Genomic DNA, 57671 nt, shown 5'->3' on the forward strand with positions numbered 1-57671 from the left:
CTCGCCGTTTACACTCGTCGTCACCCGATCGGCCGTTTCCGTCCGGGGCGAGGCACAGGACCGGCGACGATGGAGTACGTGATCTGCTCGTGCCCGCGGACGGGATCGCACCTGCTGGCCGAGGCGCTGGCGGCGATCGGGGCGGGGCGACCCCGCGAGTATCTCAACCCGATCACGTCCCAGGGGAACGCGATGGTCCCGCGGCCACGGTTCCTCGAGCCCGACCCGGACGGTTACTTCCAGAGGATCCGCGGCGAGAACACCGTCGACGGGATCTTCGGGATCAAGGTCCATTATCCCCAGCTGGCGGTGTTCGACGGCGGAGCCGACGGGCTCGTGCGCCTCCTGCCGGCGGCGCGGTACGTGTCGGTCACGCGCCGGCGCACGCTCCGCCAGGCCGTGTCCTACGCGAAGGCCACGCAGTCGCGGGTCTGGCGTGCGGGTCTCCGCGAGCACCGGCGCCCCCGGTTCAACCACCTGCGGATCATCAAGCACCTGCTGTTCGTGGCCCAGGAGGTCGAGCAGTGGGAGCGCTTCTACCAGCGCCACGGCATCAAGCCGCTGAACTTGGTCTACGAGGAACTCGACGAGGACTACGGCGCGACCATGCGCCGTGTCATCGGTTTCCTCGGCCTGGAAGCCGACGTTCCGCCGCGGCCCTTGGCCCGGCAGGCGGACCAGATCACCGAGGAATGGGTCGATCGGTCGCTGGGCTTCCTGCGCGGGAACGGGCTCCTGATGCGCTCCATCCGGAGGATCGCGACATCATGGTGAGTCGATCGGCGGCGAGACGGTCCCACCGCGGGACGGCCGTGAAGTGAATTCCCGTTCGGTACTTCTCGGCGCCTTCTTCCGTGCCCTCGGCCATGCCGTCCACCAGCGCGACGGGGTCTGCTGGGTCGAGGTCGGACGACTGTCGCTGATGGCGGTGCCGGCGACCGAAGCGGTCGCCGTCGCCCCGGGCGCTGTCGACACGGTGCTCCGTGACACCGGCCGCGTGGCGGCGACGTTCGTGTCGGCTGATGGAACAGGCGTACCGGCCGTCGCCTGGTGGGTGCGCGATCCGCACTACGGACTGGCCGCCGTGCAGCGGCAGTTCCGCCAGAATCTCCGCCGTGGCCAGGGGAAGGTGACGGTCCGTCGGCTCGAGTGGCGGGAGTTCCGCAGCCTTGCTTTCGAGGTCCACTGCCAGGCGGCCGCGGCCCGCGGTGGGCCGGCACCGCCGACGACCAGCGCCGGCGGCTGGAATCGCCTGTGCGACCTCCTGGCCGACGACGTCCGGTTCGAGGCGACGGGCTGCCTCGTCGATGGCAGCCTCGCCGGCTCGATCGTCTCGCTCACGGCCGATGGACTGTGCGAGGGGGTGATGGCGGACTGCACGCCGCGCTTCGCCGGTGTCCGACCCGCCCATTGGCTCTACCATCGCTTCGCCGCCGAGATGATCCGCCGGCCGGGGATCCGCGGCGTGACGGTGGGCCGGCAGGGGCTTCCGCCCCGCACCTCGCTCGACGCCTTCAAACGCCACGCGGGATACGCGCCGGAGCCGATCCAGATCGCCGCGGTGCTCCATCCGCGCTGGCGGTCCGCACTCGAACCGGCGATGACCCGCGCCGTGATCCGCTGGACCGCGCGGCTTCTCGGCCCCCGGGCAGGCGCCCTGGCGAACGTCAGCCTGCTGGATGCCGCGGTGGCGACGCGGCGAAGTGTCCGCGAGCGCGATCGAGCGGCCGGGTGAAACCGGCCAGGAATCCGCCGGTGAACGCGACCAGCCGCGCCCACCGATGACCGCCTCCGAGCGAGACCGACACCCCCACCGGCCGCGCGACGAAGCGGCGCGCGAGCCGACCGAGCAGACCGACGGCGCTTCGCGGCTGTTGCCGTGCGAACTTCCCGAACACCGCTCCGGTGCCGTACCAATTGCGGCGGATCAGCTCGGCACGGCGGTGCAGCGGCCAGATGTCCTGGTGAGTGACGCGGATGGCCGGAGCCTCATGCACGGCCCATCCCCCGGCCAGCGCCCGGAGGACGAAGTCGACGTCCTCCGCCGCCGCCAGCGGTGCGCCGACGCCGAACGTCTCGTCGAAGCCGGCCAGTGCCGTCGCGACAGCTCGGCGAATCGCGATGTTGGCCGACGTTCCGACCAGCGTCGGCAGATCCTCGACCGCGTGGACCGTCACGGTATCGGTCCGCACCGAGGCCTGAACGAAACCCCGCGTCGCGTCGTGATCGCAGGGCTCGACGTTGCCGTGAACGACGCCGACCACGGGGTGATGATCGAAGGTCGTGACGACCGACTCGAGCCAGTCATCGGCCGGTTCGCAATCGTCACCGGTCACCGCGATCAGTTCGGCGCGTGCCGCGTCGATCCCGCGGTTGAGCGCCCGGGCCAACCCCCGGTCGCGCGACGGCAGGTGACGAATCCTCGGGTCGCCGAGCGCCGTCAGTGCCGCCGCCGTCTCGGCCACACGCGCGCTTTGGTCCACCACGCAGATCTCGAAGTCCTGCCACGATCCACGGCGGATCGCCGCGATCGGGGTCAACACGGCGGTGCCCCGGTCGCGTGTCGGCAGGACGACCGAGATCCGCGGCGGTCGGGCGGCCCGGGCCCGGGTCGACGACGATGGGTTCCGCACCGGAGACGTCGTCATCGAGGTGATGCCTTGCGTGGTGTCCATTCCGCCGGTCCCCCGAACGTCGGATGGTACCATCCCGTCCACACGTCTCGTGACGATCCGCTCGGTGCCGCCGTCGCGGCCAGCCGGGGCGCGTCGTCCACGTTCCTTCCCCGACACCATCGCCGTGGGTTCTTCCGGGAATTTCGTGGCAAGGGGGCCTGGATCCCGGAAAATCATCGGTTTTACTCCAGGGAACGTGCTGGTCCCGGCCCCCGCGGCGCCCCCTCTCCTCCAAGCTGGGCCCACAAGCCCGATGGGCGGAAAACACCGGGGAAAAGCGCCTTTGAGGGTGAATGCAGTGGGTTTCGGCCCCACTGATCACGCCGTCCGCCATGCACTTCCCCATTCTTGAACCTGTACGCCCGTCGACACTCTTCAGCCACGGAAATCCCCGAAGAGCCTCGCCGTGACCTCCCCCTCGAGCGTTCCGCAGGGCCCTCGACGGCTGCCGGCCGTGGGCCATGCCATGGCGTTCCTGCGCGACAAGCCCGGGTACTTGCTTCGCTGTCACGAGCGTTACGGGGAGACCGTCCGGCTGTCTCTGGGGGGACCGACTCTGTTGATCACGGCCCCGGAGGACGTGCGGCACGTGCTCGTCTCCGCCGCGGGACGGTATGGAAAGAGCCCGCGACTGGTCAGCGAGACGGCCCGGCGCCGACTGGGCACGAGCCTGTTCACCGTCGCCGATGCCGACCATGCCCGCCTCCGCGCGCACTCGATCCGCTGTTTCCATCCGCAACGCCTCGCCGATCGCCAGTGGCTGCTGGATCGGCACTGCGAGGAATTCGCCGCCGCCGCCGTGCGCCACGGGACGGTCGACACCGACCGGCACCTGGCGCCGTTCGTGGCCGCGTGCATCGTCGAGGTGCTGCTCGGTACCGACAGTGCGCGGCGCCGGCCCGGGTGGAGCGCCGCGCTCGAGGAGCGCAGGCGCGCCGACGAGGCCGCGTTCGCGGTCGTGCCGCTGGCGAGGATCCGGTCCGGATCACGGCGCCGGTCGCTGTCGCGACTGGTCGCCGAGGCGATCGTGGACGGCACCGACCCCGACGCGATCCTGCACGGCCTGCTCGACGATCCGGACGCCGATGCTGCACGGACCCTCGCACCGGGTGTCGAGCAGATCCTGCTGGCGGCTTACGAGACCACGACGATGATGCTCGCGTGGACGATCGAACTTCTCGCCCGCGCTCCCGACTGGATGGATCGATGCGGCGAGGAGTCGGTGGCGGAGCGGGTGATCTCCGAAGCGCTGCGGCTCTACCCGCCGACCTGGCTCTTCGTCCGGGTCGCCACCGCCATGGACCGGCTGCCCGGGGGTATCGCGGTGCCGACAGGCACGAAGGTCTACCTGTCGCCGTACGTGAGTCAACGCTCCTCCGCGGCCTTCGTCGAGGCCGCGCGGTTCGATCCCGACCGGTTTCTCGCCGATCGCACCGTCGATCCGTGGCGCTATTTCCCGTTCGGTGCCGGCACGAGGAGTTGCCTTGGTGAGCGGCTCGCCCGCCGGCTCGGCGCGACGTTCCTCACCGCCCTCGCGCGGCGGGCCCGTCTCGCTCCGCTCAACCGCCATTCACCACGGCCGCTCGGGCGCGTGACGCTCCGCCCGGCGCACCCGATCCGCGTGGCGGTGGCGGAGCGCACAGGTCGCGTGGGCCGGTGACGACTCTCCCCGCCGCCGACCCGCAGCGCGACCAGCCGAAGCGGCCGGCCCAGCGCGCACGGCCTTGAATCACGAGGACCGACTCAGTCTTCCGAGGAGAGAGGCCCGGGGCCGAAGCGCGCGGCGGACTCGGCGATCCGCCGCTGGACACCCGCGACGATCGACCGGATCTCTGCCAGATCGGTGTCCGGAAGATGGTGGGCCAGTTCCGCGAGGATCGGCTCCATCTCCGGCCGATGGGCGCGAAGCAGCACGGCGATGTCGTGCTCGTAGTCCTCGACCCGCGCGAACCGCCCTTGGCGGTAGAGCGACGGCAGTGCGAACAGCTTGAGCAACAGCAACCCTTCGACCGTGGCGCAGACGACGGACCGTTCGACGAACCGCTCCCGTCGGGCATGCTCCCGTCGGACGATCTCGAACAGGGCGTGATCGGCGAGCAGGATGTCGATCTGAAGACCATCGAACTCCGCCCGCGCGAAGCTGTCGTTGCGCTCGACGACGCGCACTTCGGGAATCCGCGGGATCTGGTCAGCAGGAATGATCAGATCGATGTCCTGGGTATTCCGGCCCGGCGCATGGACCCGCATCGCGATCCCGCCGACCAGCACGTAGCCCACTCCGCGCTCCTCGAGGAGATCGAAGAGCGCCGGGATCGCAGCCAGCAACCGGTCGAGATCCATGGCCGACAATCCCACCGGAGAGCGGGGATTGAAAACGATCGCCTGGGCGATCATGTCGCCAATGCACAGCGGAGACGACTGCATCAAATCATTTTACACGGCCGCGCGGTCGAATCCTGAATCACTTCGCGGCCGGTAACGAGCGCTCCGCGACTCGCCCGGCCGCCGTCAGGGCGCCGCCGGCGCCGGGGCGCTCCCCGCCGCAGGTGCCGCCGGCGGCGCGGGGGGCGCGACGCGCTCCTTCACCCGGCGGTCGACACCCTCGAGCTCCGCGCGCAGCTTCCGCTGCTCGTCGGCGACACGCGACAGCTCGCCGCGCAGCTCCTTCACCTCCTGCGGCACCGCCGGCTGGCGCTGGCGGAGCTTCTCCAGGGCCTCGGTCGCCACCTTGCCGACGCGGTCGTCGGCGCCGAGCTGCGCGAACCCCTCGAGCACCGGCCGGGCGCGCGGATCGCCGAGCTCGCCCAGTGCCGCCAGCGCCGCCGAGCGGACCGGGATGCGCTGGTCGGCGGTGTGGGCGAGGAGAAACTCGCGGACGGTCTCCTTCTCGGTCCGCTCGCTGCCGAGCCGGCCGGCCGTCTCCAGCGCCCGGGCGAGGACCCGCGGCGGGAAAGCGTCGCCCCGGGCCTTGACCGTGCGCACCAGCGCCTCGAGGAGCGACTCGTCGTGGGTCGCGGCGAGGGCCGCGATCGCTCCGGCGGCCACCTCCTGACGGAACGACTCGCTCCGCAGCCCGTCGAGGAGGGCGTCTCGCGCCTGCCCGTCGCCGTACTTGGCCAGGCCCTCGAGCGCCGCGGCGCGGATCGCCGGATTGGGTTCGTCGCGGGCGACGGCGACGAGCCGCTCCATCACCTGCGGCCGGTAATAACCCGCCAGCGCCTCGACGACGCGGCGGCGGACGCGGGCGTCGGGCTGCGCGAGCGAGCGCGAAAGCTCGTCGAGCGCCTCGTCGCTGCCAGCCGCCTGCAGCGCCGCCGCGGCCTGCTCGCGGACGCCGCGGAACGGATCCTCACGGAGCACCCGGCCGAGCCGCTCGACTGCCCCGCGCGTCTTCTTCGCGGCCAGTGCCTTGACGGCGCGGATCCGCCCGATCGGATCGTCGGCGCTTTCGAGCTGCACCAGGTGCATCGCCTCGGGGAGATCGAAATCGACGCGCGCAAGCAGCGTGTATTCCGGATCGAATCGCACCAACACCGGCTGCGCGGAGAGCGCGAAGTCGAACTCGTGGGCCGCGCCGTCGACGGCCACGGTCCGGTCGACGACCGTGCCGTCGGGGAGCACGAACCGGAACGTCGCCGGGAAGGCGAACAGGAGGACGTCAGCCGACACCGGCTGCGTCTGCCGGATGGTGACGTGGGCCAGCTTCTCCTCCGGCTGCCAGCGGTAGTCGATCTCCAGGTCGGGGTGGCGGCCGTGGTACAGCCACTGGTCGAAGAACCGGTCGAGCGGCCGGCCGCTGGTCTCCTCGAGGACCTGGCGGAAGTCGTCGCTGGTCACCGTGCCGTAGGCGTGGCGCTCGAGGTAGGTGCGGACCGCCTGGCGGTAGAGATCGGCTCCGAGCTGGTGGCGGAGCATGTGGAGGACCCAGCTCCCCTTGGGGTAGGCCCGCCAGTCGAACTGCTCCCGCGCGTCGCGGTAGCCCTTGAAGACGATCGGCCGCGGGTCGGCGGCGTTGGGGAGGATCTTGTTTTCGGCGTCGAGCCACAGGCCGTAGAGCAGCTCCTCGGTGCCGAGGAGATGGCCGGCGTGGAGGTGGGAGTAGTAGGTGGCGAAACCCTCGTTGAGCCACAGGTGGCTCCAGTCCTTGCAGGTCACCAGGTCACCGAACCACTGGTGAGCCATCTCGTGGGCGTCGAGCGACCGGGTGGTGCGGATGTTCTCGGTCTCGCCGGAGAACAGCGTCTGGTCGGTGAGCGTGGTGAGGCTCGTGTTTTCCATCCCGCCGGCGACGAAATCCTGGATCGTCACCTGGTCGTACTTGACCCACGGGAAGGGGACGCCGATCTCGTCCTCGAAGTAGGCCATGATCCCGGGGGTGTCGCGGAACGAGTTGGCGGCGACGGCGGCCGTCGACGGTTGCGTCCAGAACGCCAGCGGCACGTCGCGGTGCTTCCCCTCGAGCTTCACAAGGTGCCCGGCCACGAGGCACACCAGATAGCTGACGTGCGGCTTGTCCTGGAGCCAGCGCACCGCCTTGAGCCCGGTGGCGGGGTCGGTCTCCTCGCCGACGAGCCGGCCGTTGGAGAGCACGGTCATCGCCGGCGGGACGTGGCAGATCATCTCGGTGGTGCACTTCTCGTTGGGATAGTCGTGGCACGGAAACCAGTGGCGCGCCTCGTGCGACTCCCCCTGTGTCCAGACATGCGTGTCGCCGGCGGGATAGCCCATGTCGGGCGTGCGGAAGTACAGGCCACGCCGCGGCTCGGCGGAATGGTCGACGTGGAGCGTGACTTCGCGGCCGGGGGCGATCGGCTCGGGGAAGGCGACGGTGATCGAGTCGCGCGCCACGACGACGTCGCCGACGGGCACGGCAGCACCGGCCGCCTCGGCGCGGACGGAATGGACGGTCAGGTCGACCGCGTCGAGGCGCAGCGTCGACAGCGGCCGGGCGATCGGCTTGAACGACAGCGACGTCGTCGCCCGGACCGAGTGGCGGGCGAAGTCGGGGGTGCAGTCGATCTTGATGTGGAGCATGTCGACGGCACGGTCGGGGGCGTATTGCCGCGCCGCCGGCTCCCCCGCGGCCGCCGCGGCGGCGCCATGGTCGGCATGGCCATGGAGGTCGCCGTGGTGACAACGGCAGAGGATCTCCTCCTCGGCGGCGCCGAGCAGGCCTGCGGCCGGCAGGCCCACTGCCAGGAGGACGACTGCGACCAACGACGACGGGCGAACGGACCGGAACATGCCTGCCTCCCGCGGGAAACCACCATGGCCGAACCGCGCAAGTATAGTTCGCGCTTTCTGGCCGTTCCCGGGGGAGGCGCGGTGGCCGGCACGGTGCGCGAGACCCCCGTTTTCCCGGTACCATCCGGGGATGGATCTGCTGCGGGAATCGATCGCCGAGCGGGCAGCCGACTGCGAGCGGGAGCGGCTCCGGGTGCGCGAGCGACTCGCGGCCGGGCTGGCAGCCTGTCTGCCGCAGGGGAGCCGGGTCTGGGTCTACGGCTCCCTGACCGAGCCTGCTCGATTCCGCGAGTGGTCCGACGTGGATCTGGCGCTCGAGCAGGACCCGCCCGCGATGAGCATCCATCTCCTGGCGAGTCTGCTCTCGGAGCGGTGTCAACGCCCCGTCGATGTCTGCCTGATCGGCGAGACGAGACTCGAGCCGCAGATCCGACGGCATGGTGAACCATGGACCGTATAGGACTGTCGATTCTCGAGCAGGAGCTCGCTGCCGACGCCGCCGTGATGGCGGAAGCGGCACGACTGGCGGCAGAACGACTGGCCGACGAACATCCCGGGCACCTGTCGGCCTGTGGGTACGAGCTCAACCGGTTATACAACGTGCTGGAGAAGAGCTTCGAACGGCTCTGCACGGCGTTCGAGAACCACTTCGAGAAATCGGGGGACTACCACGAGCGGCTGCTCGAACGGGTGTCGCTCGACCTTCCGGGAATCCGACCGCGGTTCGTGCCGGCCGATCACAGGTCACCGCTGCGCGAGCTGAAAAGTTTCCGGCACTTCTTCCGGCACGCCTACGAGGCGACCCTCAGAGGCGACCGCCTCGCGGAGCTTGTCGGTCACGCGCGGAGCGTGGCCGCGGCGTTTCCGGACTGGAGTCGCCGCTTCTGCGCGGCGATCCGCGCGGACCTGGGCCATTGACTGTCGCGCGGTCGCCCCGCGCCGGCTCCCCGCACAGGACACCGGCGGGGCGGCGCTGCTCCGCCGGGGAGCCCCGCCCGCTGACGGCGCCGCCCTGGCACCCGCGGCGGGCAGGTATCATGGCCGCGACACCGGGACGGTCGCGCGGCTGCCGCGCACGGCCCTTTTCCCCCGAGGACTCGGTTGCGATGCGCGTCTCTTCCCTCGCCGTGGTTGCCTGGCTGATGACCACCCTCGCCGCCGCGGCCCAGGCTCCCGCGCGCTACGAACAACCCGCCGAACGGATGCCGACCGCACCCCAGGCCAGCAGCGAGACGGCGCCGTTCGCCGTGCCGGCAGGGTTTACCGTCGAACGGCTGTTCGTCGTCCCCAAGGACGAATTGGGCAGTTGGGTCTGCCTCGGCACCGACGGCCAGGGGCGGCTCGTCGCCAGCGACCAGGGTGACAAGGGTCTGGTGCGGATCACCCCCGCGCCCCTCGACGGCTCGCGGCCGACGGTCGTCGAGAAGATCCCCGTGCCGCTCAGCGGTGCCCAGGGGCTGCTGTGGGCGTTCGACAGCTTGTATGTCGTCTGCAATGGCGGGCCCGGCAGCGGCCTGTACCGGGTGCGCGACAGCGACGGCGACGACACCCTCGACGCGGTCGAGAAGCTCCGCGCGTTCGACGGCGGCGGCGAGCATGGCCCGCACGCGATCCGCCTGTCGCCCGACGGCACGCGGCTGTTCATCGTCTGCGGCAACCATACGAAGGTGCCGTTCGAAATGACCGATGTCACCCCGCCGCAGACCATGGGGGGCATCCGCCCCAACCAGCGCCGCGTCACGCTCCCGCGCGAGGCGAGCAGCCGGCTGCCCGCCAACTGGGACGAAGACGTCGTCATCCCGCGGATGTGGGATGCCAACGGCCACGCCACCGGGATCCTCGCGCCGGGTGGGTACGTCGTCAGCACCGACCGCGACGGCAAGGAGTGGGAAGTGTGGACGGCCGGCTATCGCAACGCCTACGACTTCGACTTCAACGCCGACGGCGAGATGTTCGTCTACGACTCCGACATGGAATGGGACTTCGGCACGCCGTGGTACCGCCCGACGCGTGTCAGCCATGCCACCAGCGGCAGCGAATTCGGCTGGCGGAGCGGGTCGTCGAACTGGCCCGCCTGGTATCCCGACAGCCTTCCAGCCGCCGTCGACATCGGCCCCGGTTCGCCGGTCGGGGTGACGTTCGGCACGGGGGCGAAGTTCCCGGCGGCGTACCAGAAGGCGCTGTTCATCTGCGACTGGACGTTCGGAACGATCTACACGATCCACCTCGAACCGCAGGGCTCAACCTACGCCGGGGTGAAGGAGGAATTTCTCTCGCGCACGCCGCTGCCGCTGACCGACGTCACGATTCTCCGCGACGGGGCGATGTACTTCACCGTCGGCGGCCGTGGCGGGCAGTCGGAACTGTACCGCGTCAGCTACGCCGGGCCCGAGCCGACGGCGCCGGTCGACGCGCGCGACCCTCGCGACGCCGACGCGCGCGCCCTGCGCCGCTCGCTCGAGGCGTTCCACCGGCCGGGCGACGATGCGGCGGCGGTGGCGGCGGCCCTGCCCCACCTGGCCAGCCCCGACCGGTTCGTCCGCGCGGCGGCGCGCGTCGCGCTCGAGCACCGTCCGATCGGCCTCTGGCAGGGGAAGGTGCTCGGCGCCGCCGACGCGACGGCCGTGATCCAGGGGGCGATCGCGGTCGCCCGGCAGGCCGACCCGCCGGCGCAGCCCGCCGTCCTCGCCGCCCTCGACGCGCTCGACCCGGCCCGGCTCGTGACGGCGGACAAACTCGACCTGGCGCGGGCCTACGAATTGACGCTCGTGCGCCTGGGCGCCCCTGACGACGCGGCCGCGGCGCGGATCGCCGCCCGCCTCGGGCCGCTGTTCCCGTCGGGCGACTACGATCTCGACCGCCAGCTGGCCAGCGTCCTGGTGGCGGTCCGGGCGCCGGGGATCGTGGGCAAACTGGTGGCGGCGTTGGCGGCGCCGACCGGCTCGGCAGCGACCACCAACCTCGCGCCGCGCGAGGCCGACCTGGATCGGCTCATCGAGCGCAACGCCTCCTACGGCGGCGCCGTCCGCTCGGCGCTCGAGAAGCGCAGCGATCTCCTCCAGATCCACTACGCCTACGTCCTCCGCGCGGCCGACGCGTCGGCCTGGACCACGGCCGACCGCAAGGGCTACTACGAATGGTTCGGCCGGGCACGGCAGTGGGCCGGCGGCAACAGCTTCCGGAAGTTCCTCACCAACATCGAGGCGGAGAGTCTGGCGCGACTGACTGAAAACGAGAAGCTGGCGCTCGAGACCCTCGGCGTCCGCAAGCCGTGGGTGGCCCCACCGCTGCCGGCGCCCGAGGGCCCGGGGCGGCAGTGGACCACCGCGGCGGTGCTCGCCGCCGCGTCCGACAAGCTCGACACCGGCCGCGATTTCGAGCACGGCAAGCGTGCCTTCGCGGCGGCGCGGTGCATCGTCTGCCACCGCTTCGGCGAGGAGGGGGGCGCCACCGGGCCCGACCTCACCCAGGCCGCCGGCCGGTTCCAGGTCAAGGACCTCGTCGAGGCTCTCGTCGAGCCGAGCAAGGTGATCTCCGACCAGTACAAGGCGAGCATCGTGCTGACCGCCGACGGCAAGGCCTACACCGGCCGGATCGTCGCCGAGTCGGCCGACTCGCTGACGGTCGTCACCGATCCCGAGGACGCCACCAAGGCGGTCACGATCCCGCGCAGCGACGTCACCGAGATCCAGACCTCGTCGCAGTCGCTGATGCCCAAGGGGCTCCTCGACACGCTCAACGAGGAGGAGGTGCTCGACCTGGTGGCCTACACGCTGTCGCGCGACAAGGGGAATGGTGGGCGGTTCAAGAAGAAGAAATGACGGTGACTTCCCGGGGCGTGCCCGGTCGGTGGATCGGCGGATGAAGCCTCGCTCGGGCTCGACAGAGGGGGGCGCCCCTCGCGCCTCTGCCCTCGCATCGACCCGCAGCACGGGGCGACGGGCCGATGCGAGGGCGACGGCGGAGGGGCTTCGCGGGTCCCTGGAACACGGTGGTCGTTCTGGCGTGGATCGTTTCGTCCGCGGACAAGCGGGATCAACCATGCCCATTCGCACTGGCTCGCGGTCGTGGGCCGCGCTCGTGGTCGGCGTGGCGGCCGCGCTGGTCACGCCGGGCGCCGGTGCCGACGGTGGCGCGGGCGTCGACTTCGCCCACGAGGTCGTGCCGATCCTGCGGAAGCACTGCGCGAAGTGCCACACCGGCAGCGCTCGGCAGGGGGGCTGGTCGTTCACCGACCGGGAGGTGGCGCTGGCCGGCGGTGATTCGGGGCAGCCGGCGATCGTCCCGGGCAAGCCGGCCGACAGCGAGCTATTCCTCCGGGTCACGAGCACCGATCCCGAGCTGCGGATGCCGAAGGAGGGTGAGGCGCTCCCCGCCGCCGCGGTCGACGTCCTGCGCCGCTGGATCGCCGACGGGGCCGCGTGGGAGGAGGGCTTCTCGTTCGGCGGAGCGGTGCACGAGGCGCCGCTCGAGCTCGTGCCGGTCGTGCTGCCGGAGCCGCACGACGGCCGCGTTCATCCGATCGACAGGCTCGTCGACGCCCGGCTGACTGCCGACGGGATCCCGATCCTGCCGCGCTGCGACGACGCCACGTTCATCCGCCGCGCCAGCCTCGACCTGGTCGGCCTGCTCCCCGAGCCCGCGGCCGTGGCGGCGTTCGTCGCCGACGCCGATCTCGGCAAGCGGGCGCGGCTGGTGCGCGACCTGCTCGCCGACGACCTCGCCCGGGCCGAGCACTGGATGACGTTCTGGAACGACCTGCTGCGCAACGACTACACCGGCACCGGGTTCATCACCGGCGGCCGGCGGCAGATCACCCCCTGGCTGCACCGGGCGCTGGTCGACAACATGCCGTTCGACCGGTTCGTCCGCGAGCTGGTCGCCCCCGGCGAGGAATCGCGCGGATTCGCCGACGGGATCGTGTGGCGCGGCACGGTGAACGCCAGCCAGACGGTGCCGATCCAGTTCGCCCAGAACGTGGGGCAGACGTTCTTGGGGATCAACCTCAAGTGCGCCAGCTGCCACGACAGCTTCGTCGACCGCTGGACGCTCAGGCAGACCTACGACCTGGCGGCGATCGTCTCCGCCGACCCCCTCGAACTGGAGCGCTGCGACGCCAAGACCGGCGCCGTGGCCACGCCGGCCTGGCCGTTTCCCGAGCTCGGCCAGGTCGATCCCGCCGCCCCGCCCGCCGAGCGCCGCCGGCAGCTGGCGGCGCTCCTCACCCTGCCCCGCAATGGCTGGCTGTCGCGGACGCTGGTCAACCGCCTCTGGCAGCGCCTCTTCGGCCGCGGCATCGTCCATCCGGTCGACAGTCTGCGCGCCAAGCCGTTCAGCCCCGAATTGCTCGACTGGCTCGCGGCCGACTTCGTCGCCGGGGGCTGGGACGTGCGCCACGTGCTCGAGACGATCTGCACGTCGGAGGCCTACGGCGCCGCCACGCCCCCGGTCGCCGGCCTCCCGGCCGCCGCCACGCCGTTCCGTGGGCCGCTGCCGCGGCGGCTGACCGCCGAGCAGTTCGTCGACGCCCTGTGGCAGCTCACCGGCGCCGCCCCCGACCGGCCCGATGCCGACGTGACCCGCCAGCGGCCCGATGCCTCGGCCCCGCTGCCGATGGTCCGGGCGGTGCTCGTCAAGTGCACGCCGCTGCAAACCGCGCTCGGCCGCCCCAACCGCGACCAGGTGGTTACCTCGCGCCCCGGCGACCTGTCGACGCTCGAAGCGATCCAACTGGCCAACGACCAGTCGCTCGCCGACATGCTCCGCAGCGGTGCCGGCCGGATCCGCGCCGCGTGCGGCGACGACCCGGCGGCGATCGCCGACGCGATCTTCACCGCAGCGCTGGCGCGGCCCCCCTCGGCCGCCGAGTCGGTGGCGGTGCGCGACCTGCTCGGCACGGAACCGACCGACGCGTCGGTCGCCGACTGCCTGTGGTCGGTGATGATGCTGCCGGAGTTCCTGTTCGTGCGGTAGCGCGCTGTACGAAGGCTCTCGTCGGCCCGGCCCGCGCGCGGGGAGCGTCAGTCGCCCGCCGGCCGGCCGGTGACGATCTCGACCACGCGCCAGTCGAGCCAGCGCGTGTCGGGGTCGGGCCCGCGCCGGCCGACGAAGCCGACGTGGCCGCCATGGTCGGTGGCCACGAGCCGGACGCAGTCGGGGTAGGCGACGCGGTCGGCCGCGAACATCGAAAACGGCACGAGCGGATCGTCGCGCGACGTGATGATCGTCGTCGGGATCGCGATCGCGGGGATGAACCGCGCGGCGCTGGCGTGACGGTAGTAGTCGAGGGCATCGCGGCGGCCGATCGCCGGGGCGGTGAACCAGTCGTCGAACTCGCGCAGCGTCCGCGGGCGCGTCGGGTTGGTCGGCTTGACGGCGTCGGGGCGCGTCTCCCACCACGCCTCGAGGTGCTTGACGAGGACGCCGGTGAAGTGGCGGTCGTAGACCCGGTTGGCACGGCTGGCGATCGACTCGACGCCGGCGACCAGATCGATCGGCGGGTTGACGGCGATCGCCCGGCGCACCGCGACGGGCACGCGCGCCGGCGCCTCGCCGAGGTACTTGAGGAGGACGTTGCCCGACAGCGAGACGCCGAACAGCGTCAGGTCGGGGTCGACACCCGTCGCCCCGCGGCAGCGCTCGACGACGGCGGCGACGACCGCCGCCAGATCGGGGGAGCAGCCGGCGTGGTAGGGCAACCGCGCCCAGGCCATGCCGGCGCCGCAGCCACGCATGTCCCAGCGGAAGACGCGGACGCCGCGGGCACCGAGCTTGGCGACGAGGCGCACGAGCAAGGGCGTGCGGTGATGGTCGGCCAGGCCGTGGGAGAGAAGGGCGACCTGGCCACCGGGCGCCCAACCGGCGGGGAGGTCGTCGTGGAGGGCCAGCGCGTCGCCGTCGGGCAATTCGACGCGGGACAGCGCCGCAGTGTGGGGCTGGTCAGGAGGGGGAAAGAACGTCGGCAGGATCGTCTGGGCGTGGCGATTGCGCAGCCACCAGGGGGGCGCGAAAGGGGGTTCGCCGCCGGGGGATGAGTCAGCGGGATGGTTACCGGGCGGCATCGATCGGTGTCTTGCGGTGTCGGGCCACGACCGTGGTTTCAGGGGCCGTGCGGGGTCAAGCCTCGGCTCGGGATCTGCAGAGGGGGAAACGTGGGTGAAGCCGGTGAGTCGCGAGCGGGCCGATTCCGCGTCGGCCTCTCCCGGGATCAGACTCTACAGTAGAGGATGTCGAGATGTGGGGTCCGGTGTGGACAGGCCGATCGCGAGACACCCCCCGGGAGACCGACCGATGGCACGCCGTCCGAGCCGCGATCCGTCGCAGGCCGCTACGCGGCGCGAGTTCGTCGGCGCGCTGGCCGCCGCCGCCGGCGCGACGCTCGCGCTGCCCGAACCGCGCCGGCTGCTCGGCGCCGCACCGGTGCCGGCGGCCCGTGCCGACGCGATCATCGTCCTGTGGATGGCCGGCGGGATGGCCGCCCCCGACACGTTCGACCCGAAGCGCTACAAGCCGTTCGAGCCCGGTTTGGCGGTCGCCGACGTGATCAGCACGTTCCCGTCGATCCCCACGGCGATCGACGGCGTGCGGATCTGCCAAGGGCTCGGCGAGATCGCCTCGGTCCTCGACCGCGGCACGCTCGTCCGCTCCCACGTCCAGCCCGACCTGGGAAGCATCCTCCACTCGCGCCACCAGTACCACTGGCACACCGGCTACGTCCCGCCGCAGACGGTCGCCTGCCCGCACCTGGGCGCGTGGATGGCGCGCGTCCTCGGACCGCGCAATGCCACCATGCCCCCGTTCGTCACCATCGGCCAGCGGCTCGAGGGGATCGGCGAGAACGAGGAGATCAAGGCGTTCACCACCGGTGGGTTCTTCGGCAGCGAATTCTCCCCGCTCAACCTCCCCTTCCCCGAGGAGGCGGCGCTGGCCGTGCGCCCCCCGCAGGGCATGGACGGCGACCGGTTCGCCGCCCGCGAGCGGCACTTCAAGAAGCTCTTCGCCGCCTCACCCCGGCGCGAGTTCACCAGCGACTACCACCAGGAATCGCTCCTCCGCAGCGTCGACAACGCCCACCGTCTGCTGTCGTCGCGGGAGCGCGAGGCGTTCGACATCACGCTCGAGCCGAAAGAGGTCGTCGAGCGCTACGACACCGGCCGGTTCGGCCGCGGCTGCCTCCTCGCCCGGCGCCTCGTCGAGCAGGGGGCGCGATACGTCGAGGTGACGACCGAATACGTCCCGTTCCTCCACTGGGACACCCACGAGCGCGGCCACGAGACGGTGGCGCGGATGCACGGGGAGATCGATCGGCCGATCGCGGCGCTGGTCCGTGACCTCGAGGCCCGCGGCCTCCTCGACCGAACGCTGGTGGTGATCGCCAGTGAGTTCAGCCGCGACATGATCACCGAGGGGCGGCCCGGCTCGACGGCCACCGACCAGGCCAAGAGCCCCAAGGACTTCCTCCTCGAGCCGGCCCACTACGGCCAGCACCGCCACTTCACCGGCGGTTCGACGGTCGTCCTGTTCGGCGGCGGCGTGAAACGCGGCAGCGTCTACGGCCGGACCGCCGACGAGCGCCCCTGCCTGGCGGTCGAGAATCCGGTGACCATCGCCGATCTCCACGCCACGCTGTTTTCCGCGCTCGGCGTCGATCCCGCCACCGCCTTCGAGATCGAGGGGCGGCCGTTCTACGCCACCGAGGACGGCAAGGGGCGCCCCGTCGACGATCTGTTCGCCTGACCGATCCGCTCAGGCGGCGCGGAGCCGTCCCGGCCGGCCGGCGGTGACGGCGGCGATGAGCCTGTCGCAGACGTCGTGGACGTCGGCGTCGGACAGGAGCGTGTGGGTCGGGAGCATCAGCCCGTCGCTTCCCAGCCGCGCCGTGACCGGCAGTTCGCCGCCGCGCCGGGCATGGTCGACGCGGTACGGCGGCAGCGTGTGGATCGGCACGAACAGCGGCCGGGTCTCGACCCCCTCCGCCGCCAGGCGGCGGGCGACTCCGTCGCGGTCGATGCCCGGTGCCGGATCGACCAGCGCCGAGAACATCCACGGCGACGTCACCGCCCAGGGGGCGTCGGCGCGGAGCGTGATCCCCGCCACGCCACGGAGCCGCGACTCGTAGAGGGCGACGATCTCGCGGCGGCGGCCGACGATCGCCTCGCGGCGCTCCAGCTGCGCGCAGAGGATCGCGGCGGCGACGTTGGTGAGGCGGTAGTTGAAGCCGACGATCGGAAAGTAGTAGCGGCGGCGTGGATCCATCCCCTGGCCGCGCAGCATCCGCAACCGCGTCGCCAGCGACCGGTCCTGGAACGTCACCGCCCCCCCCTCGCCGCAGGTCAGGACCTTGTTGCCGTAGAACGAGAAGGTCCCGATTCGTCCCAGGCTTCCCGTCGTCCGCCCCTTGTAGGTCGCGAACGTCGCCTCGGCCGCGTCCTCCACCACCCACAGCCCGTGGACCGCGGCGAGGTCGAGGAGCGGGTCCATGTCGGCCGGATGGCCGAGGAGGTGGACGGCGATGATCCCCTTCGTCCGCGGCGTGATCGCCTCCTCGACGCGCACCGGGTCGAGGCACCACGTCGACGGCTCGACGTCGACGAACACCGGCTCGGCGCCGCAGTAGCGGACCGCATTGGCGGTGGCGATGTAGGTCATCGACGGGACGATCACCTCGTCGCCGGGACCGACGTTGAGCGCTTCGAGCGCCAGGTGGAGCGCCGTGGTGCCGTTGCTGACCCCGATCGCCTCGCCGCCGCCGCAGGCCGCGGCGAACTCGCGCTCGAAGCGGTCGAGGAACTCGCCGGTCGAGGAGATCCAGCGGCTGCGGATCGCCGCCAGCGCGTACTCCTCCTCGAGGGCCGACAGATCCGGTTCGGCGATCGCGATCCGCCCCTTCATGCCGCCTGCTCCTCCGCACGGTGTTCGAGATCGACGACGCCGACGAGGCGCCGCTCGTCGAGGGCTTCGAGCCGGTAGCCGAGCGACTCGTACAGCGCCAGTGCCGGCCGGTTGCCGCGGACGACGGTGAGCCGCACCCGGTTCGCCCCGCGGCGGCGCGCGACAGCGTGGAGATGGGCCATCATCCGCCGCGCCACGCCCGCCCCGCGCGCCTGTGGGTGGACGGCCAGGCCCAGGCTCGGCACGGCGAACCCTTCGCCCCAACCGCGGAGCAGCCCATAGGCCACGACCCGGCTCCGCGTGACCGCGACGTGGTACTCGTCTCCCGCCGGCGTGGCGATGGCGAGCCGGCGGAGCGTGGCGTGATCGAACGGATGGGGGTGGAAAAAGCGCTCCTCGCCGGCGGCGACGAGCGCCTCGAGGAGGTCGGCGACGCCCGCGACCCACGCTGGCGAGAGGGTCTGGCACACCGGCACCGCGGTGCCTGCCCGTCCCGTTTCCACCGGCAACGTCATCACGATCTCTCCGACCGGCCGAGACCCCGCGGACTCCCGCCCCGACCCAGGAGTGGTCTTCGGCAGACTCCCGCGCGGTTGTCCACGCCCCACAACGTGTCCGCTACCTCCCCACCAACCGTCTCCACCCCATCGGCCTCTCCCGACGCGCCGTCGCGGTAGGCTGTCGGTCGAGGCATCGTTCCCGTCGGAAGGCACCCGTGGACCACGAGCGATTATCGCGACGCCGCGCCACCGCCGGCTGCCTGGCGGCCCTGCCCCTGCCGGTCGTGGGCGGGTGCGGACGCCCCCGCGCGCCCGCCGTCGTGGCGATCGACCTGACGACGATCGACGACGAGGGCCTGCGCGGCACCGGCGCCGGGCGCGTGGCGGTGTCGTACGAATTCGCGATCCCCGACACCGCCGCCACCCGCGATGCGATCCGCCGCATCGACCGGTCGGTGGAGTTCATGCCCGGGTCGCGCGGACGCGTCGGCGCCACGGCCGGCGAGTGCCTGTGCATCGGGAGCACCCACCAGCCCGGCTGGCGCGACGTGCTGGCGCGCCTCGCCGAGTTTCCCGGGGTCGAGCGGATCGTCGAGTGCCACCACGAGTGACCGGCGCGGCGCAACTGTCTTGCCGCGGCGCGCGACGGCGGCACGGGTTGTTGCCGCGGGCGCGGTCCGCGCCGATCGTGGAGGGGGATCGGCCACACCCCCGGCCGACCGGGCATGGTCGCCGCGCGTCTCCGGAGACCCGTCGATGGCCGTCGTCCCAGCCCCTCCGCTCTCCGTTCCCGGCCCCGGTGGCGTGACCGTGCCCGGTGTCTCGTTCGCGGCGCTGTCGGCCGCGACGCTGCGCCCCCTCCTCCTCCCCTGGCGGCCTCCCTGCCTGTCGCTGGCGCTGCCGACCCACCGTCGCGTGCCGGGAAACCGCGTCGACCTGCCGCGCTTCCGCCATCTCGTCACGGCGCTGCGCACGGCGCTCGAGGCCACCCAGCCGCCCGCCGAGGTGGCGCGGCGTTCACTCCCGGGGCGGCCGTACCCCGCCGGCGAGGCGCACGAGGTCGAGAAATTCCGCGCGCAGCCCGCCGGGATCGGCACCGATCGCCCCCCCGGCGATCTCGGCCACGCGCGGCAGCGTGGCGTCGCCGGCATGGGCGCTGTCGCGGAGGAGCATCCCGAACGCGGCGACGGCCGACGCGAAGCGCAGGTCGTCGGACGCCGAGTCGAACGACCCGCCGGCATCGACGAGGGGAAACTCCCGTTCGACGCTGTCGCGCCCCTCCGGCTGCTTGTAGCGCAGCTTCACCGTCAGCAGCTCCCGCGACGCCGGCCCCTCGGCCTCCGGGCGGGGGCGGACCGGCAGCCGCGGGCCGTATTTCAGCTCCGCCGGCTGGCCGGCATCGGCTCCGGCCGGGACATATTCGTACAGCGCCGTCACGCCGTGGCCGGCCCCGATCTCGCCGGCGTCCTTGGTGTCGTCGGCGAAGTCGCGCGTTGCCATGACGCGGTTCTCGTAGCCGAGCAGCCGGTACGACGCGACCAGCGCCGGGTTGAACTCGACCTGGATCTTCACGTCCTTGGCGATCGTCACCGTCGAGCCGGTGAGCTGCTCGACGAGCACCTTCCGCGCCTCGCGCACCGAGTCGACGTAGGCGTACAGGCCGTTGCCGTTGTCGGCGAGCTTCTCCATCTTCTCGTCCTGGAGATTTCCCTGGCCGAACCCGAGGACGGTGAGAAACGTCCCTTCGGCAGCCTTCGCCCGGATCAGCTTCACCAGCGCCGCGTCGTCGGTGATGCCGACGTTGAGGTCGCCGTCGGTGCAGAGGATCACCCGGTTGGCACCGCCGGGGACGAAGTGCCGCTTCGCCTCCTCGTAGGCCAGTTCGATGCCGGCGCTGCCGTGCGTCGAGCCGCCGGCATCGAGCGACCGGATCACGCCGCGGATCGCCTCCGGCCGGTCGCCACCGGTGGCCGGGAGCTTGAGACCGGCGTCGCCGGCGTAGGTGACGATCGACACCCGGTCCTCCTCGCGGAGCTGGTCGACGAGCAACAGCAGCGCCTGCTTCACCAGCGGCAGCTTGTCAGGGTCGCGCATCGAGCCGGAGACGTCGACGAGAAACACGAGGTTGCCCGCGGGGCGCGTCGCGGCGGCGATCTCGCGCCCCTTGAGGGCGACGCGGACGAGGCGGTGCTCGGGGCGCCATGGGCTGGCGGCCGTCTCGAGGCGGACGGCGAACGGGTCGCCGCCGGCCGGCGGCGGGGGATCGGCGTAGCGGAAGTAATTGACCAGCTCCTCGAGCCGGACCGCGTCGGCCGGCGGGCGCTGCCCGGCGGCGAGGAACCGGCGGACGATCGTGTAGGAGGCGGTGTCGACGTCGATCGAGAACGTCGACAGCGGAGCGGTCTGCGGATCCTGGAACGGATTCTCGACGAACCGGGCGAAACGCTCACCTGCCGGCATCGGCCGGCCCCGCCGGAACAAACCCGCCTCGGCGAATTCCTCGGCCTCCCTGCCACCGTGACCGGGTGCTTCGAGGCGCGCCGCCCCGCCGAGCCCGGTTCCAAAATACCCAGGCGTCGCAACGCCGGAACCGACCCCCCCGCCCGGGGCCCCGGAACGTGCCGGGAACGTCGCCATCGGCCGTGCCGACTCGGCCTGCGCCGCGAGACCGGGAGCATCGGCCGGGGCGAACGCGAATGATTCGAGTCGCTTGCCGTGCACCTGGCTCTCGCGGTCGACGGGAGCCGCCGCGGCCTTCTCGTCGACTTCGGTCACCGGCGTGGCGGCCACGACCGCGGCGCCCGATTGACGCCGTTCACCGCCGGTCGGTTCCGGGGCCGCGGCTGGCGCCGGCGCTCCATCGCTCGCGGTGACCGGCTCGGGCTCGCGCCCGAGCCACGCCACCTGCCGCTCGCCCGCGACGCGCCCCGGCAGGGCGATCACCACGACCACGCTCGCCGCGACTGCACCGAGAGCGAGGAGCCACGGCCACGCGGACCGCGGTGACCGGGACCGCTTCGTCGCTGGCGCCTCCCCCAGCGCCGCCACCACCGCCGCGCGGAGCACGGCACTCGGCTCCCCGGCGGGTGCCGAGCCGCGCAGCGCCCGGCCGATCGCCCGCAGTTCGTCGAGCGCGATTCGGTCGGCGGCGCTGACCGCCAGACGGGCCTCGATGCGGGCGCGCTCGGCGGAAGTGAGCTCGTCGAGGGCGAGCGCCGACAGCAGGCTCTCCTCGACCTCGCGCGGGTCGGGGAGCGGGGCGGCGGTCCGGGGATCGTCGGCACTCATCGGTGCACCTCAGGAGCGACGGGGGTGGGGAGCAGGTCGCGGACGAGCGGATTGGCGCGCAGCGCCGCCAGGCCGCGGTGGGCCAGCACGCGGACGTGGCCCTCGGTCTTCCCGGTGACGGCGGCGATCTCGCGGTACGAGAGACCGGCCGCCCAGAGATCGAGGGTCTCGGCCTGGAGGTGCGGCAGCGTGGCGAGGAGCCCGCGGAGAACCCCGGCCAGGTCGGCGGTCTCGGCACTGGCCGCCGGGTCGGTTTCGCGCGCGGTCGGTTGGGCGGATGGCGGCATGGCGGTGGACTCCGTGGGGAGGTCGGCGAAGGAGCGCTCGCGGCCGGCGCGGCGGAGGTGGTCGATCGCGCGGTTGCGGCAGACACGAAACAGCCAGGGCACGGCGCGGTCGCCGAGCGTCGCAGGCGACTGGGCGCAGAGTTGGACGAAGGCGTGCTGAACGGCGTCGCGGGCCGCGTCGGCATCGCCGAGCAGCCGGCAGGCATGGCGAAGGAGCGCCTGCTCGTGCGCGGCGAGCAGCGCCAATACCCAGCGTTGCCGGTCGTCGGGCGATTCCATCGGCTCGTCCTCGGGGCCGATCCGGGGGCTTCACGTCCCCCGGCCGACAGGATCACGGCGGGGGTGGTGATCTGTTACAAGGGATCCTGCAACGATCGATTGTCGGTGATTCACCAGCCGTCCGCGCCCTGCCTGCCCCCTCGCACCCGATGACCGACCCCGCCTTCGCCGACTGCCCCGACCGCCGCGGCACCGGGTCCGAGAAGTGGGATCGCTGGCCCGGCGACATCCTGCCGGTCTGGGTGGCCGACATGGACTTCCGCACCGACCCGGCGGTGCTCGAGGCGCTCCACCGGCGCGTCGACCACGGTGTCTTCGGATACACCGCCGATCCCCCGGGGTTCGCCCCGAGCCTCGCCGGGCATCTCGAGCGCCGCTTCGGCTGGGTGATCGACCCGGCCCACGTGATCGGCATCACCGGTGTCGTGTCCGGCCTGGCGGTGGCGGCGCGGCTGCTGGCCGCGGCCGACGACGAGATCATCTCGTTCACGCCGGTCTATCCGCCGTTCCTCTCGCTTCCCGGCCGCGCCGGCCGGAGGCTTTTGCGCGTGCCGCTGGCGAGCGACGGCCACGGCTGGTCGATCGACCACGCCGCCCTCGCCGCCGCGGTTTCGCCGCGGACCAGGCTGGTGTGGCTGTGCCATCCACACAATCCCACCGGCACGGTGTTTCCGGCTGCCGAGCTCGTGAAGATCGCCGACCTCGCCGAACGTCACGGCCTCACGGTCGTCAGCGACGAGATCTGGTCCGACCTGCTCCTCGACGACGATGCCGGCGGCCCCGTCCACGTGCCGTTCGCGAGCCTCGACCACCCGGCCGCGCGCCGCGCGGTGACGCTCGTCGCTCCGTCGAAGACCTGGAACATCGCCGGATTGTGCTGCGCCGCGGCGATCGTGCCGGATGACGCGGCACGCCGCGGGTGGCGGGCCGCCGGTAGCGGACTGTTGCCGATGGTCAATCCCCTCGGCTACGCCGCCGCCGAGGCGGCCTGGAACCATGGCGAGCCATGGCGGCGCCGGCTGGTGGCCCTGCTTCGCGACCATCGCCGGAGGGTGGTCGAGGCGGTGGCCGCGATCCCCGGTCTGGCGTGCATCCCCCCGCAGGCCACCTACCTGGCCTGGATCGACTGCCGCGCCAGCGCCGTCGCCGATCCCCAGGCCGCCTGCGAGGCTGCGGGCCTGGGCACCTCCGACGGGCACGAATTCGGCGCCCCGGGATTCATACGGCTCAACATGGCCTGCCCCACGCCACGGCTGGACGAGGCTCTCCTCCGGCTGCGCCAGGCGTTTGTGCCGGGAAAACCGGCTTGAGTGCCGGCGGCCGAGGCCTGAAGATGCACTTCTGGCCGGCCGTCGCTACCTGGAGCCGGGTGGCACGTTCTGTTTGAGTGGGCCCGAGCGGCCACCACCCCGAGGATCAACCGATGCTGCACGTGACTTTCCTGGCTGTCCTTCTCGGCTGTGCCGCGGTGTCCCTGCCGGCGCTTGCCCAGGACAAAAAGGCCCCTGACCCCGAGAAAACGTTCAAGCGCAAGGACAGCAATGGCGACGGATTCCTGTCGCTCGACGAATTCAAGGCGAAGCTCAAGGACAAGCAGCTCGAGAACGCCGACCGGCGGTTCGGGCGGCTCGACACCAACTCCGACAAGAAGCTCTCGCTCGAGGAGTTCAAGGCCGGCATCAAGCCGAAGCCCTGACCGCGCCGAATTCTGCCGAGACGGGGTGCGCGGCCCGGCCGGCCCCATGGCTTCCCCGTGGAACCGACACGATGACCTCTCGTCCCTTGCCACCTGACCGCGCTCCGATCGCCCGCCCCGGTGTGCTGCCGTGGCTGGCGGCCATGGCCATGGTCGGCACGGTCGCCGCGGGGCTGGCTGGCGCCGCGGAACGAAAACCCGTTCCCCGGCGCCAGGCCGTGCCCCCGTCGCGCCTGCCCAAGGCGGTCACCGACGAGCCGCGCGGGACGGTCCTCGACATCGCCCCGGTCGACCGCTCTCGGCGGGCGGCGGTGGCCGCTGCCGCGGCGCGGATCGACGAGTTGGTCGCTGCCGGCTGGCAGGCGCGCGGCGTCGAAGGAAGCCGGCCGCTCGACGACGCGCGCTACGTGCGGCGGATCTACCTCGAGCTCGGGGGCCGGATCCCGACCCACGACGAGACCGTCGCCTTCCTCGCCGACGACGACAAGGCGAAACGCGCCCGGCTGGTCGAGGATCTCCTCGGGAGCCCCGACTACGTCAGCCACTTCTACAACTACTGGGCCGACATCCTCCGGCTCACCGAGCGGCCGCAGCGCGCCTTGTTCTGCGAGCCCTACCTCGACTGGGTGAAGCGTTCGATCGCCGCCAACCGGCCGTTCGACCAGTGGGTCCACGAGATGCTCACCGCCGACGGCAAGGTGTGGGACAACCCCGCCGTCGGCTTCCAGCTCCGTGACCTGGGGATGCCGTTGCCGTATGTCGACAACACGGTGCGGGTGTTCCTCGGCACGCAGATCGGCTGCGCCCAGTGCCACGACCATCCGTTCGATTCCTGGACGCAGCACCAGTTCTACGAGTTGGCGGCGTTCACCGCCGGGACGCGCGGCGGGTTCGGCGGCAAGCTGCCCAAGGAGCAGCGCCAGGCGCTGCGCACCGACGCCACCGCCAAGGCGATCCGCGGCCTGGTCCTCGCGGCGCGGCGCGAGGCGCGCGATGGCAAGGTCGACAACGGGTTCATCCAGTTCCTCCAGGCCAACGGCGCGATCGTCAGCCACCACGACCAGCCGCTGCGTCTCCCCCACGACTACAAGTACGACGACGCGGCACCGAACGACACCGTCGCGCCGAAGGTCCTGTGGGGCGAGGTGCCGAGTGCCGCCGAGGGCGCCGACGGCCGCGAGCGCTTCGCCGCCTGGGTCACGGACCACGACAATCGCCAATTCGCCCGGACGATCGCCAACCGGCTGTGGAAGAAGGTGATGGGGGTCGGGCTCGTCGAGCCGGTCGACGACTTCCGCGCCGCCAATCCCCCCTCCCACCCCGAATTGCTCGAGCACCTCACCGACCTCGTGCTCGAGCTCGACTTCGACCTCCGTGAATTCGTCCGCGTGCTGGTCTCGACCGGAACGTTCGCCCGGCGCGCCGTCGTCCACGATCCTGCCGCCGGCACGCCGTTCGCCTTTCCCGGCCCGGCCCTGAAGCGGATGACGGCCGAGCAGCTCTGGGACTCGATCCTGACGCTCGTCGCCGCCGACCCGTGGGACTACCAGCGGCCCACGGCCGACGCATTCGCCGCTGCCGCCGATCTCGACCTCGCCCATGGGAAGGTCTCGCTCGACGACGCCGAACGGGCCTACCGCCGCTACCTGTCGGCCTATGGTCCCCGGCAGACCAAGCTCCAGCTCCAGAAGCAGTATGGCTACCAGGGGCAGGTGCTGGCCCGCGCCAGCGAGCTGCCGACGCCGCTGCCGCTGGGGCATTTCCTCCGGCAGTTCGGCCAGAGCGACCGGGAGAGCATCGAGGGGGGACGGACCGTGGCGACGATCCCGCAGATGCTCGCGATGTTCAACGGCCCGATCACCCATGCCATGCTCGAGCGCGGCAGCGTGATCCACGGCGAGATCGTCGCCGGGGATCCGCGCGCGGCGGTCGACGTGATCTTCCTGTCGGTCCTCTCGCGGACCCCCGACGCCGAGGACCGCCGCCTGGCGATCGCCGAGATCACGTCCGCCGACAATCCCGCGACGGGCGTGGGAAACGTCATCTGGGCACTGCTCAACACGCGCGAGTTCCTGTTCATCCAGTAGTGACCGTCGCTGTCGGTGGACGAAGCCGGCCATGGCCTTCGTCCACCCGGGCGCGCCGGGGAAACGCCGCAGATTTCACCGTCCGCCGGCATCCGCACCCCCCGGCCAACCACCGTGTCCACGGCCCTTCCCACCGCGAGCCATCTCCGATGACCGACCGCTCGATCCGCAGCCGCTCGTTCGACGACCGCTCCACCCGGCGCCGGGTCCTGGCCCACGCCGCACGCGCCGCGCTCGGCGTCGGATTCCTCGACACCGTGGCCGGGGCGACGCGCGGAGCGGTAGCGGCCGGGGGGAAGCCCGCCCACGCCAACGTCATCTGCCTGTTCATGAAGGGGGCGATGAGCCACATCGACACCTTCGATCCCAAGCCGGGGCGCGAGGAGCAGGGGGAGACGCGGACGATCGGCACGGCGGTTCCCGGGGTGAGTTTCGGCGCCGGCCTGCCGCGCCTCGCCGCGCTCGCCGACCGGCTGGCGATCGTCCGCAGCCTGTCGACCGAGACCGGCGCCCACGAGCCGGGCGTGTACACGATGCGCACCGCCTACGCGCCGCTGGGGAGCATCCAGCACCCCGCGCTTGGCGCCTGGGCGCTGCACGCCGCCGGAAAGCGCGCCGGCGACCTGCCGGGGTACGTCTTGGTGGGCAACGGCAACGAGCATCCCGGCGCCGGCTTCCTCGACCCCAAGCTCGCCCCGGTCCCCGTTGCCGACCCGAAGCTCGGCCTCGAGAACACGCGCCGGCCCGGCTACCTGTCGGAGAAGAACTTCGAGCGCCGGCTGGCGCTCGCCGACCGCATCGACCGCGACTTCCGCCGCGCCTACGCCGGCCCGCAGGTCGAGGCCTACAACCAGATGGTCCGCGAGGCCGTCCGCCTCCTCGGCAGCGACGACCTCGGCGCCTTCGACCTGTCGCGCGAGCCGGAGGGGATCCGCGAGCGCTACGGCGCCAGTGCCTTCGCCCAGGGCTGCCTTCTCGCCCGGCGACTCGTCGAGGCGGGCGTGCGGTTCGTGGAGGTCGAGTTCGGCGGCTGGGACATGCACCGTGAGCTGTTCGACGAGCTCCCCGCCAAGGCGGCGCAGCTTGACGGCGCGATGGCGACGCTGCTGACCGATCTCGAGGAGCGCGGCCTGGCCGCCGGGACGCTGGTGGTGCTGGTCTCGGAGTTCGGCCGGACGCCACGGATCAACGAGAACGCCGGCCGCGACCACCATCCGGGCGTGTTCTCCGCGGTCCTCGCCGGCCACGGGATCCGCGGCGGGGTCGTCCACGGGGCCAGCGACGAGCGCGGCCACTCGCCGGCGGCCGACGGCGTCAGCGTGGCCGATCTCAACACGACGATCGCTGCGGCGGCGGGGCTGCCCTTCGACCGCGAGTTCATCGCCCCCAATGGCCGCCCGTTCAAGATCGGCGGCGGCGGTAAGCCGATCGCGACCGTGCTGGCGTAGCCGGCCCGGGACTGCGGCGGAATCTGGGCAAAAGACCGCTGGCTTTGCCGGCGCCTCTCGTGGTAGAGCGTGCGGTCGCGGTCGCCCGTCTCTCAATCCGTACCGGGATGCGGCCGATCCAACCACCGGACGAGTCCCCAGGGAGAGACCTGATGGCCAGCCGCAAGTCGTCGAAGAAGTCGATCACCCAGCAGGCCGTCGGTCTGGCCACGATGGGAATGCCGGCACCGGTCCAGAAGGTCGCCACCAGCCGCTGGGGGACGCGGCTCCTGATCCTGGCGATCCCGATCCTCCTTGCCACTGGCGTGCTCTCGATCCGCTGGGTCAACGGGCTGCCCAGCTTCTCCTTCAACGCCGACCGCGCCGCGGTCGTCGGCCAGCAGGTGGAATCCGAGGCCCGTCGCGCCGCGGCCCAGTTTGCCTCCCGACAAGGCTACGCCCAGCCGGGCGTGCCGCAGCAGTCCTTCGCGCCACCGGCGCAGTACCAGACCTACCAACCGGCACCGGCGCCGCAGCAGGCCTACCCTGTCTACCAGGCCACTCCTCAGCCACAGGCAACGCAGCAGTATTACCCTGCCTACCGCTGATCTAGCTTTCCGTGGACAAAGCCATCCCTGGCCTTTGTCCACTCAGGCGACCGCGGGAAACGCCAAGGGTTTCCCGGGTCGCCGTCGGCCGCATCCCGCGGCCGATCCTCGCTGTCCATGGACAAAGCCATCTGAGGCCAGTGTCCACTCAGTAGACCGCGGGAAACGCCAAGGGCGATGGGCTACGATCTCACCAGCGGGGTGAGGGAATCCCCGCGCGACACGACGGGGGGCCCGCCATGCGGCACGCACCGATCGACGCCGCGCTGTTCTGCGTCAACCGCGACCGGCTGCGGGCCCTGCTCCCGCCGCGGAGCGTGGTGGTCGTCCACGCCGCCGACGTGCTGCCGACCAACGGCGACGGCACGCTCCGCCTCGCCCCCGCCGCCGATCTGTTCTGGCTGACGGGCATCGAGCAGGAGGAGAGCGTGCTGGTGCTCGCGCCCGACGCGATCGATCCGGCCCAGCGCCAGATCCTGTTCATCCGCCAGCCCAACGAACTGCTGGCGACGTGGGAGGGGGAAAAACTCTCCAAGGAGAAGGCCACGGCGATCTCCGCGATCGCCAAGGTGCGCTGGCTGACCGAGCTGCCGACCGTGCTCCACGGATTGCTCTGCGACTGCGACCGGGTGTGGATCGATTCCAACGAGCACGAGCGCTCGAGCACCGAGATCGAACCGCGCGACCTGCGGCTGGCGCGGGATCTGATGCACCGCTACCCGCTCCACCGCTACGAGCGGCTTCAGCCCGTGATGCGCGGCTTGCGCGCGGCGAAGTCCGACATCGAGATCGACCTCGTGCGCCAGGCGATCGATATCACCGCCGCCGGGCTGTCGCGCGTCCTCGCAGCGCTCCGCCCCGGCGTGATGGAATACGAACTGGAGGCGGAGCTCGTCGGCGAGTTCACCCGGCGGCGAGCGCGGATGGCCTACGAGCCGATCATCGGGTCGGGGAAGAACGCCTGCGTGCTCCACTACCTCGACAACGACCAGGAGTGCCGCTCCGGCGACCTGGTGCTGATCGACGTCGGCGCCAACTACGGCAATTACGCCGCCGACCTGACGCGCACCTATCCGGTCAGTGGCCGATTCACCGCGCGGCAGCGCGCCGTCTACGACGCCGTGAAGCGGGTCTTCGACCGGGCCGTCGCCCGGACCACCGTCGGCACGCGGATTCGCGACTGGAAGCGCGCCGCCCAGATCGACATGGCCGACGAACTGGTCGGGCTGGGGCTGATCACGGCCGAGGAGCGCGCCGGCGACTCGGCCGAGGAGCCCGCCTGCCGCCGCTATTTCATGCACGGCCTGGGCCACTCGCTCGGCCTCGGTGTCCACGACCTCGCCCCGCAGGACGGCCCGCTGGCCGCCGGCTGGATCATGACGGTCGAGCCGGGGCTGTACATTCCCGAGGAGGGGATCGGCGTCCGCCTCGAGAACGACATCCTCGTCACCGAGCAGGGCCCGATCGATCTCTGCAGCCACGTGCCGATGGACGCCGACGAGATCGAGCGCCTCCTCGCGGCCCGCTGATGGCCGCCGGGCCCGGCGCACCGCGTCGCCACACGGCAGTGCCGATCGCTATACTCGCCACCGGCTGGGAGGGCCCCGTCGGGGTCGGTCACCGGCCGCCCCCGTGGAGCCCTTTCCGATGCGCTTCGCCGCCTCCCTCCTGCTCGCCTCCCTGCTCCTCTTCCCGGAGACCGCCGTGCACGCCGCCGACGCCGAAGTTCCCCATCCGTCGCTGCCCGAAGGCGCCGGGAAGATCGATGCCGACGCCCTCAAGACCTTCACCGCGACTCCGTCCGGTCTGCAATACCGCGTCCTCCGCAAGGGAACCGGGATTTCTCCGAAGTCGAGCAGCACCGTCAAGGTCCACTACCACGGCTGGCTCGACGACGGGAAGGTGTTCGACAGCTCCTACAAGCGCCGCGAGTCGATCGAGTTCCCGCTCTCCGGCGTGATCCCTGGGTGGACCGAGGGGATGCAGCTTGTCGGTAAGGGGGGCATGATCGAGCTGCTCATCCCGGCGAAGCTCGGCTACGGCAAGCGCGGCGCCCCGCCGGTGATCCCGCCCGACGCCACGCTCCACTTCCTCGTCGAGTTGCTCGAAGTCAGGTGATTCGGCCGCCGTCCGGCGGGACACGTCACGGCGATTCGACCGTGATAGCGATCACGATCGGCGCCGTGCCGTCGGGACCCTTGAGCAGTTCCAACCGGGCCACGGGCTCCGCCCGCTTCGGTTCGACGCGCACCGTGCGCACCTGGCGTCCGCCGAGGTCGGCGGCGAACGTGCTCTGCGGCACGTCGACGCGGCGGATGTAGTCGGCGACGTGCTCGCCGTTGACCAGCGGATGGTCCTCGGTCGCCCCGTCGTCGTAGACGATCCGCACGATCATGCTCGTCGAGCCCGTGCCGATCGCGGGGAATCCCCAGCCGGCGATCCCGCCGAGCAGATGAATCGCCCGCGCCGGCCCACCGACGGGCACCGTCACGCTCCGCGGCATCTTCGGCGGCAGGTAGCCCTGCGGACCATTGAGCATGACGACGTTGGGGAGCGTGTCCCCCTGCGGGTCGACGAGGTGAAACGGGACGCCGCCGTAGGTCTTCGGCGCCCAGTCGGGAAACACGAGCCGCTCGACCGGGTTCTCCGAGGCGTAGAACAGCCCCCGGGTGCTGACCGCCGTCGCCACGGGCCCCAACGGCAGTGGCACGAATTTCCCGCGCGCGGTGAGGAACGCCAGCAAATCGGCGATCCCGGCGGCCGGGATCTGTTTCTCGAACCCGACGGGCATCAGGGAATTGGGCGACGGCTGAAAGGCCTCGATCTCGTCGCGCTGGATCGGGTGCCGCTTCCCCTCGGCGTCGACGATCTCGATCGCCGTCCGGCTCTCGGCGGCAAGTAACCCCGTCACCACGCGACCGTCGTCGGTGGCGACGGTGTAGGCGCGGAAGTTGCCCTCCACCGAACGGTTCGGATCGAGGAGGTGGACGAGCAGCTCCTGCGGTGGATGGACGGCCATCCCGGTGAGGTCGGGTCCCACCTGGCCCCCTTCCCCCGAATGCCTGTGGCACTTGGCACACTGCTGCGCGAAGACTCCCTTGCCGCGCGCGACGTCGCCCCCCGCGAGCACCACCGGCAGCACCTCGTCGATCACCTTCTGCCGGTCGGCGTCGGCCAGGCCACCCGCCTTGGCAAGCGCCTTCCGCGCCCGGTCGCGGAAGCGCCGGTCGGGGTTTTCCGAGAGCGTGCTGCGCTCGACCAAGGGGATGTCGCCGGCGGCGAGCTTGCCTCCCTCCATCCGTTCGACGATCCGCTGGGCGCCGTCGCGGGCCGCGAGCACCCCGCGCACCGCCGCTTCCCGGACCGCGGGGGTGAAGCCGCCGAGACGGTCGAGGAGCGCGGGGATCGCCTCCGGAGCCTGCGACCGCGCCGCCGCGGTCACCAGCAGCGCCGCCAACTGGGGGCTCGTGCGCCCGCCGGTGCGCGTGAGCAGCTCCTCGACGACCGCCGCGTCGGCCGGGCGCAGCGCGACCAGCCGTTCGGCCGCGTCGCCACGGTCGGCGTCGCTCCCCGATCCGTCGATCACCGCGACCAGCGCCCGGCTGATCGACTCGACGTGGGCGTCGAGGACGTCGCTGCCGGTGCGCTGCACGAACGTCACCAGCTGCCCCTGTGCCGCCGGCGGCAGGCGCTCGACGAGCCGGGCGATCGCGGCGCTGGCGGCGGCGTCGAAGGCGAGCCCCGTGCCCCGCGGCCAACCGCGCGCGAGCCCGGCCAGGCAGGCCCCGGCCTCGTCGGCCGGCGCCTGCTCGAGGCCGATGACGATCCGGTTGACCAAGGCGCCGTCACCCCCGCGGGCGACATGTTCACTGACGCGCTCGACCAGCGCGAGCTTCCGCGGCGACGGCGCGACGGCCGGCTCGTCGGCGACGACCGCCGCCAGGGCGGCCACGGCGGCGGCCGCGGGCAGATGCGCCGCCTTGGGCACCGTGCCGAGCAGCCACGGGAGGACGTCGCCGGCATGCACGGCCGCCGCAGCGGTCGCCGCATCGGCGAGGACCGGATCGGCGAGCGTGCCTGGTTGGGCGAGAAGCCGGCGCACCAGCTCCCCGGCCAGCGGCGACGACGGGCACTCCGAGAGCATCTCGAGCAGCGCCAGACGCACCAGCGGCGTGCGATCGGCGCCGACTTCGGCCCGGTCGACCGCCACGAGCGTCGCCTCGTCGCGCGGCAGCACGCGAAGGGCGGTGGCCCGCACCCCGGCCGACGGATGCCCCAGCGCCCCACGGGCGGCGTCGAGAGCGCCCAGATCGGTGCCGGGGCCGGCGAGCACACCGAGCGATGACATCGTCCACAGGGCGTGAATCGCCGCCGGATCGAGGCCGATCGCGTCGATCGAGCGCGCCTGGACCAACCCGATCAGGGCCGGCACGGCGGTGGCGGCGTCGCTGCGGGTCACCAAGGCCCGCTGCGCGCGCTCGCGCCAAAACATGTTGTCGTCGCGGAGCCCGGCGACGAGCGCCGCGACGTCTGGCCGCACCGGTGGTGCCGCCGGCGGCTGGCCGACGAGCCGCGCGGGGCCGACGCGCCAGATCCGCCCGTGCGTCTTGTCGCGGAGCGGCGTCTGGTAGGCGTTGCCCTTGCCGTTCTCGAAGCCGGCGGGCGTGGGATTGTGCTGGACGATGTAGTTGTACCAGTCGATCACCCACACGACCCCGTCGGGACCGACCTCGGCCTGGATCGGCGCCGACCATTCGTCGTCGCTGGCGACGAGGTTCCAGGCCATCCGGCTGCGGAAGCCGGCACCGACGGGCTGGAGCTGGAACGTGGCGACGACATGGCCGGTCGGCTCGCAGACGAACGCCGCGCGGTTCCAAAACTCCGCGGGGAAGGCGCGCGCCGTATAGAGCCGATGCCCGGCGGCGGCGGTGAACCGGCCATGGTGGTCGACCTGACGGATCGGCGCCACGCCGTCGCCGCGCGGGGCGAGCTCCATCTTCGGCGTCCCGGCGATCCCGCCGAGCGTCGTCGCGCTCCAGCCGCGGACGCGCTCGTAGACCCGCGCCGGGAGCGGCATGTGCTCGCTGGGGTTGCCGTTGGCCGTCGAGCCGAAGACAAGTCCCTCCTCGCTGAAACCGAAACCCCAGGAGTTGTTGTTGGTGCTGCGGAGGAACTCGAGCTTCGACCCGTCGGGCAGGAACCGGAAGAACCCCTGCCCGAAGCGCAGCTTCTCCCCGCCGACCTCCCCCTCGAAGCCGGAGTAGCCGACCATCCCGTAGACCCAGCCGTCGAAGCCCCAGGTGAGGTTGCTGGGGCCGGAGTGGGTGTCGCGCGTGCCCCAGCCGGTGAACAGCTCGCGGCGGATCTCGGCGCGGCCGTCGCCGTCGCCGTCCTCGAGATACAGCATCGACGGCACCTGGGCGACGATGAAGCCACGGCCGTGGTGGAGCAGACTGGTGGGGATCGACAGCCCCTCGGCATAGACCGTGCGGGCATCGGCGCGGCCGTCGCCATCGGTGTCGGTGAGCATCACGATCCGGTCGCGCCCGACGCCCTCGCCGGGCAGGACGATGTCGTTGGGGTAGTCGACGCTCTCGATGACCATCAGCCGCCCCGTCGTGTCGAACGCCAGCGCCAGCGGCTTGGCGGCGAGGAGCGGCTCGGCGGCGTACAGGCCGACGGCAAAGCCCTCGGGGGTGATCGCGTGGCGGCGCGATTCCTCGGGGTCGAGCGCCTGCTGCATCGTGGTCTTCGGCTCGAGCTGCTTGCCCCACTGCGAGGCATCGGGGTCGTAGAACGGCACCTTGGCCGACTCATAGGTGAACGGCGCCAGCCCGGCGGCGGCACGGGTCACCACCGGATGGTCGACATACGGCCCCGCCGCCGCCGGATCGGTGCCGGCGGCGAAACGGATCCCGCGCTCGACGAGGTTGTGGAACCCGGGGTGGCTCCAGGTGCGCTCGTCGTGGCCCCAGGCGGTGTAGAACACGCGCCCCTTGCCTTCGGTGCGGACCCACGTCCACGGCTCGCGGTGATCCCCCTCGACGCGCTCCTCGAGGACGGTGCAGCCGCGCGGGTTGTGGCGCGTGTGGACGTAGGTCTCGTCGAAGCTCGAGAACCCCTGGAAGCCCTTCATGATCGGGTGGTCGGGGGCGACCGACTCGGTGCGAAACTCGGTCGCGCCGTGCTTTTGGAATTGCGCCCCGACGAGGTCGACCCAGGCTGGCGAGTTGCGGAAGCAGTAGCTGGCGCAGTGGAGCGGCACGAGCCCCTTGCCGTCGCGGACGAAGTCGAGCAGCGCCGCTTCGCGGGCCGGGGGAAGCTCGTCGATGTTGGCGTACACGGCGAGGACGTCGTAGGCCGCGAGCGTCGCCGGCGCGAGGTCGTCGAGGTTTTCGGTGTAGACCAGCTCAATCCCACGCGCGGCGAGAACCGGCTCGAGCTGGGCATGGCGCTCGGTGGGCGCGTGGTGCCCCTGGTCGCCGAGGAACAACACGCGGATCGGCGCTGCCGGGGCGGCGCCGGCGCTGCCGGCGGGCCCTGCGACGAGGGCCAGCGTGGCGGCAAGCGCTCCGATCACGGACGACGTGGCACGGGGGGGGGAGACGGGCATGCGCTCTGGCTCCGGGGCCCGTGGACCCACGGGCCGAGCCGGCGATAATACCAGGACGATCTCCTCCCTCCGGCCTCGCGACCGCGGCAGCACGTGGCGGAGGGCATGCCCACGTCCCATGTGCTATTCTCTCCGCCGGCGTCACGGGCCCGACTCGAATCCCGAACACCGGAGCCAATCATGCGCCGTTGCGTGATCGCACTCGCCCTGGCCCTCACGGCCACGCTTGTCCGCGGCGACGACTGGACGCCGCCGGAGAATCCCGACCCGACCGCGATCCTCCGCGAAGCCGAAGCCGACACCCGCGCGAAGCGCTACGACCGCGCCTTGGCGAAGCACGTTTGGTACCACGACCACGCGCTCGAGTTCGATCAAGGCCAGACCGGGGTCAGGCTGTCGTTCGCGTTGTCGAGTTGGCTGACCTTGGCCGAGCAGTACCCACCGGCGCTGGTGACGCTCCGGCAGGCCCGCGATGCGGCCGGGCAACGGGCGGTCGCCGGGGGGGAGCGACTGGGGGCATTCGCCGCGTTTCAGGAGTTTGCGGCGCTCAACGACAAGCTCGACGAACGGGCCGAGACGCGGAAGCTGTTCGAGACGCTCGACCAACTCGCTCCCGAGCAGGCGGCCGCGGTGTTCGGGATTGCCCGGCGGTCACTGATCGACGCCAAGGCCCACGCGCTCCTCGCCAAATACGTCTCGCCGAAAAGCGACGTCGCGCAGATGAAGCAGATGCTCGCGCTCAACCAAAAAATGGCCAAGGAGAACAATCAGTTCGGCCCGGAGCTCGTGCGGTTCGCGAGGCAGACCTTCATCAGCGACGCGGCCACGCTGGTCGCGATCCTCGCCGTCAATGGACGCAAGGCCGAAGCCGAGGAGGTGGCGGAGAGCGTGCGTGGTTCGCTCGACGACCGCGCGTTCCACGGCGCTCTCGACAAGGCACTCGAAGGGACGTTCCCGCCCGAGTTTCCTGCGCGTTCCTGAAGCGGCGGTCAGCTCAGGAACTGAGCGTCCACTCCGGGAGTTTCTTGATCACGCCACCGGCCATGGCCGACTCGTGTGCCAACAGCCCGGTGCAGGTCCAGTTGGCGCTCTGGCGGTGATCGGGATAGGGCGCGCGCCCCTCGACCAGCGCCGTCACGAACTCGTGGACGAGATGCGGATGGCTGCCGCCATGTCCGCCCCCCTGCGTGAACGACAGGTGCTGGTGGTCGTCGGCGTCGTACACCCCGCCGGTCGTGAACCGGCGGATCGGCTCGGGCAGCAGGTGGGCAAAATCGGGCACCGGCACCCGGGCGGGGATCTCCGGCTCCGGTTTCTTGGCGGTGTGGAGAACCGGCTCCTCCCCCTCGACCAACTGCCACTCGAAGCTCTTCTTCGAGCCGTAGACGTCGAAGCTCTCGCGGTACTGCCGCGCCGTGTCGAACAGCGAGCGGATGATCCGGGCGACGACGTCGCTGCGGTGCAGCTTGACATGGGCGCTTTCGATCGCGAACGGCGAGCCATAGCGGCCGATCAGCTCGTCGCGGATCCGCCCCGAACCGAAGCAGCTCACCTCGGCGGCATCCTTGCGCTCCAGTGCCAGGCACGGCCCGACGCAGTGCGTCGCGTAATGCATCGGCGGCAGGCCGGGCCAGTAGTCGGGCCAGCCGTCCATGTCCTGCTGGTGGCTCGCCTGGAGGAACTGGATCTTCCCCAGCTCGCCACGGTCGGCCAGCTCCTTGATGAACAGGAACTCACGGGCGTAGACGACCGTCTCGGCCATCATGTAGCGGAGCCCGGTCCGTTCGCAGAGGTCGACGATCTTCTTGCAGTCGTCGACGCTCGTCGCCATCGGCACGGTGCACATCACGTGCTTGCCCGCCTCGAGGGCGGCGATCGACATCGGCGCGTGGTCGGGGATCGGCGAATTGATGTGGACGGCGTCGACCTCGGAGTCGCGGAGGACGTCGGCATATGACGTGTAGCGGCGCTCGATGCCAAACGCCATGCCGATCTGGTCGAGCTTGTCGCGCGAGCGCTGGCAGATCGCCGTCAGCTTGACATGCGGGTGGCGCTGGTGGATCGGGATGAACTCGGCGCCGAAGCCGAGGCCGACGACCGCGATGCGGACGGGACGGTCGCCAAACGGGGCGGTGGAGGGCATCGTGATGGCTCCGCAAACTGGGAAATGACCGGGTCCGTGGTGGGTTGCTCCCTCGGTGCGGTGCCGGCTTGACTGCGCCGGGAACCACGAGGGTTCCGTGAGGCTCTCACCGAATCCTGACTGAATTCATACACAACGCTCGCGCCCTCCTCACGAGTATTCCATCGAGGGCGCCTAGTCTGACCGCGTCGCGGGAAGGAGCCAAGTCCGGCACCGCGACCGGCGACGATTGTCCCTCACCCATCCGAGGTTATCCATGCGTCATTCGGTTTCACGGCGGGCGTTCACGCTCGTCGAACTGCTGGTCGTGATCGCGATCATCGGCACCCTCGTCGGACTGCTCCTCCCGGCCGTCCAGGCCGCGCGGGAAGCGGCCCGGCGCAGCCAGTGCACCAACAACATGAAGCAGATCGGCCTTGGTGTCCACAACTACGAGTCGGGCATGAAGCGGCTTCCACACCCCGGTCAGTGCGATTCGACCGGTGCCTCGTCGACGACGTACATGATCCACTCCACGCCGACATTGCTTCTGCCCTACATCGAGCAGACGAGTGTCTACAACCTGCTCGACCACTCGACGCTGCCGACCGCTCTCGGGGCCACGCTCCATTCCAGCGGCCAGTATTTCCTGATGGGAACCGCCCAGATCCATCCGACCGCCAAGGGGCGTCCGTATGACGATCCCTCCAACGTCAATTTCCAGCGCGCCGGCAAGACGAAGATCGACACGTTCGTCTGTCCGTCGACGCCGCTGGGCAACGACGGTCGCGACCCGGTTCATGGCTACGGTGGCATCGACTACATGTTCATCGCGATCTCCGACGTCAACAGCACCCCCGGCGACCCGCTGTACGGGCAGCGCACCGTGCCAACTGGCTCCACCGCATGGCTGGCGCAGGTCGTCGGCGGCTGTCTGTCGTGCGACGGTGGCGGCGGGAAGATGTCGCGGATCAGCGACGGAACCGCCAACACGTTCCTCTGCATCGAGGATGCGGGGCGGGCCCACCCGAGCGTGGCGAAGTTCGGCGCGCTGTCGTCGCGGATCTCGCCGATGGGCACCGGGCAAGCCGATCCGGTGAACTTCGGCTCTGCCCTGCCCGGATCCGCCGGCGGCCGTCGTGTGTACGCCTGGATCGATCCTGACGCGGCGACAAACGGCTACTCCGGGCCGAGCAACGCGATCGCGCCGGGCTCGCGGGCGGCGAAGATCAACAACTACGCCAACCCGATCGGCGGCCCGGTGGAATGTCCCTGGTCGACCAACAACTGCGGCCCCAACGACGAGCCGTTCTCGTTCCATCCGGGTGGTGTCGTGGCGGTCATGGGTGACGCTTCGGTGCGGTTCGTCGCCGACACCATCGACGGCGTCGTGGTGAAGTGGCTCGTCGGAGCCAACGACGGCGTCCAGGCATCGGCTGACTGAGCTCACAACAGGACGTGCCGGCCGGTACGGCCCCATCTGCCGTACCGGCCGGCATCTTTCTTCCGCACGGTCTGTCTTCCATCGACCCGCGCAGGGTCGTGTCACCCGAGGGTCTTTCGTGATGCGCGGTCCTGTCTCCGGCAACGTCGTGGCCACCGTCATGATCCTGGTGGTGACGGCCGTGGCCGGATGCTCCGGCAATCCCGGTACCGTCCCAGCGGGCAAACCGTTCAGCGGCACCGTGAAGACTTCCGCCGGCAAGCCCGTCGGCAACGTGATGGTCCACTTCCATCCCCTCAAACCCGGATTCTCCTACGGTACCGAGGTGGCGGGCGACGGCACGTTTTCAAGCGAAGCCCCTCCGGGCGACTATGCGTGGTCGCTGCGCCGTTCCGAGAAGGCCAAGGCGGCGGACGCAGATGCCGGCTACAAGGCCGTCCCGGCGGCGTTTCAGGAGACCGATCTCAAGCGGAAGGTGCGGATCGACGCCGGCGGCACGGTCAACATCGTCGTCGAATGACGATCTGCCCCAGTGAGCTGGCCTTGCCGTCCGAGCCAGCGGCCTGCGGGCCAGGATTCGCGTGATCTCGTTCATGAGGCCTCGTTCCTGAGGCCTCAGTCTCGTCGCCCGGGTCTCGTGGCCATCGTCTCGAAGCGAGCATGCTCCGCTCCCTCGCTGCGGCTGGTGCCGGCATGAAGTCGGCTGGTTGCGGTGAGTTGTCGGTTTCTCCTCGAGGGCATCGGTCGCGCCATGGCGGCGCCACGGCACGAAGACTCACCTCGCACGATTCCTGACGTGCTTCATCGAGGGGATGTCATCTCTCTGGCCAAGGACTTTCGGCAAACCGATCACGTGGTCGCCATTGACCGCAACCCATCCACCTCGAAATCGACAATCTTCCGACGAAACCTCGAAACCGGGAAGCTGGGTGAAATCCGCTGATTTCGTCGGCGGTCGTGGATGGCCACCACGATGGAGGCCGATGACGGGCTGCCCTTTTGGCACACGTGGTGTTCGTACTCAGTGGCACATACCTGCTGTTTTCTTTGTTTCTCAATACACATCAACAGAAGGAGAACCCGCTGGATTTGCGGCTCCCGCAAGGGTTTTTCGCCGACCCGCGACCAGGTACAATGAGCGTTTTCCCATCGACCCCGTCCTGGTGGACGTAGACCCTTCATTCGGGGTATCTGCATTCGGGGTATCCGGAGAGGACGCCTGTCGGCATGAACGTCCGTTGTGTTCGTGAGCCGTTGCTGGCCGCCCTGCAGAGCGCCGCGGCTGTGGTTCCGAGTCGCTCCCCCAAACCGGTCCTCACCAACGTCAAGCTCGAGGCGGACGGTGGCCAGGCAGTGGTTTCGGCCACCGATCTGGAGATGGGGATCCGCGTGACGCTCGACGGCGTCGAGACGCGAGCCGCCGGGGCCGTGCTGCTCCCGGCCGGCCGGGTGATGGCGATCGTCCGCGAAAGCCCGCCGGGGACGACGTTCGACATCGAGTCCGACGGAACTGCCGTGATCGTCAAGGCACCGCGGTCCCAGTTTCGGCTTCCGGCCGAGGATCCGCTCGAGTTCCCCGCCGTGGCGACGTTTCCCGGTGAACCGTGCTACGAGCTCACGACGGCTCTTGCGCGCGAGATCGTCCGCCGCACGGTGTTCGCCACCGACAGCGAATCGAGCCGGTATGCCCTCGGTGGCGTGCTGGTCGAGCTGGCCGCCGGCAGCGGCCCGGCCGGCAGTGTGATCGCCGTCGGCACCGACGGCCGGCGGTTGGCAAAGATGGAGGGTCCGGTCACCGTGGCCGGTGGTCGACCGGCCGACGGTCAGCCGATCGTGCCGGCCCGGGCATTGCAACTGGTCGAGCGCTGTTTGGGAGCTGCCGATCAGCCGGTCCACTTCGCCGTGCGTCCCGCCGAGATTCTCGTCCGCAGCGGAGCGACCACGATCTCGGCGCGGCTTGTCGAAGGTCGTTTCCCGCGCTGGCGCGATGTCCTCCCGGAACGGACCGACGCGACGCGGGTCACGGTCGCCGTCGGTCCGCTGCTGGCGGCCGTCCGCCAGGCGGCGATCGTCACCAACGAGCAGTCGAAGGGAGTGGAGTTCGCGTTCGAGCCCGGTCAACTGGTGCTCACCGGCCGGTCCGCGGAGAGTGGCGAGAGCCGGATCGAACTGCCGATCGACCACTCGGGCACGACGGTGCGGATCAAGCTCGATCCACGGTTCGTCGGCGACTTCCTCCGCGTGCTCGATCCGACCGCGACGGTCACGGTCGAGCTCACCGACGCCCAGAGTGCCTGCGTCTGCCGCACCACCGACGGGTATGGCTACGTGATCATGCCCCTGGCGGCCGACTAGACGATGGCCACCCCGGGGCGCGAGCGGTTCCCGTTTCCCTCCCGGTCGGCGGGAGCCCTCGCGCGGTTCCAGACGCGACCCCCCGACTCGGTGACACGATGAGCGACGCTTCCGACGCCCAGGGCCGCTCGCGCCGCGACCGTGGCCCGCGTCCCGTCGGCGACCTGCTCGCCCGGCTGCTGGCTCGGACCGGCTACGACCGCGAGCAGGCGCCGCGCCAGCTCGACGCCGCCTGGCCCCTGGCGGTGCCCCAAACGCTGCTCGGGCTGGTCGTGCCGGGGCGCGTCCGCAAGGGGGTGCTCGAGGTGCTCGTCAGCCACTCCGCCGCCGCACAGGAATTGGGGTTCCACAAGGCGGAGATCATCGGGCGCTTGGCGGCGGTGCTGCCCGACGAGCCGATCACCGACATCCGCTGCCGGCTGTCGGCGTTCGTCGCCCCCCGCCCCGCCGGGACCGGCGACGGCCCGAGCCGCGACGCAGTTTGAGCACGATGGCACGAGGATCCCACCATGGCCGATGACGCAGCCACCACACCCGGTTACACCTCCGCCGATCTCCTCCATCTCTCCGATCGCGAGCATGTCCGCGAGCGGTTCGGGATGTACATCGGCGACAACACCGCGCGCGGGCTGCATCACCTCGTCTACGAGGTGGTCGACAACTCGATCGACGAGTGCATGGCGGGCCACGCCCGGACCGTGAGCGTGATGATCAACGTCGACGGCAGCGTCACCGTCGAGGACGACGGCCGCGGCATCCCCGTCGAGCGCCACGCCCAACTCTCCGAGGAGATGGACCGCGACGTGTCGACCCTCGAAGGGGTGATGACGGTCCTCAAGTTCGGCGGCAAGTTCCAGAAGGGCGCCTACCAGACCTCCGGCGGGCTCCATGGCGTCGGTGTGACGGTCGTCAACTTCCTCTCGGAGTGGTGCGAGGTCGAGGTCTCGCGCGACGGCCACCTCTGGCAGCAGGAGTACCAGCGCGGCGAACCGACCGCCCCGGTGCGCTCGATCGGCACCACCACGCGGACCGGCACCAAGACGACGTTCAAGCCCGACCCACAGATCTTCCCGGCGACGAAGTTTTCCTGGGACATCCTCGCGCGCCGCCTCCAGGAACTGGCGTTCCTCAATTCGGGCGTGCGGATCGTGTTCGCCGACGCCGCCGGCGGGCAGAAGGAGGAATACCGCTACGAGCGCGGGATCGTCGAGTTCGTCGAATGGCTCAACCGCTCGAGCGACGCCGTCCACCCCGACGTGATCGCGCTGACCGGCGAGCAGGACGGCGTCGGCTTCGACATCGCCCTGCAATACACCGGCGAATACACCGAGAACCTCCACAGCTACGTCAACAACATCTCGACGACCGAGGGGGGAACCCACGTCTCCGGGTTCCGCGCCGCCCTGACGCGTTCGCTCAACGCCTACGGCAAGAAGACGGGGCTGTTCAAGGATCTCGTCCCCACCGGCGAGGACATCCGCGAGGGACTGACCGCGGTCGTTGCCGTCCGCGTGCCCCATCCGCAGTTCGAGGGGCAGACGAAGACGAAGCTCGGCAACGGCGAGGTCGAGGGGATCATCAATTCGGCCGTCGGCGACTTCCTCACCCGGTACCTCGAAGAGAATCCGAAGAACGCCAAGGCGATCGTCCAGAAGGGGGTGCTGGCTGCCGAGGCACGCGAGGCGGCCAAGAAGGCCAAGCAGCTCCTCCGCGAGCGCAAGGGGGCGCTGTCGGGCGGCGGCCTGCCCGGCAAGCTCCGTGACTGCACCAGCCGCGACGTCGCCCGCTGCGAGCTGTATCTCGTCGAGGGGGACAGCGCCGGCGGCAGCGCCGAGGGGGGGCGGCACCGCGAGTACCAGGCGATCCTTCCGCTCCGCGGCAAGATCATCAACGCCTACAAGAGCCGTGACGACAAGGTGCTGGCCAACGAGGAGGTGCGCAGCGTGATCTCGGCGATCGGCGTCGGGATCGGCGCCGAGAGCGACCTCACGAAGCGGCGCTACGACAAGGTCGTGATCATGACCGACGCCGACGTCGACGGCTCCCACATCCGCACGCTGCTGCTGACGTTCTTCTACCGGCAGATGTACCAATTGGTCGCGGCCGGCCACGTCTACGTCGCCCAGCCGCCGCTGTTCCGCGTCCGGGCGAAAAAGCAGGTGTACTACGTCCAGACGGAAGAGGAGATGAAGACCCAGCTCCTCGACCAGGGGCTCGGCGAGGGTGTGTTCCTCCCCGGCGACGGCCGGGAGATCGCCGGCGAGGAGATGCACAAGCTGTGCCGCACGCTGTCGGGCCTCGAGGACGCGCTGGTGGCGCTGGAGCGCCGCGGCGTCAGCCTCCGTGACCATGCCGCACGGCGCGACCCCGAGACCGGGCGGCTGCCGATGTTCCACGTCTACTACGGCGCCGAGGAGCGCTGGTTCTCGTCGCGCGACCAGCTCCAGGCGTTCGTCAAAAGCAAGGAGGAGGCCGCCGGTGGCGAGCTGGCGGTCGGGCGCGAGGACGACGCCGGCAAGGGAGCGCGGGGCGGCGACCAGCTGGTGATCGTCGACCTCCACGAGGTGCGGAGCATCAATTCGGCGCTCGCCGACCTGGCGGCGATGGGGTTCGGCATCGACGCGCTCCTCCCCCAGGACCGGACTGGGACCGAGGAGCCACGCTACACGCTGCGGCGTGGCGAGAACACGATCGGCCTGGAGGACCTGCGCAGCCTCCTCTCGGCGGTCCGCCGCGCAGGCGAGAAGGGGCTGTCGATCACCCGCTTCAAGGGCCTCGGCGAGATGAACGCCGAGGAGCTGCGCGACACGACGCTCGATCCGGCCAACCGGACGCTGCTCCGCGTGACGATGTCGGACGCTGCGGCGGCCGACGACCTGTTTCGCGTGCTGATGGGGGAAAAGGTCGAACCGCGGCGCGACTTCATCGAGAAGCACGCCCTCGACGTCAAGAATCTCGACGTCTGACCGGCGCCCCGCGGAGCCTCTTGCCATGCGCGTCCTCCCGCGGCTGTCGTTCGGCGTCGGCGACCGCTTCGCCCACCAGGCCGAAGCCCAGTTGGCGGCGTTCGAGTCCCTCGCCGCCGCCGGCGTCGTCGTCGCCCCGGTGTGGAACAAGTCGAACCGCGAGCACACCTTCCTCGGCACCGAGCCGGAGAGCGTCCGGGCCGCCGCCGCCGCCGCGGTGGTCGCGCGGCGCTGGCCGCACCCCTGGTTCGTCGACGCCGACCACGTCCGCCTCGACACCGTCGAGCGGTTCCTGGCGTCGAGCGACTTTTTTACGATCGACGTCGCCGACGCGATCGGGCGACCGGCGCCCGCGGCCGACGTCGCCGCGTTCCTCGCCCGTCACCCGGAGCTGTGCCGGCCGGTGGCGGTGGCCGGGATCGCCGCGCCGCTCGACCTCGACGGTGACCGGGCGGCGGCGATCGTCGGGGCGTTCCTCGAGGCCTGCCGGGAGGCGGGGGCGATCTGGGCCCGGATCCGCGCCGCCAAGGGAGACGACGTCGTCATCGAAGTCAGCATGGACGAGACCGACGCGCCGCAGACGCCGCCGGACCTACTCGTGATCCTCGCCCTGCTGGCCGATCAGGGCGTGCCCCTGCAAACGATCGCCCCGAAGTTCACCGGCCGGTTCAACAAGGGTGTCGACTACGTCGGCAACGTGGCCGCGTTCGAGCGCGAGTTCACCACCGACGTGGCTGTGCTCGCCCATGCCCGCGAGGCGTACGGCCTGCCCGAAGGCCTCAAGCTCTCGGTCCACTCCGGGAGCGACAAGTTCACGCTCTACCCGGTGATCCGTCGCGTCCTGGCCACGACCAACGCCGGCGTCCACGTCAAGACCGCTGGCACGACGTGGCTCGAGGAGATCATCGGCCTGGCCGAGGCGGGGGGCGCGGGGCTGGCACTGGCCAAGGAGATCTACGCCTACGCCCGCGACCACGTCGACGAGCTGTGCGCACCCTATGCGTCGGTGATCGACATCGACGTGGCGCGTCTGCCGACCGCCGCCGAGGTCGCCGGCTGGAGCGGCGCGCGGATGGCGGCGGCGGTGCGCCATGTTCCCGGCAGTCCCGCTTTCAATCCGCACGTCCGCCAGTTGCTCCACGTGTCGTTCAAGGTCGCCGGTGCCCAGGGATCGCGGTACACCGACCTGCTGGTCGCCAATCGCGCCGTCGTCGGCCGCGAGGTCACCACCAACCTCCTCGACCGTCACCTGAAGCCGCTGTTTCTCGCCTGAGGTTCGGATGCCACCGTCGAGCGCGATCACGGTCTGTCTGGTCGAGGAAGCCCGCCACGGGCCGTTCGTCCTCCACGAGCCGCCGTCGGCGGCCGGTGCCGAGGCGGCGGTCGCGACGGCGGCGGCAGCGGGATTCGACGCGATCGAGATCTTCCCGCCGTCGGCCGCGGAGGTTCCGCCCGGGCTCGGGCGTCTGGTCGCCGCCACCGGCCTGCGCGTGGCCGCGGTCGGCACGGGGGCCGGCTGGGTGCGGCACCGGATCCACCTCTGCCATCCCGACGAGGCGGTCCGGCGTGCCGCCGAGGAGTTCATCGCCGGGATCGTCGACGTGGCCGCGGGTCTCGGGGCCCCGGCGATCGTCGGCTCGCTCCAGGGCTCGAGCGGGCCGGAGGTGCCGCGCGGCGAGGCGCTGTCGCACCTCGCCGACGCGCTCGGGAGGCTCTCCGCCCGGGCGCGGAGTCACGGCCAGGTCCTCCTCTACGAGCCCCTCAACCGCTACGAGAGCAATCTTCTCAACCGCCAGGCCGACGCGGCGGCGTTCCTGGCCGAACACACGCTGGGCGACGTCCGGCTGCTGTGCGACCTGTTCCACATGAACATCGAGGAGCCCGACATCGGTGCGGCGCTGCACGCCTGCGGCCGGCTCGTCGGCCATGTCCATTTCGCCGACTCCAACCGCCGCGCGCCGGGGATGGGGCACACCCCGATGGAGCCGGTGATGGGCGCGCTGAAGGCGATCGGGTACGACGGCTACCTCTCCGCCGAGATCCTGCCGCTGCCCGACGGACCGACCGCCGCCCGGACCACGATCGAGAGCTTCCGCCGCCTCGTCACCGCCTGATGCCCGTGGGAGCCCCGCGATGCTCGACACCCCCCTGCTCCACCCCGAGATCCTCCGGGTCCTCGCCCGTGCCGGGCACCATTCCAAGGTGCTGATCGCCGACGGCAACTATCCGGCCGACAACGCCCGTGGTCCGCGCGCCGAGCTGGTGTCGCTGCAACTCTCCCCCGGCATCCCGACTGTCGCGCAGGTGCTCGCCGCCGTACTGGCGACGGTCCGCGTCGACGAGGTGTTCACGATGGGGGTCGACCGTGCCGATTCCTACGCCGCCGCGACGCCCGGGGATCCGCCGGTGTGGGCCGAGTACCGGCGGATCCTCGCGGCCTCGGGGAGCGCCGTCGCGCTGGAGCCGATCGTCAAGTGGGATTTCTACAAGGCGGTCGCGTCGTCCAACCACGTGCTCACGATCCAGACCGCCGACACGATGCCCTGGGCGAATCTCCTCCTCTCGCTCGGCTGCCGGACGTTCTGAGTCGTCGCGCCAACCTCCCAGGTCGATCCCGCCATGCAATCCCGTCCGCTCGGCCGCACCGGCCTCGAGGTGCCGATCCTCGCCTTCGGGGCCAGTTCGTTGGGGGCGGAGTTCCGCAGCGTCACGCTCGACGAGGCCCTGGCGAGCGTCCGCGCCGCGCTCGACTGTGGCCTGACGCTCATCGACACCAGCCCGTTCTACGGCCGCGGGATGAGCGAGGTCCTCCTCGGCATCGCGCTGGAGGGGGTGCCGCGCGACGCCTACCTGCTGTGCACGAAGCTCGGCCGCTACGACCTGGCGCACTTCGACTTCTCCGCCCGGCGCGTCGCCGAGAGCGTCGACGTCTCGCTCCACAGGCTGCGGACCGACCATCTCGACATCGTGCTGTGCCACGACGTCGAGTTCGTGCCGCTCGGGCAGATCGTCGAGGAGACGCTGCCGGCGCTGCGGAAGGTGCGCGACGCGGGCAAGGTCCGGTTCATCGGCTTCAGCGGCTACCCGCAGAAGATCTTCCGCTCGATCTGCGACCGGACCGACGTCGACTGCGTCCTCAGCTACAACCAGTACACGCTCCAGAACACGCGCTTCGCCACCGAGACGCTCCCCTGGCTGACGGAACGGGGCATCGGGGCGATGAACGCCGGTCCGTTCTCGGCCCGGCTGCTCACCGACGCGCCGTTGCCGGCGTGGCTCAAGGAGCCGGAGCCGGTGAAGGCGGCGGCGCGCGAGGCGGCGGCGCTGTGCCGCTCCCGGGGCACGCCGCTCGCCAAGCTCGCGCTGCAGTTCGCGCTGGCCGATCCGGCGATCGCCACGACGATCGCCGGCAGCGCCAATCCGGCCAACGTCCGCGCCTGGGCGCGGTGGGCCGCCGAGCCGCTCGACGACGACCTGCTCCGCGACGTGCAGGCGCTGTTCGAGCCGGTGCGCGACATCGGCCACGTCGAGGGGCTGCCGGAGAACAACTGACATGCGCCTCGACGCCCACCAGCATTTCTGGCGCTACCGGCCGGAGGAGTATCCCTGGATCGGCGCCGGCATGGAGCGGCTGGCGCGGGATCACCTGCCCGCCGACCTCGCTCCGCTGGCCGCGGCGGCCGGGATCAGCGGCACCGTGGCGGTGCAGGCGCGGCAGTCGCTCGCCGAGACCGAATGGCTCCTCGACTTGGCGGAGACGTCGGCGCTGGTTCGCGGCGTCGTCGGTTGGGTCGACCTCCGATCCGCGACCGTCGCCGACGACCTCGCGCGGCTCGCGCGGCGGCCGGCGCTGGTCGGCGTCCGCCACGTCGTCCAGGACGAGCCCGACCCGCGGTTCCTCCTCGGCGCGGCATTCGTCCGCGGGATTGGCCAGCTGGCGGCGCATGGACTGGCCTACGACCTTCTCGTCTACCCCCACCAGCTCGCCGCCGCGGAGGAGCTGGTGGCCCACTTCCCGGGACAGCGTTTCGTGCTCGACCACCTCGGCAAGCCGGCGGTCAAGCGCGGGGAGGTGGCGCCGTGGCGCGACGACATCGGCCGCCTCGCCCGCCACGCCCACTGCTGGTGCAAACTCTCCGGATTGGTCACCGAGGCTGCCTGGCAGGAGTGGTCGCGCGCGCAGTTCACGCCGTACCTCGAGGTGGCGCTCGAGGCCTTCTCGCCGGCGCGGCTGTTGTTCGGGAGCGATTGGCCGGTGTGCACGCTCGCCGCCCCGTACGCCGACGTGGTGGGGATCGTCGAGGATTTCGTCGCGCGGCTCGCGCCCGGGGAACGGGAGGCGATCATGGGCGGCTCCTGCGCGGCGTTCTACCGGCTGCCGGAGGCCGACAGCCCGACGGAGCGCCGGCGATGAACGCCTGGGTCCTCGAAGAGCCACGCCGGTGGCGCCTGGCCGACGTCGCCGAACCGCCCCCGCCGGGGGACGGCGAGGCGGTGATCCGCGTCCGCGCCGTGGGGATCTGCGGCACCGATGTCGGTGGCTACCTGGGGAAGATGCCGTTCTTCAGCTACCCGCGGATCCCGGGGCACGAGCTGGGCGTCGAGGTCGTCGCGGTCGGCGCGGGGGTGGCGAACGTTCGCCCCGGCGACCGCTGCTGCGTCGAGCCGTACATCAACTGCCAGGACTGTTTCTCCTGCCGCCGCGGTCTGACCAATTGCTGCGAGCACCACCGCACGCTCGGCGTCCACTGCGACGGCGGGCTGCGGCCGCTGTTCACCGTGCCGGCCCGCAAGCTCCATCCGGCGCCTGGCCTCGCGCCGGAGCAGTGCGCCCTGGTCGAGACGCTGGCGATCGGCTGCCACGCCATCGACCGTGCCCGCGCGGTCGCCGGCGAGACGGTGCTCGTGATCGGGGCCGGGCCGATCGGCCTGTCGGCGGTCGTGTTCGCCCGCCTCGCCGGCTGCCGTGTGATCGTCGTCGACGTCGCGGCGTCGCGTCTGGCCTTCGTCCGCGAGCGCCTCGGCATCCCCGACACGCTCCCGGCCGGCGGCACCGAAGCCACCGCCGCGGCGCTCCGCGAGCTCACCGCCGGGCGGGGCTGCGAGGTGGTGATCGACGCCACCGGCAGTCCGGCGAGCATGGCCGCGGCGCTCGAATACTGTGCGTTCGGCGGTCGCCTCGTCTACGTGGGTATCACGCAGTCGGAGATCGCCTTCCCGCACGCCCCGATCCTTCACCGCCGCGAACTGTCGATCCTCGCCAGCCGCAACGCCCTGTCGCGCGACTTCACCAGGATCATCGGGCTGGTCGACGAGGGGCGGATCGACACCCGTCCCTGGATCACCCACCAGGTCGCGTTCGCCGACGTCGGCACGGCGTTTCCCCGGCTCATCGAGCCGGGATCGGGGATGGTCAAGGCGGTGGTGACGATGCCCGACTGAGCCGCCCCCGGGCCCCGCTTGCGGCCGCGGGCGGCGCCGGTTTGAATAGCCCCCCCGTTCTCCCCTCACAGGACCCAGCCATGGCCAAGAAGACCGTCGCCGACATCGACCCGCGTGGCAAGGCGGTGCTCGTGCGCGTCGATTTCAACGTGCCCCAGGACGATGCCGGCGCGATCACCGACGACCGGCGGATCCGGATGGCGCTGCCGACGATCCGCTCGATCCTCGATCGGGGTGGCAAGGCGATCCTCATGAGCCACCTCGGCCGCCCTACGGGCAAAGGTCCGGAGCCCGAGTTCTCGCTCGCGCCGGTGGCGGCGCGGCTCGGCGAGTTGCTCGGCCGGCCGGTAGTCCTCGCCGCCGACACCGGCGGTCCCGACTCGGTCGCCAAGGCCAAGGCGCTGCGGCCGGGAGAGGTGCTCCTCCTGGAGAACGTCCGGTTCAACAAAGGGGAAAAGAAGGGTGACGACGCCGCCTACGTCGCCGGCGTGGCGGGGCTCGCCGATGCCTACGTCAACGACGCCTTCGGCACCTGCCATCGCACCGAGGCGAGCATGCACGCCGTGCCGGTGGCGATGAAACAGGCAGGTCGACCGGCGGTCGTCGGGTTCCTCGTGGAAAAGGAGGTCCGCTACCTCGCCGACGCGATCGCCCACCCGAAGCGCCCGTTCGTGGCGATCCTCGGCGGCAAGAAGGTCTCCGACAAGATCGCGGTGATCACCAACCTCCTCCACGTCTGCGACCACGTCCTCATCGGCGGAGCGATGGCCTACACGTTCTCGCTCGCCGAGGGAGGTGCCGTCGGCAAGTCGCTCGTCGAGCCCGACAGGCTCGAGCTGGCCAAGCAGTTGCTCGCCACGGCGGCCGGCAAGCTCGTCCTCCCCGTCGACACGCACTGCGCCGACGACTTTTCATCGGCGGCCGCGAAGCGGATCGTGCCCGCCGGGAAGATCCCCGACGGCTTCGAGGGCCTCGACATCGGGCCGGAGACGGCGCGGAAGTACGCCGCGATTATCGCCGCTGCCGGGACGGTCGTCTGGAACGGCCCGATGGGGGTCTTCGAGATGCCGCCGTTCGACGCCGGGACCCGGGCCGTGGCCGACGCCGTCGCCGCCGCCACGGCGCAGGGAGCCGTGACGATCATCGGCGGCGGCGACTCGGCGGCGGCCGTCGAGCAGCTCGGCTATGCCGACCGCGTCAGTCACATCTCCACCGGTGGCGGGGCGTCGCTGGAGATGCTCGAGGGCAAGGCGTTCGCGACGGTGGCCGTCCTCGACGACGCCTGACGGCATCGGGAAAAACAACGGGGGCCGTGACGACGCATGGTCGCCACGGCCCCTCGGTGAACTGATGCGCTGTCTGCGAACGGGGAGAGCACTGCGAGACTGACGCGGATCAGGGACGGCCGGAGCCTGTCCCGGTCGGGGATCCTGGTCAACGCGGTTTGGTTTGGCACCTCCGTCGGGACGCGATCTGTTCGCTGGCGCCGGCTCGCACCGGCGGCGGCGTGACCGGGCCGTGGCGTTACCACGGGCCACGGACAGAAACAGCTTCGGCGCGCCGGTCCGGACGGCTCCACATCCGTGTCGGCGGCGCGGTACAACCCGAACCAACCGTCCGCACCGCGCGGTGCGGCCGCTGCACCGGCGAGAACCTGAACCGGAGGCCGTGTCGATGGTCCCGAGTCCTACCGTCCCGCGCCCTCGCCCCACCGGGTGCCGTCCGCTCGTGCCGGCAGCGCTGATCACCGCCCTTGCCCTCGCGGTGCCCGATGCCGGCGCCGACACCCCCGCCGTCGATCCGGGGCTCGGCGCGGCGGCGGTGCGGCTGCGCGAGTTCGTCTGCCCGCGCGGCTCCCCGACGCGTTCCTGCCACGCCAGCACGATCGAGGTGGCGGCCGACGGCACACTCGTTGCTTCCTGGTTCGGTGGCAGCGACGAGGGAGAGCCGGACGTCGGCATCTGGGTGTCGCGGCGCGGGGCAGCGGGCTGGAGCGTGCCGACGCGCGTCATCGACGGCACGCAGCGGGACGGCACGCGCCACCCGTGCTGGAATCCCGTCCTCTTCCAGTCGCCGGGCGGACCGCTGCTGCTCTACGCCAAGGTCGGGCCGTCGCCGAGCACGTGGTGGGGGGTGGTCTGCGAGAGCACCGACGGCGGCCGCTCGTGGGGGGCGCTGCGGCGCCTCGGCGACGGGATCGTCGGTCCGGTGAAGAACAAGCCGGTGGTCCTCGCCGACGGCGTCGTGCTCGCCGGCAGTTCGAGTGAGGACGACGGCTGGCGCGTCCACTTCGAGCGCTCGACCGACGGCGGGAGGAGCTTCACGCGCCTCCCCGCGGTCAATGACGGCCGCGCGGTGATGGCGATCCAGCCGAGCATCCTCCTCCTCGGCGGCGGCAGGCTGCTGGCCCTGGGACGGACGCGGAGCGGCAAGCTGTTCGAGGTCGAATCGGGCGATGCCGGGAGGAGTTGGTCGGCGCTCGGCCTCGGGACGATTCTCAATCCCAGTTCCGGGACCGACGCGGTTTCGCTCGCCGACGGCCGCCACCTGCTGGTCTGCAACCCCGTCGCCGCGGGGCGAACGCCGCTGGTGGTGGCGGAGAGCGGTGACGGCCGGGCGTGGCGCGACGTCGTGGCGCTGGAGACGTTTCCCGGGGAGTACTCCTACCCGGCGATCATCCAGGCGCCCGACGGGCTCGTGCACGTCACCTACACCTTCCTCCGCGAGGCGATCGTCCACGTCGTCATCGACCCGGCCGCACTCGGCAAGGACGCGCCGTGAACGGCCGGCCGCGGCAGGTCACCGCCGCGCCGCACGGCCATGTCCTCACCAACGCCGCCGTCTGGTCTGCCGACTCGCGCTGGATCGTGTACGACGTCCGCAGCGATCCTGCCGGGAGCCGGTTCGATGGCACCGCGATCGAACGCGTCGATGCCGACACCGGCCGGGTCGAGCGCCTGTACACAGCGACGGGCGGCGCGTGCTGCGGCGTCGTCACCGCCAGCCCCGTCGACGACCGCGTGGTGTTCATCCACGGTCCTGAGCGCCCCACCCCGGACTGGGCGTATGGCCCGGCGCGGCGGCAGGGGGTGGTGGTGCGTGGCGCCGCACCGGGCCGGGCAGAAGCGCTCGACGCCCGCGACCTGGTGCCGCCGTTCACCCCGGGCGCCCTCCGCGGCGGCACGCACGTCCATGTCTTCTCCCCCGACGGTGCCCTGGTGAGCTTCACCTACGAGGATGCCGTGCTTCCCGAGCGGCCGCCACCGGGTGGCGAGGGGAACCTCCGGGGGGTCGGTGTCGCCGTCTGCGGCCGGCCGGTGACGGTGCCGCGGACGCACGCGCGCAACCACGACGGCAGCGCGTGGAGCGTGCTGGTGACGACGCTCGCCGACGTGCCGCGACCGGGCAGCGACGAGATCTCGCGCGCCTACGAAGAAGCCTGGGTGGGAAGCCGTGGCTACCGGCGCGCCGACGGCTCGTGGCAGCGCTACGCACTGGCCTTCCAGGGGCAGGTGCGCTCGGCGGCCGGTGAGCCGTTCGCCGAGGCGTTTCTCGTCGACCTGCCCGACGATCCGGCGGCGTGGACCGCGCCCGGTGCGGGGCCGCTGGCGGGAACGCCGACGACGCGTCCCGCGCCTCCCCGCGGCGTGGTCCAGCGCCGGCTGACGTTCACCACCGACCGCCGCCATCCCGGGATCCAGGGACCGCGCCATTGGCTGCGGTCGAGCCCCGACGGCGAGCGGATCGGCCTGCTCATGAAGGACGATGCGGGAATCGACCAGCTGTGGACGGTGTCGCCGCGGGGGGAGCTCACCCAGCTCAGCCGCTCCCCGGCGCCGATCGCCAGCGCCTTCAGCTGGAGCCCTTCCGGTGCCGCCGTCGCCTGTATCGTCGACGGCAGCGTGTGCCTCGTGGACGCGGCCGACGGCCGGGTCCGCGGGCTCACCGAACCGATCCGGGGCACCAGCGCGCCGCGCCCCGAGGCCTGTGTCTTCTCCCCCGACGGCAGGCGGATCGCCTTCGTCCGGACCGTCCCCACGCCACTCCCTGGCGGCGCGCGCCGCGACTGCAACCAGATCTTCGTGGTCGACGTCGGTTAGCAGCCCGTGGGCACGATGGCCCGCGGCGCCGATCACCCGGCCATCAGGTAGGCGATCAGGTCGCGGACCTCGTCGTCGGTGAGGCCGTCGAGGAGCCCCTCGGGCATCAGCGACACGCCGGCGTCGCGCAGCTCCTCGATCTCGTCGGCCGGCAACGTCTCGCGCCCGGCCGCGGTGCGGAGGACGACCGCGTCGGCAGTCCGCCGTTCGAGGAGGCCGGCGACGACACGCCCGTCGTCGAGGATGGCTTGACGGAGGCGGTAGTCGGGTGAGACGACCGCCGATGGGGTGACGACGTTGGCCAGCAGGTAGTCGAGATCGTGGCGGCCCGCCCCGGTGAGGTCGGGGCCGAGCGCTTCCCCGTCGCCGTGGAGCCGGTGGCAGGTCGCGCACAGCCGTTCCCACAGCCGCCGCCCCGCAGCGGAGTCGGCGGCGGCCAGCACCGCGGGCGTGAGCCGGGCGCGGCGGGTGTCGATCGAGACGCGGCCGCTCGCGGAAGGGCGCGCGGCGACTGCCGCTTCGAGCCGCCGCGCGAGCGCCCCGTCGCGGAGGGCGCGCACCTGGCGGACGACGTCGGGCCCGACGTCGGCGGCGGCGATCCGCCCCGTCTCCACGGCACTGGCAAGCGCAGCGGCCCACTCGCGCCGTGACACCAGCGCCATCAGGGCGCCAGCGCGGGTCACGGGGTCGAGCCGGGCATACTCGGCCACGATCCGCTCCGCCCCCGCTGGTTCGCCGGCCACGGCCAGACCGCGGAGGGCCGCCGCCCCGAGCCCCGGGACCGTGAGCACCGCCGCGCTGGTGGCCGAAAGCCCCGCGCCGCGGCTGTCGGTGAGTGCCGCGAGCGCCGCCGCGCGCCGTGCGGCGGGCAACGAGTCGTCGAGGACAAGCCGGCCGAGCCGCCCATCGGCGCCGGGCAGGCCGAACAGCGCCTCGAGGGCGGCGACATTCTCGCCGATCGGCACGGCCAGGGGCTCGTCGGCGTCCGCCGCTGCCGCGACGGCAGCGGCGTGGAAGCGCTCCCACCCCGCCGGCGGGAGGGCGCGGCGCCTCCCCGTCCACCCGGCCCGCAGGCCGGTAAGGCAATCGTCGATCCCGGCTGGTCCTTCGTCGGCTGCGGCGGCGAGAAGCGCGCTGAGTGTCGCGGCAGCATCGCCGCCGGTCGCCCGGCGGACGATGTCGCGGCGCAGCCCAGGCCAATGGGCCCGGTCCGCCCACGGCACCGCGGCGGCCTTCCAGACGGCGACCGCGCCGCCCGGGTCTGCGGGGATCGCGGGCAGCAATCCGAACCAGACCATCGCCCCGAGATCGTGATGGTCGGCCCCTGGCCCGTGGAAAAAGTGATCGGCCGCTGGATGCGGCCGACGGCGCCCCGGGAAACCCTCGGCGTTTCCCGCGGTCGCTTGAGTGGACAAAGGCCACGGAGGGCTTTGTCCACCGACAGCCAGCGCCCGCCCGGGAGGCGCGTCGTCTACCGTGGCCGGGGCGGCTCCGGCGGCCGAGTCTTCGACATGGTCGACCAGCGCCGCCGCCAGCGGCGCCCGGGCACGGGGAGGAAGGCGCTGGAGCACCGTGGCGAGGGCGAGGCGGACCTCGGGGTCACGTTCGGCCGCGGCGTGATGCACCAGTCGTTCGACCGCCACCGCTGCCGGCGCGGCCGTGCGCGGCGGCTGCTCACCGGTCGCGAAGTCGAGCGGCCATGCATCGCTGAGGAGGCGGATCGCCCACACGCGGATCGCCGGCTCGGCATCGTCGAGAAGCGGCAGGAGGCGCCCGGTGGCAAGCGCGCCTGTCGCCCACAGGCCCCACAGGCCGCGGAGCCGCAGCGTCGTCGTCGCCCCGTCGTCGAGGAGGCGCTCCAGGGCCGCCCGCGCGGTGGCCGGCAGCGGCCGGTCGGGTGTCGCCGCGCGCCTGTCGGCGAGGAGCCGGAGAGCCATCCGGGCCTGCCAGCGGTCGGCCATGAGGAGGCCGACGAGATCGTCGGTCGACAGCGTCGCCAGATCGCGGAGCGGAGCGCGGACGGCGCCGGGGACGGCGAGGCAAAACACCCGGCCGCTGGTGCGGTGGACGCCGGTCGCCTCGTGGCATTCCCCGGTGTCGCTCCAGTCGAGGATCGCGAGGGCCCGGTGCGGGAGCTCGACGATGTCGATCCCGCGGAAAAACGGATCGCCGAACAGTGCCAGATCCGCCTCGTGGCGACCGACGATCCCCTGCGGCGTGTGGTCGAGCCGGTCGACGTTGATCCGGCGGCCATGGAGATTGAGCGTCAGGAGCCGGCCGCGCAGGTCGTCGGGCCAGCCCGGTTCGTCGGGCACCACCACGCAGCCGGCGTGGGCGTGGCCGCCGCCATGGGCATCGGCCCGGCCGTCGCGCGATTCGGTCCAGTGGCGCGAGGCGTCGAAGTGCTCGTGGTCGGCGTGCGGCGGGAGCGGGTCGGTCACGAACGGATGCGGCTCGACGGTGTGCGATCGGGCGTAGTGCGCTCCGGGGAGGAGACGCCACAGGTGGCCGTTGACGGTGTTGACGAAAAACCCCTCGCCACGGTCGTCCCAGTCGTGGCCCCAGGGGTTGGTGGTGCCGTGGCAGACCGCTTCGAACACCTTCCGCTCCGGATGGTAGCGCCACATTCCACCACGCAGGGGGACACGGGCCGCGGCAGCGACGCCCGGCGGCCCGATCGCGCCGGGTGAGCTCGCCCCGCAGCGGCCGTACAGCCAGCCATCGGGCCCCCACGACAAGCCGTTGGCGAACGTGTGGTGGCTGCCCTCCGACACCGTGAACCCGTCGAGGACGGTTTCGGCCCGGTCGGCGCGGGCGCTGGCGTCCGTGGGGGATGGATCGGCTGGCCAACCGTCGGGAGGCCGGTCGCCGGCGGGGATGAACAGCAGCCGCGGCGGGCAGAGGAGCCACAGGCCGCCGCGCCCCACGGTGAGGCCCGTCAGGCCGACGAGGCCGTCGACGAGCACGGCGTGGTGTTCCGCCACGCCGTCGCCGTCGGCATCCTCGACGAGCGTGACACGGTCCCGCCAGCGCGTGTCGGTCCGCAGCGGCCGTTCGGCGTAGGTCAGGTTCTCGGCGACCAGCAGCCGCCCGGCCGCATCGACGGTCGCGGCGATCGGGTTGACGATCACCGGCTCACTGGCCAGGAGCGTGATCTCCATCGCGACGCGCGTCGCGACCGCGGCCCGGGCTGTTTCCGCCGGCAGCGGGTCGCCGGCGCGCTCGCTGTTGATCGTCGCGGCGCCATCCGGCGTGGCTGCGCGCACGGGATCGACCGTCCCCGGCCGGTGGCCCGATGCCACGCCGCAGGCGAGCAGCACCACGGCGCGGACTGCCGCACGCCGCCGCGCTGCACGCCGTGAAGAAACGTCGAGGACGACCATGCGGTGGGATCCCGCAGCACGGGATCCCACCGCTCCTGAGCGGCTCAGGAGCAGCCCATGCTGTTGCCGCAATTATGGCAGAGGTAGCAGTTGCCGTTCCGGACGGTGATCGCACCGCAGCCGTCGCAGACCGGCGCGTCGATCTGGAACGTGGCGAACTGACTCTGCCGGTCGACCGGGCTGGCGTTGGGGTCGATCCGCAACGCTGCCCCGGCCCGCTCGAGGACCGCTGCCTGAGCGGCGCCGTTGGAGGCGGTCCGCGCCGACGCGTGCACCGCTGCCGTGCCGTTGGGGCTCGCCGCCTGTGCTTTGGCGGCGTCGCTGCCGCGGGGCATCGGCCCCTTCGCCGCGTCCCGTCCCTCCCCCTTCCCGGCTTCGACCTTGACGGCCGCACGGGACGTTCCTTGTCCACCGGCCAGCCCGCGCGCCATCATGGCGGCGGGCGTGCGCTCTGCCTCGGCGTCCTCCGTACCGGCGGATGATTCACCCCCACCCCCCGAACCGTGGCCCGCTCCGGGCGTGTGGATCCCCGGCCGGTTCGCCTCGCGGTACCCGGGGATGAACTCGTTGCCGAGCCAGCGGAACAGATAGTCCACGAGGCTCTTGGCCACCGGGATGTCGGGGTTCTTCGTGTAGCCCCAGGGCTCGAAGCGGGTGTGGGAGAACTTGCGGACGTACACCTCCAGCGGCACGCCGTACTGCAGGCTCATCGACACCGAGGTGCCGAAGGCGTCCATCAGGCCGCCGATCGTGCTCCCCTCCTTGGCCATCGTGATGAACAGTTCGCCGGGGCGGCCGTCGTCGTACAGGCCGACGGTGATGTAGCCCTCGTGGCCGCCGACGTTGAACTTGTGGGTGATGCTGCGCCGGGTGTCGGGGAGCCGCTCGCGGCGCGGAGTGGCTTTCGCCGCCGCCTTGTCGGCTGCCTTGTCCCCCTCGGTGCTCGTCGACAGCGGCTGGCTCTCCTTGGAGCCGTCGCGGTAGATCGCCAGCGCCTTCAGCCCCAGCCGCCAGCCCTCCATGTAGGCCCCGGCAATGTCGGCCGGGGTGGTCTCGCGCGGCATGTTGACCGTCTTCGAGATCGCCCCCGAGATGAACGGCTGGGCGGCCGCCATCATCTTCACGTGGGCCTGCCAAGCGATGCTCCGCACGCCGAGCCGCGGCTTGAAGGCGCAGTCGAAGACGGCCAGGTGCCGCTCCTCGAGCCCCGGCGCCCCCTCGATCGTGTCCTGCTTGTCGACGAAGGCGAGGATCGCCTCGATCG

The 57671-nt window shown here is 71.5% G+C and carries 43 protein-coding genes (1 of these 43 running past the window's edge); 31 read left to right on the forward strand and 12 right to left on the reverse strand.

Features of this window, described 5'->3' with window-relative positions; translation table 11 throughout:
- The first annotated feature begins 69 nt into the window (after positions 1 to 69).
- On the forward strand, positions 70 to 774 hold the full coding sequence (locus FJ309_05440; protein MBM3954043.1) for a hypothetical protein: 705 nt from the start codon (positions 70 to 72) through the stop codon (positions 772 to 774).
- A gap of 43 nt (positions 775 to 817) precedes the next feature.
- Entirely contained in the window at positions 818 to 1735 is a 918-nt protein-coding gene (locus FJ309_05445) for a GNAT family N-acetyltransferase (protein MBM3954044.1), read from the forward strand.
- Here the strand turns inward: FJ309_05445 and FJ309_05450 are convergent.
- Complete coding sequence (locus tag FJ309_05450) at positions 1668 to 2852, reverse strand: glycosyltransferase (GenBank protein ID MBM3954045.1); 1185 nt, start codon at positions 2850 to 2852, stop codon at positions 1668 to 1670. The genes FJ309_05445 and FJ309_05450 overlap by 68 nt on opposite strands.
- A 289-nt stretch (positions 2853 to 3141) precedes the next feature.
- On the opposite strand from FJ309_05450, the gene FJ309_05455 reads away from it, so the two are divergent.
- Positions 3142 to 4335 (forward strand): cytochrome P450, encoded by a 1194-nt coding sequence (locus FJ309_05455; GenBank protein ID MBM3954046.1) that lies wholly within the window; start codon positions 3142 to 3144, stop codon positions 4333 to 4335.
- An 83-nt stretch (positions 4336 to 4418) separates the two neighbouring features.
- Here the strand turns inward: FJ309_05455 and FJ309_05460 are convergent, their stop codons facing one another.
- Together FJ309_05460 and FJ309_05465 are read right to left on the reverse strand one after the other, a co-directional pair.
- Complete coding sequence (locus FJ309_05460; GenBank protein MBM3954047.1) at positions 4419 to 4943, reverse strand: hypothetical protein; 525 nt, start codon at positions 4941 to 4943, stop codon at positions 4419 to 4421.
- Between the two features lie 240 nt (positions 4944 to 5183).
- Entirely contained in the window at positions 5184 to 7919 is a 2736-nt protein-coding gene (locus tag FJ309_05465) for a hypothetical protein (protein MBM3954048.1), read from the reverse strand.
- A 130-nt stretch (positions 7920 to 8049) separates the two neighbouring features.
- On the opposite strand from FJ309_05465, the gene FJ309_05470 reads away from it, so the two are divergent.
- The 4 genes from FJ309_05470 (at position 8050) to FJ309_05485 (ending at position 13892) form a co-directional block, all read left to right on the forward strand.
- Positions 8050 to 8379: a nucleotidyltransferase domain-containing protein gene (locus tag FJ309_05470; protein ID MBM3954049.1), complete on the forward strand. Its 330-nt coding sequence runs from the start codon at positions 8050 to 8052 to the stop codon at positions 8377 to 8379.
- Complete coding sequence (locus FJ309_05475; GenBank protein MBM3954050.1) at positions 8367 to 8837, forward strand: hypothetical protein; 471 nt, start codon at positions 8367 to 8369, stop codon at positions 8835 to 8837. Before FJ309_05470 ends, FJ309_05475 begins: the two co-directional genes overlap by 13 nt.
- Before the next feature lie 119 nt (positions 8838 to 8956).
- A complete protein-coding gene (locus FJ309_05480; GenBank protein ID MBM3954051.1) occupies positions 8957 to 11740 on the forward strand; it encodes a c-type cytochrome in 2784 nt (927 codons plus the stop codon).
- Between the two features lie 220 nt (positions 11741 to 11960).
- Positions 11961 to 13892, forward strand: coding sequence for a DUF1549 domain-containing protein (locus FJ309_05485; GenBank protein ID MBM3954052.1), 1932 nt, complete (start codon positions 11961 to 11963; stop codon positions 13890 to 13892).
- A 47-nt stretch (positions 13893 to 13939) separates the two neighbouring features.
- On the opposite strand, the gene FJ309_05490 is transcribed toward FJ309_05485, so the two are convergent.
- Positions 13940 to 14980 (reverse strand): alpha/beta fold hydrolase, encoded by a 1041-nt coding sequence (locus FJ309_05490; protein MBM3954053.1) that lies wholly within the window; start codon positions 14978 to 14980, stop codon positions 13940 to 13942.
- A 229-nt stretch (positions 14981 to 15209) separates the two neighbouring features.
- Between FJ309_05490 and FJ309_05495 the strand changes: the two genes are divergently transcribed.
- The gene (locus FJ309_05495) at positions 15210 to 16655 is read left to right on the forward strand and encodes a DUF1501 domain-containing protein (GenBank protein ID MBM3954054.1); all 1446 of its coding nucleotides are present in this window, start codon (positions 15210 to 15212) and stop codon (positions 16653 to 16655) included.
- A gap of 9 nt (positions 16656 to 16664) precedes the next feature.
- On the opposite strand, the gene FJ309_05500 is transcribed toward FJ309_05495, so the two are convergent.
- Both FJ309_05500 and FJ309_05505 read right to left on the reverse strand, forming a co-directional pair.
- A complete protein-coding gene (locus tag FJ309_05500; GenBank protein ID MBM3954055.1) occupies positions 16665 to 17810 on the reverse strand; it encodes a DegT/DnrJ/EryC1/StrS family aminotransferase in 1146 nt (381 codons plus the stop codon).
- On the reverse strand, positions 17807 to 18325 hold the full coding sequence (locus tag FJ309_05505) for a GNAT family N-acetyltransferase (GenBank protein ID MBM3954056.1): 519 nt from the start codon (positions 18323 to 18325) through the stop codon (positions 17807 to 17809). Before FJ309_05505 ends, FJ309_05500 begins: the two co-directional genes overlap by 4 nt.
- Before the next feature lie 200 nt (positions 18326 to 18525).
- Between FJ309_05505 and FJ309_05510 the strand changes: the two genes are divergently transcribed.
- Entirely contained in the window at positions 18526 to 18921 is a 396-nt protein-coding gene (locus tag FJ309_05510) for a hypothetical protein (GenBank protein ID MBM3954057.1), read from the forward strand.
- 406 nt (positions 18922 to 19327) lie between these two features.
- Here FJ309_05510 and FJ309_05515 read toward each other — a convergent pair whose 3' ends face one another.
- Together FJ309_05515 and FJ309_05520 are read right to left on the reverse strand one after the other, a co-directional pair.
- Positions 19328 to 21598, reverse strand: a complete 2271-nt coding sequence (locus FJ309_05515; protein ID MBM3954058.1) for a VWA domain-containing protein — start codon at positions 21596 to 21598, stop codon at positions 19328 to 19330.
- Positions 21595 to 22164: an RNA polymerase sigma factor gene (locus tag FJ309_05520; protein ID MBM3954059.1), complete on the reverse strand. Its 570-nt coding sequence runs from the start codon at positions 22162 to 22164 to the stop codon at positions 21595 to 21597. The genes FJ309_05515 and FJ309_05520 overlap by 4 nt, the downstream gene beginning before the upstream one ends.
- A gap of 149 nt (positions 22165 to 22313) precedes the next feature.
- Between FJ309_05520 and FJ309_05525 the strand changes: the two genes are divergently transcribed.
- The 7 genes from FJ309_05525 (at position 22314) to FJ309_05555 (ending at position 30100) form a co-directional block, all read left to right on the forward strand.
- A complete protein-coding gene (locus tag FJ309_05525; GenBank protein ID MBM3954060.1) occupies positions 22314 to 23474 on the forward strand; it encodes a putative C-S lyase in 1161 nt (386 codons plus the stop codon).
- 113 nt (positions 23475 to 23587) lie between these two features.
- Positions 23588 to 23860, forward strand: coding sequence for an EF-hand domain-containing protein (locus tag FJ309_05530; protein ID MBM3954061.1), 273 nt, complete (start codon positions 23588 to 23590; stop codon positions 23858 to 23860).
- Positions 23861 to 23931: 71 nt separating this feature from the next.
- Positions 23932 to 25947, forward strand: a complete 2016-nt coding sequence (locus tag FJ309_05535; GenBank protein ID MBM3954062.1) for a DUF1549 domain-containing protein — start codon at positions 23932 to 23934, stop codon at positions 25945 to 25947.
- Between the two features lie 149 nt (positions 25948 to 26096).
- Entirely contained in the window at positions 26097 to 27395 is a 1299-nt protein-coding gene (locus tag FJ309_05540) for a DUF1501 domain-containing protein (protein MBM3954063.1), read from the forward strand.
- A 152-nt stretch (positions 27396 to 27547) separates the two neighbouring features.
- Complete coding sequence (locus FJ309_05545) at positions 27548 to 27982, forward strand: hypothetical protein (GenBank protein ID MBM3954064.1); 435 nt, start codon at positions 27548 to 27550, stop codon at positions 27980 to 27982.
- Between the two features lie 239 nt (positions 27983 to 28221).
- Positions 28222 to 29511, forward strand: a complete 1290-nt coding sequence (locus tag FJ309_05550; GenBank protein MBM3954065.1) for an aminopeptidase P family protein — start codon at positions 28222 to 28224, stop codon at positions 29509 to 29511.
- A 118-nt stretch (positions 29512 to 29629) separates the two neighbouring features.
- The gene (locus FJ309_05555) at positions 29630 to 30100 is read left to right on the forward strand and encodes an FKBP-type peptidyl-prolyl cis-trans isomerase (protein MBM3954066.1); all 471 of its coding nucleotides are present in this window, start codon (positions 29630 to 29632) and stop codon (positions 30098 to 30100) included.
- 25 nt (positions 30101 to 30125) lie between these two features.
- On the opposite strand, the gene FJ309_05560 is transcribed toward FJ309_05555, so the two are convergent.
- Positions 30126 to 34595 carry a c-type cytochrome gene (locus FJ309_05560; GenBank protein MBM3954067.1) on the reverse strand — a complete coding sequence of 1490 codons (4470 nt, stop codon included), beginning with the start codon at positions 34593 to 34595 and terminating at the stop codon, positions 30126 to 30128.
- A 180-nt stretch (positions 34596 to 34775) separates the two neighbouring features.
- Between FJ309_05560 and FJ309_05565 the strand changes: the two genes are divergently transcribed.
- Complete coding sequence (locus tag FJ309_05565; protein ID MBM3954068.1) at positions 34776 to 35576, forward strand: hypothetical protein; 801 nt, start codon at positions 34776 to 34778, stop codon at positions 35574 to 35576.
- A 13-nt stretch (positions 35577 to 35589) separates the two neighbouring features.
- Here FJ309_05565 and FJ309_05570 read toward each other — a convergent pair whose 3' ends face one another.
- On the reverse strand, positions 35590 to 36738 hold the full coding sequence (locus FJ309_05570) for a Gfo/Idh/MocA family oxidoreductase (protein MBM3954069.1): 1149 nt from the start codon (positions 36736 to 36738) through the stop codon (positions 35590 to 35592).
- A 256-nt stretch (positions 36739 to 36994) separates the two neighbouring features.
- Here FJ309_05570 and FJ309_05575 point away from each other — a divergent pair, with 256 nt between their 5' ends.
- The 14 genes from FJ309_05575 to FJ309_05640 all read left to right on the forward strand — a co-directional run bounded on the left by FJ309_05575 (position 36995) and on the right by FJ309_05640 (position 53024).
- Entirely contained in the window at positions 36995 to 38161 is a 1167-nt protein-coding gene (locus tag FJ309_05575; protein ID MBM3954070.1) for a DUF1559 domain-containing protein, read from the forward strand.
- Positions 38162 to 38282: 121 nt separating this feature from the next.
- Positions 38283 to 38681 (forward strand): carboxypeptidase regulatory-like domain-containing protein, encoded by a 399-nt coding sequence (locus FJ309_05580; GenBank protein ID MBM3954071.1) that lies wholly within the window; start codon positions 38283 to 38285, stop codon positions 38679 to 38681.
- 707 nt (positions 38682 to 39388) lie between these two features.
- Positions 39389 to 40516, forward strand: coding sequence for a DNA polymerase III subunit beta (gene dnaN / locus FJ309_05585; protein ID MBM3954072.1), 1128 nt, complete (start codon positions 39389 to 39391; stop codon positions 40514 to 40516).
- Positions 40517 to 40614: 98 nt separating this feature from the next.
- Positions 40615 to 41001, forward strand: coding sequence for a DUF721 domain-containing protein (locus FJ309_05590; GenBank protein ID MBM3954073.1), 387 nt, complete (start codon positions 40615 to 40617; stop codon positions 40999 to 41001).
- Positions 41002 to 41025: 24 nt separating this feature from the next.
- The gene (locus FJ309_05595) at positions 41026 to 43482 is read left to right on the forward strand and encodes a DNA gyrase subunit B (protein MBM3954074.1); all 2457 of its coding nucleotides are present in this window, start codon (positions 41026 to 41028) and stop codon (positions 43480 to 43482) included.
- Between the two features lie 25 nt (positions 43483 to 43507).
- Positions 43508 to 44755, forward strand: coding sequence for a hypothetical protein (locus FJ309_05600; protein ID MBM3954075.1), 1248 nt, complete (start codon positions 43508 to 43510; stop codon positions 44753 to 44755).
- A 7-nt stretch (positions 44756 to 44762) separates the two neighbouring features.
- Positions 44763 to 45596, forward strand: a complete 834-nt coding sequence (locus FJ309_05605) for a sugar phosphate isomerase/epimerase (GenBank protein ID MBM3954076.1) — start codon at positions 44763 to 44765, stop codon at positions 45594 to 45596.
- 19 nt (positions 45597 to 45615) lie between these two features.
- Positions 45616 to 46068 carry a transporter gene (locus FJ309_05610; protein ID MBM3954077.1) on the forward strand — a complete coding sequence of 151 codons (453 nt, stop codon included), beginning with the start codon at positions 45616 to 45618 and terminating at the stop codon, positions 46066 to 46068.
- 33 nt (positions 46069 to 46101) lie between these two features.
- Positions 46102 to 47034 carry an aldo/keto reductase gene (locus tag FJ309_05615; protein ID MBM3954078.1) on the forward strand — a complete coding sequence of 311 codons (933 nt, stop codon included), beginning with the start codon at positions 46102 to 46104 and terminating at the stop codon, positions 47032 to 47034.
- Between the two features lies 1 nt (position 47035).
- Positions 47036 to 47896: an amidohydrolase gene (locus FJ309_05620; GenBank protein MBM3954079.1), complete on the forward strand. Its 861-nt coding sequence runs from the start codon at positions 47036 to 47038 to the stop codon at positions 47894 to 47896.
- Positions 47893 to 48924: a zinc-binding alcohol dehydrogenase family protein gene (locus FJ309_05625; protein MBM3954080.1), complete on the forward strand. Its 1032-nt coding sequence runs from the start codon at positions 47893 to 47895 to the stop codon at positions 48922 to 48924. The genes FJ309_05620 and FJ309_05625 overlap by 4 nt, the downstream gene beginning before the upstream one ends.
- Before the next feature lie 80 nt (positions 48925 to 49004).
- On the forward strand, positions 49005 to 50210 hold the full coding sequence (locus FJ309_05630; GenBank protein MBM3954081.1) for a phosphoglycerate kinase: 1206 nt from the start codon (positions 49005 to 49007) through the stop codon (positions 50208 to 50210).
- A gap of 388 nt (positions 50211 to 50598) precedes the next feature.
- The gene (locus FJ309_05635; GenBank protein ID MBM3954082.1) at positions 50599 to 51705 is read left to right on the forward strand and encodes a sialidase; all 1107 of its coding nucleotides are present in this window, start codon (positions 50599 to 50601) and stop codon (positions 51703 to 51705) included.
- Positions 51702 to 53024 (forward strand): DUF3748 domain-containing protein, encoded by a 1323-nt coding sequence (locus FJ309_05640; GenBank protein MBM3954083.1) that lies wholly within the window; start codon positions 51702 to 51704, stop codon positions 53022 to 53024. The genes FJ309_05635 and FJ309_05640 overlap by 4 nt, the downstream gene beginning before the upstream one ends.
- A 32-nt stretch (positions 53025 to 53056) precedes the next feature.
- Here the strand turns inward: FJ309_05640 and FJ309_05645 are convergent, their stop codons facing one another.
- Positions 53057 to 56407: a c-type cytochrome gene (locus tag FJ309_05645; GenBank protein ID MBM3954084.1), complete on the reverse strand. Its 3351-nt coding sequence runs from the start codon at positions 56405 to 56407 to the stop codon at positions 53057 to 53059.
- A 44-nt stretch (positions 56408 to 56451) separates the two neighbouring features.
- Positions 56452 to 57671, reverse strand: partial view of a vitamin B12-dependent ribonucleotide reductase gene (locus tag FJ309_05650; protein ID MBM3954085.1) — the 3' portion only. The gene runs 1918 nt beyond the window's last position; the window shows 1220 of its 3138 coding nt (coding positions 1919-3138); its start codon lies beyond the right edge, outside the window; the stop codon is at positions 56452 to 56454.

Source organism: Planctomycetota bacterium (assembly GCA_016872555.1).
Taxonomy (GTDB): Bacteria; Planctomycetota; Planctomycetia; order Pirellulales; family UBA1268; genus F1-20-MAGs016.

Coding starts and splice junctions, on each gene's coding strand:
- FJ309_05590 (MBM3954073.1), top strand. CDS start 40,615: ATGAGCGACGCTTCCGACGCCCAGGGCCGCTCGCGCCGCGACCGTGGC.
- FJ309_05475 (MBM3954050.1), top strand. CDS start 8,367: ATGGACCGTATAGGACTGTCGATTCTCGAGCAGGAGCTCGCTGCCGAC.
- FJ309_05620 (MBM3954079.1), top strand. CDS start 47,036: ATGCGCCTCGACGCCCACCAGCATTTCTGGCGCTACCGGCCGGAGGAG.
- FJ309_05480 (MBM3954051.1), top strand. CDS start 8,957: ATGGCCGCGACACCGGGACGGTCGCGCGGCTGCCGCGCACGGCCCTTT.
- FJ309_05500 (MBM3954055.1), bottom strand. CDS start 17,810: ATGAAGGGGCGGATCGCGATCGCCGAACCGGATCTGTCGGCCCTCGAG.
- FJ309_05525 (MBM3954060.1), top strand. CDS start 22,314: ATGACCGACCCCGCCTTCGCCGACTGCCCCGACCGCCGCGGCACCGGG.
- FJ309_05600 (MBM3954075.1), top strand. CDS start 43,508: ATGCGCGTCCTCCCGCGGCTGTCGTTCGGCGTCGGCGACCGCTTCGCC.
- FJ309_05505 (MBM3954056.1), bottom strand. CDS start 18,325: ATGACGTTGCCGGTGGAAACGGGACGGGCAGGCACCGCGGTGCCGGTG.
- FJ309_05530 (MBM3954061.1), top strand. CDS start 23,588: ATGCTGCACGTGACTTTCCTGGCTGTCCTTCTCGGCTGTGCCGCGGTG.
- FJ309_05515 (MBM3954058.1), bottom strand. CDS start 21,598: ATGAGTGCCGACGATCCCCGGACCGCCGCCCCGCTCCCCGACCCGCGC.
- FJ309_05615 (MBM3954078.1), top strand. CDS start 46,102: ATGCAATCCCGTCCGCTCGGCCGCACCGGCCTCGAGGTGCCGATCCTC.
- FJ309_05545 (MBM3954064.1), top strand. CDS start 27,548: ATGGCCAGCCGCAAGTCGTCGAAGAAGTCGATCACCCAGCAGGCCGTC.
- FJ309_05455 (MBM3954046.1), top strand. CDS start 3,142: ATGGCGTTCCTGCGCGACAAGCCCGGGTACTTGCTTCGCTGTCACGAG.
- FJ309_05490 (MBM3954053.1), bottom strand. CDS start 14,980: ATGCCGCCCGGTAACCATCCCGCTGACTCATCCCCCGGCGGCGAACCC.
- FJ309_05485 (MBM3954052.1), top strand. CDS start 11,961: ATGCCCATTCGCACTGGCTCGCGGTCGTGGGCCGCGCTCGTGGTCGGC.
- FJ309_05645 (MBM3954084.1), bottom strand. CDS start 56,407: ATGGTCGTCCTCGACGTTTCTTCACGGCGTGCAGCGCGGCGGCGTGCG.
- FJ309_05440 (MBM3954043.1), top strand. CDS start 70: ATGGAGTACGTGATCTGCTCGTGCCCGCGGACGGGATCGCACCTGCTG.
- FJ309_05495 (MBM3954054.1), top strand. CDS start 15,210: ATGGCACGCCGTCCGAGCCGCGATCCGTCGCAGGCCGCTACGCGGCGC.
- FJ309_05630 (MBM3954081.1), top strand. CDS start 49,005: ATGGCCAAGAAGACCGTCGCCGACATCGACCCGCGTGGCAAGGCGGTG.
- FJ309_05535 (MBM3954062.1), top strand. CDS start 23,932: ATGACCTCTCGTCCCTTGCCACCTGACCGCGCTCCGATCGCCCGCCCC.
- FJ309_05520 (MBM3954059.1), bottom strand. CDS start 22,164: ATGGAATCGCCCGACGACCGGCAACGCTGGGTATTGGCGCTGCTCGCC.
- FJ309_05635 (MBM3954082.1), top strand. CDS start 50,599: ATGGTCCCGAGTCCTACCGTCCCGCGCCCTCGCCCCACCGGGTGCCGT.
- FJ309_05565 (MBM3954068.1), top strand. CDS start 34,776: ATGCGCCGTTGCGTGATCGCACTCGCCCTGGCCCTCACGGCCACGCTT.
- FJ309_05610 (MBM3954077.1), top strand. CDS start 45,616: ATGCTCGACACCCCCCTGCTCCACCCCGAGATCCTCCGGGTCCTCGCC.
- dnaN (MBM3954072.1), top strand. CDS start 39,389: ATGAACGTCCGTTGTGTTCGTGAGCCGTTGCTGGCCGCCCTGCAGAGC.
- FJ309_05570 (MBM3954069.1), bottom strand. CDS start 36,738: ATGCCCTCCACCGCCCCGTTTGGCGACCGTCCCGTCCGCATCGCGGTC.
- FJ309_05470 (MBM3954049.1), top strand. CDS start 8,050: ATGGATCTGCTGCGGGAATCGATCGCCGAGCGGGCAGCCGACTGCGAG.
- FJ309_05605 (MBM3954076.1), top strand. CDS start 44,763: ATGCCACCGTCGAGCGCGATCACGGTCTGTCTGGTCGAGGAAGCCCGC.
- FJ309_05560 (MBM3954067.1), bottom strand. CDS start 34,595: ATGCCCGTCTCCCCCCCCCGTGCCACGTCGTCCGTGATCGGAGCGCTT.
- FJ309_05575 (MBM3954070.1), top strand. CDS start 36,995: ATGCGTCATTCGGTTTCACGGCGGGCGTTCACGCTCGTCGAACTGCTG.
- FJ309_05555 (MBM3954066.1), top strand. CDS start 29,630: ATGCGCTTCGCCGCCTCCCTCCTGCTCGCCTCCCTGCTCCTCTTCCCG.
- FJ309_05550 (MBM3954065.1), top strand. CDS start 28,222: ATGCGGCACGCACCGATCGACGCCGCGCTGTTCTGCGTCAACCGCGAC.
- FJ309_05625 (MBM3954080.1), top strand. CDS start 47,893: ATGAACGCCTGGGTCCTCGAAGAGCCACGCCGGTGGCGCCTGGCCGAC.
- FJ309_05580 (MBM3954071.1), top strand. CDS start 38,283: ATGCGCGGTCCTGTCTCCGGCAACGTCGTGGCCACCGTCATGATCCTG.
- FJ309_05450 (MBM3954045.1), bottom strand. CDS start 2,852: ATGATTTTCCGGGATCCAGGCCCCCTTGCCACGAAATTCCCGGAAGAA.
- FJ309_05465 (MBM3954048.1), bottom strand. CDS start 7,919: ATGTTCCGGTCCGTTCGCCCGTCGTCGTTGGTCGCAGTCGTCCTCCTG.
- FJ309_05540 (MBM3954063.1), top strand. CDS start 26,097: ATGACCGACCGCTCGATCCGCAGCCGCTCGTTCGACGACCGCTCCACC.
- FJ309_05595 (MBM3954074.1), top strand. CDS start 41,026: ATGGCCGATGACGCAGCCACCACACCCGGTTACACCTCCGCCGATCTC.